At 67.2% G+C, this 41,321-nt stretch carries 38 protein-coding genes and 1 pseudogene; 15 read left to right on the top strand and 24 right to left on the bottom strand.

Annotated features, from left to right (window positions below; genetic code table 11):
* Positions 1-60: 60 nt before the first annotated feature.
* Genes ABZ803_RS34190 through ABZ803_RS34175 form a run of 4 tightly spaced genes read right to left on the bottom strand, consistent with a single transcriptional unit; the run spans position 61 to position 2,972 of the window.
* Positions 61-1,413 (bottom strand): hypothetical protein, encoded by a 1,353-nt coding sequence (locus ABZ803_RS34190; protein WP_357045830.1) that lies wholly within the window; start codon positions 1,411-1,413, stop codon positions 61-63.
* Positions 1,401-1,703 carry a WXG100 family type VII secretion target gene (locus tag ABZ803_RS34185; protein WP_357045828.1) on the bottom strand — a complete coding sequence of 101 codons (303 nt, stop codon included), beginning with the start codon at positions 1,701-1,703 and terminating at the stop codon, positions 1,401-1,403. Before ABZ803_RS34185 ends, ABZ803_RS34190 begins: the two co-directional genes overlap by 13 nt.
* Positions 1,704-1,705: 2 nt before the next feature.
* On the bottom strand, positions 1,706-2,059 hold the full coding sequence (locus ABZ803_RS34180; protein WP_357045826.1) for a WXG100 family type VII secretion target: 354 nt from the start codon (positions 2,057-2,059) through the stop codon (positions 1,706-1,708).
* A 37-nt stretch (positions 2,060-2,096) separates the two neighbouring features.
* Positions 2,097-2,972 (bottom strand): helix-turn-helix domain-containing protein, encoded by an 876-nt coding sequence (locus tag ABZ803_RS34175; RefSeq protein ID WP_357045824.1) that lies wholly within the window; start codon positions 2,970-2,972, stop codon positions 2,097-2,099.
* A 102-nt stretch (positions 2,973-3,074) separates the two neighbouring features.
* On the opposite strand from ABZ803_RS34175, the gene ABZ803_RS34170 reads away from it, so the two are divergent.
* A complete protein-coding gene (locus ABZ803_RS34170; RefSeq protein ID WP_357045822.1) occupies positions 3,075-4,007 on the top strand; it encodes an alpha/beta hydrolase in 933 nt (310 codons plus the stop codon).
* A gap of 269 nt (positions 4,008-4,276) precedes the next feature.
* On the opposite strand, the gene ABZ803_RS34165 is transcribed toward ABZ803_RS34170, so the two are convergent.
* From ABZ803_RS34165 to ABZ803_RS34155, 3 genes are all read right to left on the bottom strand, one after another.
* A complete protein-coding gene (locus tag ABZ803_RS34165) occupies positions 4,277-5,191 on the bottom strand; it encodes a serine hydrolase (RefSeq protein ID WP_357045820.1) in 915 nt (304 codons plus the stop codon).
* A 209-nt stretch (positions 5,192-5,400) separates the two neighbouring features.
* Positions 5,401-5,676 (bottom strand): hypothetical protein, encoded by a 276-nt coding sequence (locus ABZ803_RS34160; RefSeq protein WP_357045818.1) that lies wholly within the window; start codon positions 5,674-5,676, stop codon positions 5,401-5,403.
* Positions 5,657-10,459, bottom strand: a complete 4,803-nt coding sequence (locus tag ABZ803_RS34155) for an FHA domain-containing protein (protein ID WP_357045816.1) — start codon at positions 10,457-10,459, stop codon at positions 5,657-5,659. The genes ABZ803_RS34160 and ABZ803_RS34155 overlap by 20 nt, the downstream gene beginning before the upstream one ends.
* A gap of 331 nt (positions 10,460-10,790) precedes the next feature.
* On the opposite strand from ABZ803_RS34155, the gene ABZ803_RS34150 reads away from it, so the two are divergent.
* Positions 10,791-12,482: a WXG100 family type VII secretion target gene (locus tag ABZ803_RS34150; protein WP_357045814.1), complete on the top strand. Its 1,692-nt coding sequence runs from the start codon at positions 10,791-10,793 to the stop codon at positions 12,480-12,482.
* A gap of 86 nt (positions 12,483-12,568) precedes the next feature.
* Positions 12,569-13,210 carry a hypothetical protein gene (locus ABZ803_RS34145; RefSeq protein WP_357045812.1) on the top strand — a complete coding sequence of 214 codons (642 nt, stop codon included), beginning with the start codon at positions 12,569-12,571 and terminating at the stop codon, positions 13,208-13,210.
* Between the two features lie 120 nt (positions 13,211-13,330).
* Here ABZ803_RS34145 and tuf read toward each other — a convergent pair whose 3' ends face one another.
* The 7 genes from tuf to hppD all read right to left on the bottom strand — a co-directional run bounded on the left by tuf (position 13,331) and on the right by hppD (position 20,404).
* Positions 13,331-14,521, bottom strand: coding sequence for an elongation factor Tu (gene tuf / locus ABZ803_RS34140; RefSeq protein WP_040870253.1), 1,191 nt, complete (start codon positions 14,519-14,521; stop codon positions 13,331-13,333).
* 100 nt (positions 14,522-14,621) lie between these two features.
* Positions 14,622-16,724, bottom strand: a complete 2,103-nt coding sequence (fusA, locus tag ABZ803_RS34135) for an elongation factor G (RefSeq protein WP_062975514.1) — start codon at positions 16,722-16,724, stop codon at positions 14,622-14,624.
* 137 nt (positions 16,725-16,861) lie between these two features.
* Complete coding sequence (rpsG, locus tag ABZ803_RS34130; RefSeq protein ID WP_014353063.1) at positions 16,862-17,332, bottom strand: 30S ribosomal protein S7; 471 nt, start codon at positions 17,330-17,332, stop codon at positions 16,862-16,864.
* 1 nt (position 17,333) lies between these two features.
* Entirely contained in the window at positions 17,334-17,708 is a 375-nt protein-coding gene (gene rpsL, locus ABZ803_RS34125; protein WP_039801925.1) for a 30S ribosomal protein S12, read from the bottom strand.
* A 341-nt stretch (positions 17,709-18,049) separates the two neighbouring features.
* A complete protein-coding gene (locus ABZ803_RS34120; RefSeq protein WP_357045809.1) occupies positions 18,050-18,607 on the bottom strand; it encodes a DUF3558 domain-containing protein in 558 nt (185 codons plus the stop codon).
* Positions 18,608-18,617: 10 nt separating this feature from the next.
* The gene (locus ABZ803_RS34115; protein ID WP_357045807.1) at positions 18,618-19,145 is read right to left on the bottom strand and encodes a DUF3558 domain-containing protein; all 528 of its coding nucleotides are present in this window, start codon (positions 19,143-19,145) and stop codon (positions 18,618-18,620) included.
* Positions 19,146-19,201: 56 nt separating this feature from the next.
* Positions 19,202-20,404: a 4-hydroxyphenylpyruvate dioxygenase gene (gene hppD, locus ABZ803_RS34110; protein WP_357045805.1), complete on the bottom strand. Its 1,203-nt coding sequence runs from the start codon at positions 20,402-20,404 to the stop codon at positions 19,202-19,204.
* Between the two features lie 161 nt (positions 20,405-20,565).
* Between hppD and ABZ803_RS34105 the strand changes: the two genes are divergently transcribed.
* Positions 20,566-21,090, top strand: a complete 525-nt coding sequence (locus tag ABZ803_RS34105) for an Lrp/AsnC family transcriptional regulator (protein ID WP_040870262.1) — start codon at positions 20,566-20,568, stop codon at positions 21,088-21,090.
* A 10-nt stretch (positions 21,091-21,100) separates the two neighbouring features.
* Here ABZ803_RS34105 and ABZ803_RS34100 read toward each other — a convergent pair whose 3' ends face one another.
* Entirely contained in the window at positions 21,101-22,213 is a 1,113-nt protein-coding gene (locus ABZ803_RS34100) for a winged helix DNA-binding domain-containing protein (protein ID WP_357045803.1), read from the bottom strand.
* Positions 22,214-22,234: 21 nt separating this feature from the next.
* Positions 22,235-23,209 carry an NADPH:quinone oxidoreductase family protein gene (locus ABZ803_RS34095; RefSeq protein WP_357045801.1) on the bottom strand — a complete coding sequence of 325 codons (975 nt, stop codon included), beginning with the start codon at positions 23,207-23,209 and terminating at the stop codon, positions 22,235-22,237.
* Between the two features lie 145 nt (positions 23,210-23,354).
* Here ABZ803_RS34095 and ABZ803_RS34090 point away from each other — a divergent pair, with 145 nt between their 5' ends.
* The 3 genes from ABZ803_RS34090 (at position 23,355) to ABZ803_RS34080 (ending at position 25,835) form a co-directional block, all read left to right on the top strand.
* Positions 23,355-23,687 (top strand): type VII secretion target, encoded by a 333-nt coding sequence (locus ABZ803_RS34090; RefSeq protein WP_357045799.1) that lies wholly within the window; start codon positions 23,355-23,357, stop codon positions 23,685-23,687.
* Positions 23,684-24,817, top strand: a complete 1,134-nt coding sequence (locus ABZ803_RS34085) for a transglycosylase SLT domain-containing protein (RefSeq protein ID WP_357045797.1) — start codon at positions 23,684-23,686, stop codon at positions 24,815-24,817. The genes ABZ803_RS34090 and ABZ803_RS34085 overlap by 4 nt, the downstream gene beginning before the upstream one ends.
* A 223-nt stretch (positions 24,818-25,040) precedes the next feature.
* Positions 25,041-25,835 (top strand): acyl-ACP thioesterase domain-containing protein, encoded by a 795-nt coding sequence (locus ABZ803_RS34080; RefSeq protein ID WP_357045795.1) that lies wholly within the window; start codon positions 25,041-25,043, stop codon positions 25,833-25,835.
* Positions 25,836-26,091: 256 nt separating this feature from the next.
* Here ABZ803_RS34080 and ABZ803_RS34075 read toward each other — a convergent pair whose 3' ends face one another.
* The gene (locus ABZ803_RS34075) at positions 26,092-27,762 is read right to left on the bottom strand and encodes an FAD-dependent oxidoreductase (RefSeq protein WP_357045793.1); all 1,671 of its coding nucleotides are present in this window, start codon (positions 27,760-27,762) and stop codon (positions 26,092-26,094) included.
* A gap of 182 nt (positions 27,763-27,944) precedes the next feature.
* On the opposite strand from ABZ803_RS34075, the gene ABZ803_RS34070 reads away from it, so the two are divergent.
* Positions 27,945-28,436, top strand: coding sequence for a histidine phosphatase family protein (locus ABZ803_RS34070; protein ID WP_357045791.1), 492 nt, complete (start codon positions 27,945-27,947; stop codon positions 28,434-28,436).
* 21 nt (positions 28,437-28,457) lie between these two features.
* On the opposite strand, the gene ABZ803_RS34065 is transcribed toward ABZ803_RS34070, so the two are convergent.
* Complete coding sequence (locus ABZ803_RS34065; RefSeq protein WP_040870275.1) at positions 28,458-28,661, bottom strand: hypothetical protein; 204 nt, start codon at positions 28,659-28,661, stop codon at positions 28,458-28,460.
* Positions 28,662-28,719: 58 nt separating this feature from the next.
* Here ABZ803_RS34065 and ABZ803_RS34060 point away from each other — a divergent pair, with 58 nt between their 5' ends.
* From ABZ803_RS34060 to ABZ803_RS34040, 5 genes are all read left to right on the top strand, one after another.
* Positions 28,720-29,091: a glyoxalase superfamily protein gene (locus ABZ803_RS34060; protein ID WP_357045789.1), complete on the top strand. Its 372-nt coding sequence runs from the start codon at positions 28,720-28,722 to the stop codon at positions 29,089-29,091.
* A 75-nt stretch (positions 29,092-29,166) separates the two neighbouring features.
* Positions 29,167-29,625 carry a MerR family transcriptional regulator gene (locus tag ABZ803_RS34055; protein ID WP_062975495.1) on the top strand — a complete coding sequence of 153 codons (459 nt, stop codon included), beginning with the start codon at positions 29,167-29,169 and terminating at the stop codon, positions 29,623-29,625.
* Positions 29,626-29,665: 40 nt separating this feature from the next.
* A complete protein-coding gene (locus ABZ803_RS34050; RefSeq protein ID WP_357045787.1) occupies positions 29,666-29,959 on the top strand; it encodes a putative quinol monooxygenase in 294 nt (97 codons plus the stop codon).
* Between the two features lie 86 nt (positions 29,960-30,045).
* Complete coding sequence (locus tag ABZ803_RS34045) at positions 30,046-30,840, top strand: GNAT family N-acetyltransferase (RefSeq protein ID WP_357045785.1); 795 nt, start codon at positions 30,046-30,048, stop codon at positions 30,838-30,840.
* The gene (locus ABZ803_RS34040) at positions 30,837-31,826 is read left to right on the top strand and encodes a pirin family protein (RefSeq protein ID WP_357045783.1); all 990 of its coding nucleotides are present in this window, start codon (positions 30,837-30,839) and stop codon (positions 31,824-31,826) included. The genes ABZ803_RS34045 and ABZ803_RS34040 overlap by 4 nt, the downstream gene beginning before the upstream one ends.
* A 77-nt stretch (positions 31,827-31,903) precedes the next feature.
* Here the strand turns inward: ABZ803_RS34040 and ABZ803_RS34035 are convergent, their stop codons facing one another.
* Entirely contained in the window at positions 31,904-32,380 is a 477-nt protein-coding gene (locus ABZ803_RS34035; RefSeq protein ID WP_357045781.1) for an SRPBCC family protein, read from the bottom strand.
* A complete protein-coding gene (locus ABZ803_RS34030; RefSeq protein WP_062975489.1) occupies positions 32,377-32,709 on the bottom strand; it encodes a metalloregulator ArsR/SmtB family transcription factor in 333 nt (110 codons plus the stop codon). Before ABZ803_RS34030 ends, ABZ803_RS34035 begins: the two co-directional genes overlap by 4 nt.
* 290 nt (positions 32,710-32,999) lie before the next feature.
* Between ABZ803_RS34030 and ABZ803_RS34025 the strand changes: the two genes are divergently transcribed.
* On the top strand, positions 33,000-33,623 hold the full coding sequence (locus tag ABZ803_RS34025; protein ID WP_357045779.1) for a hypothetical protein: 624 nt from the start codon (positions 33,000-33,002) through the stop codon (positions 33,621-33,623).
* Here ABZ803_RS34025 and ABZ803_RS34020 read toward each other — a convergent pair.
* On the bottom strand, positions 33,620-34,474 hold the full coding sequence (locus tag ABZ803_RS34020) for a helix-turn-helix transcriptional regulator (protein ID WP_357045777.1): 855 nt from the start codon (positions 34,472-34,474) through the stop codon (positions 33,620-33,622). The genes ABZ803_RS34025 and ABZ803_RS34020 overlap by 4 nt on opposite strands.
* Before the next feature lie 100 nt (positions 34,475-34,574).
* Between ABZ803_RS34020 and ABZ803_RS34015 the strand changes: the two genes are divergently transcribed.
* The gene (locus tag ABZ803_RS34015) at positions 34,575-35,585 is read left to right on the top strand and encodes an aldo/keto reductase (protein WP_357045775.1); all 1,011 of its coding nucleotides are present in this window, start codon (positions 34,575-34,577) and stop codon (positions 35,583-35,585) included.
* A 213-nt stretch (positions 35,586-35,798) separates the two neighbouring features.
* Here the strand turns inward: ABZ803_RS34015 and ABZ803_RS34010 are convergent, their stop codons facing one another.
* From ABZ803_RS34010 to ABZ803_RS34000, 3 genes and pseudogenes are all read right to left on the bottom strand, one after another.
* Positions 35,799-36,269: a DUF4442 domain-containing protein gene (locus tag ABZ803_RS34010; protein ID WP_357045773.1), complete on the bottom strand. Its 471-nt coding sequence runs from the start codon at positions 36,267-36,269 to the stop codon at positions 35,799-35,801.
* Between the two features lie 138 nt (positions 36,270-36,407).
* Positions 36,408-40,361 carry a DNA-directed RNA polymerase subunit beta' gene (locus ABZ803_RS34005; RefSeq protein WP_063053072.1) on the bottom strand — a complete coding sequence of 1,318 codons (3,954 nt, stop codon included), beginning with the start codon at positions 40,359-40,361 and terminating at the stop codon, positions 36,408-36,410.
* A 142-nt stretch (positions 40,362-40,503) separates the two neighbouring features.
* Positions 40,504-41,321: pseudogene (locus tag ABZ803_RS34000) on the bottom strand (DNA-directed RNA polymerase subunit beta); the annotation flags it as partial.

Genomic DNA, 41,321 nt, shown 5'->3' with positions numbered 1-41,321 from the left:
GTTGAACGCCTTCGACATCACCTTCGAAGGCCGACTCAGCGCTGGACGGAAGTAACCCAATCAAACCGGGTTACACCGTTGGCTGGACAGACCCGCGATTTCGGGATCGGGATCGAACTTCCGGACCGCGACTTGGCCGGTCTCGTAGTCCAGAATCGGGTGTTCGGTGTCGAACAGATGCTTCTTGATCGCGGCGAGCTCGGCCTCGGAGAAGCCTGTTGCGCCGTTGGCGCGAGCGAGATCGTCGGTATTGCGGCTGATCGCGGAGATGTCGCGCGGGTCTTGGGTGAAGTTGTCGTAGGCATCTTGGGCCCACTTCGTTTGTGCGGGGTCATCGAGCATATTCGCCGGTCGACGCCGCCCGCCGCTGAGCCATTCATCGGCGGTTCCCCTTCCAGGGGTCGCTCCAGGGGCTTCGCGTGTCCACAGCTTCGCCTTCGCGACGTCGACCCATTTGCCGACCTTGTCCAGTAGCGGTTTCAGCGCCGCAGTGACCGGCCTGAGGGCGCGCGTCACTATCTCGGTAACCCTGGTGCCGAGCTCGCCGATGATGGTGGCGATGCGACGGGCCCGCACTGCGATACGACCAGCTAGGGCCGTATTGCCCACCCATTCCGAAACCGTAGCGGTAAACGGCGCCAACACGGCAAAGACGGCCTCAGCGGCCGCGGTTTCGATCAGGAAGTCTTTGACCTCCTCGAGAATCTTGTGGTGGGCCTCGTCGAGGTGGTGGGAGTACTCGCCACAGGAGTCGCCTAGCGTTTGGCACGCATCAGCCAATGCGTTGAGATCATTCTGACGTTCCTGACAGGTGGCGACCGCGATCCCGATCTCCGGCGATTGCTGGTTTGTCAGCAGCTCGACTGCTCGGGGTACCTGAGCAGCCACGGTGCGGTAGTCGGCCGAGGCGGTGTGCCATGCAGTTGCGGCGGCGTCGAGTTGGTCTTGGTGACCGTTGGGCCAGCCGAAACCGACAAGGTCTGCGAGGATTGTCCACCCGAATGGCTCGGGGATCCCGTCGCCAGCTGCCGACGGCGCGTCTTCGGCCAGACAAGGCGCGATCGACAGCTGCGGAGGTGCAGGCGAGGATGGGTTACGCGTATCGGAACCGGTCTCCGCGAGCTGATGATTATGTGCGCCGACAGCGATCAAATCTCTGATTTGACCACACGCGGTCGCCAGTTTCGAAGACGCTGAGATCGCCAGTTGGGCCGCCTCGTCATAGGCACTGGCCCATTGACCACCGACACTGTCGCTACCAGCCATCCCTGCATACGTGCTCAACACGGTGATCAGCGCCGCGTGGGTTGTCGCCGTGTCAGCCGACATCTGCCCGAATACATCACCCGCGGAGGAGTATTCACCAGCGCGGTGGACGATGACCGGTACGGTCGGAGCCGTCACTGCGGCCACATCCGGTAGTTGTCCTCGGCGGCTCCCAGGTAATTCGTGTGCGCCCGACGCGCCACCTCACGTAGCTCATCGAGGTTGTCCCGCATCTCGCCGACGCCGACCGCCCACCGGTCGTGTGCGACACGCTGCGCCTCAGCGGCTTGACTCGACCACGACAAATGCAGATCGGCGACGTGCTGATCCACCTCACGCAGCCAACCTTCGACCTCGGCGCCGAACTTCGCCATGGCCACGATCGCGTCATCGAGCTGCGCCAGATTCACACGGTAGCTGTGGTCGTCGTCAGCCACGGTCACACCTGATCTCCAAGCCCGGTGAGCCCCTCGGCATTGGTGCCATCGCGAAGCTCGTAGCGGTTCGCCGCGTCGGCGAGGTTCATTGCCGACATCTCCAACGCCGCGACGATCTGATCCGCCCCGCGCTTCCACTCCACCCAAGACTCGTCATATGCCGAAGCCGCGCGGCCCTGCCAACCGTCGGCCAACAACTCTCTGCCGATCGTTTCATCTAGGCGCTCGAGTCGCTCTCGAATCGTCTGCGCTTTGTCGGCGATGAACCGCGACGCCTCGCGAAGCCGGCCGACCCGAACCTGTAGTTCACCAACCACCGAGACTCCCCTCTGCCCCTGCTCGCCGATCGCATCCAACTATAAGTGAACACCCGAAAACTCCTGTCCGCGAGAGCTATCGAGGCATACGCTCTCCTCGCTCCTGGGAGTCCGGCCGGTGGCTCGAATGTCGGACCGGACTAGTCGCCATCGTCGACGGCCAGGCTCGGTCGTCGATGGTGAGCCAGGGTTCGGTGGCTGCGGAGGTGGGGACTGTGCCGGTGAACTCGCGGATGTCGCGGTGGAGGTGGGATTGGTCGGCGTAGCCCGTTTCGGCTGCTACTCGGGAGGGAGGGTGTCCTTGGACGAGGCGGTGGACGGCGTGGTCGAAGCGGACCAGTTTGGCGGCGCGCTTGGGGGTCAGGCCGATTCGGGTGCCGAAGCGGGACCACAGTCGTTGGCGGCTCCAGCCCAGTTCGGCGGCGAGGTGCTCGACGCGGAGACGGCCGCGGCTGAGCTTGATTCGTCGCCATGCCCAGGCGACCTCCGGGTCGAGGCGGTGGTCGTGCCGGAACCGCGCGGACAGCGCGGTGTCGACCAAGGCGAATCGGTCGGGCCAGTTCGGTGTCTCGTGCAGGCGCTCGCGCAGCCACCCCGCCTCGCGCCCCCAGAGGTCGTCCAGGCCGATGATGGTTCCACTCGGCTCGGTGAGAGGGAGGCCGAGGATGGCTTGGGCGACAATCGGTTCCAGGCGAATCTGGACGCATTCGACGGCATGGACGCGGACCGGAAGCGCGGTGCGGGCGAGGCCGAGGGTCAGGCTGCCCGAATGGCTGCGACCGGTCGAGTCGCGGACGTCGAAACCGCACTCGCCGAACTCGACGATCACCGTGACCGCCGGATGCGGAATGACACGCACCTGCTCCGGGCCGTCGCCGTGGACGTGGAATCCGGCCATGTCGACGCCGCGCAGCGCGGGTGGCCGCGCAGGCCGCGCGATATCCCAAGGCACACGTCGATTGTATGAGCGGCCGCGGACGCTGACATTTCTTCAATACGCGACCCGCTGTCGTGCCCGAACGTGGTGACGTCCCAATCAATCGAAGGAGGAACCGTGGACGAAACCACTACCGCCACAGAACGGAATCGATGGCAGCACATCGGGCTGCTGATAGTCACCGCCCTGATCACCGCGCTCACCGGCAATACGACCGGGACGGCGAACGCCGAGACCGACGATTCGCACGAGCACATGGTGCACCTGCCGGGCGGAGACATCCACGTCGTCGCCGACGGAACACCCGGTGCTCGCGCGTTGGTGCTGCTGCACGGTCTGGGAGCCTCGACCGCCTACTGGGATCCGGTGCTGCCCGCCCTGCGGGACCAGTACGTCGTGCGCATCGATCTACTCGGCCACGGCAAGTCCGATAAACCCGACAGCGGCTACAGCACGTCCGAACAGGCGAGCCGAGTCGGGGCCGTGCTCGACCGGCTGGGCGTACGCCAGGCGACCGTCGTCGGGCATTCCTCCGGGGGCTACGTGGCCACCTCGCTTGCCGAACAGCGCCACGATCTGGTGTCGTCGATCATGCTGATCGACTCCGGACCCCGCCTGGACGCCGTCACCGACAGCGGTCCGGTCGGCAACCTTCTGTTCGTTCCGGCGATCGGGCAGCCGCTGTGGCCGCTGCTCCCGGACGTCGTCCTCCGGCAAGCCATGAGTTCCGCGTTCACCCGGGACGTGCAGATCCCCGACCAGTTCGTCGCCGACCTGCGCGGCATGACCTACCGCAGTCTCACCGCGACCTCGACCGCGTCGGATGACTACCTGCGGGAACGCACCGAAACGGACCGGCTCATCGACCTCGGCGTGCCGGCCATGGTGCTCTACGGCTCTCAGGACAAACGTTGGCAGCCGGACTCTTTCGAGGATTACCGCCGCGTCCCCGGCATTCGGATCGAGAGCCTCGACTGTGGCCACACGCCCATGGTCGAAGAGCCCGGCAGTACCGGCGCGCTCATCCGTGACTTCGCCGGTCAACACTGAATTCCGGCAGCCGACCGGTTTCAGCGGCGGAGATTACGGGGTGCCGCTGCCGCGGATGATCGGGGCGACGAACTGGCGGTATTCGTCGATCAGGTCCTGCGCGATGGCGGCCCCGGCCAGGCCGCCGACGAACACCACGCCTGCACCTGTCCCATAGTGCCCGCATGCGCTGGCCGTAGCGAGCCCGCGACGGGCAACGGCCACAGTCGTCCTGTGGCCGGAGATCATCGGGTGCACAACGATATCCGCAGGGAACCGTGCATTCGTCGCTATCCGATCGGCAGCGCGCTCAGTATCGGGCCGTAGGCCCAGTTCAACATGCGCGCGGCGTCGTCCTTCGCGGCGACGTCGCTGTCGGGTGAGCTGTGCAGGACCACACCGATCAGCGGTATCCCTGCCCTGACCGTCTCGAACAGCAGGCAGGTTCCCGCGGCATCGGTCCATCCGGTCTTGATGCCGATAGTGCCGGGATAGTCGCGCAGCAGCCGGTTCGTGGTCTGCCACGAGTGAGCGCGGTTGCCCGGCCCGGCGGGGAGGTGATAGCTCTGCGCCCCGGCGACGTCACGGAACACCGGCAGGCTCATCGCGCGCAGACCGAGGGCCACCAGGTCTGCCGGTGTGGAGTAGGTGGAGTCGTCGGTGGGGGTAGGCAGCCCGCTGGGGTCGGTGAAATATGTTCCTGCCAGGCCCATGTGACGCGCAGTGTGGTTCATTTCGGCGATGAAGCCGTCTTGACCGGGACCGTAAGCCTCGGCAAGGGCATAGGCGGCGTCACAGCCGGAAGGCAACATCATCGCGTAGAGGAGCTGTCGCGCGGTGAGCACCTCGCCCGGGACCAAGCCCGCGTCGCTTCCGTCGTACTCGGTGCAGTAGGCGATGACTTCTCGCGGCACGGTGACGGCCCGGTCGAGGTCGCCTGCGTTGATCACGACCAGTGCCGTCATCACCTTCGTGATGCTGGCTATCGGAACCGAGATGTTCGGCTGTCGCGACCACAGCACCGTGCCGGTGATTCCGTCCGCCAGCGCTGCTCCCGACGCCCGCACCGCGTCCAGTTCGGACGTCGGCCAGGGCAACTGGATATGGGCGTCGCTCACAGCGGGGGCGGCCACGATGCCTTGGCCGACTACCACGACCAGCACCCCGGCAACGACAGCCTGCAACAATCTGGCAAATGTCCGCATCGCCATATTCTGCCGCCTGAACGCTTAAATCAGCCGGATTTCACCCACCGATTCACGCATCCCGAGCTTCAGCATCCGAATAGCTAATCTCGATCGGATCGCTCACGGCACCCAATGCGTGGCCACTCTCGCGGATCGAGAAGCGCAGACCCCTGCACATGGCGACCGGCCACTCGCCCGATGTTTTGCGTGCCCTGCCGAGGGCACAGCTACTCGCTGCCGAGGTCCATCCCGTCCAATCCTGCTTCCCGCAGGATGCGGGCCAAGGTGTCTTCGTCTACCGGACGCTCCATGGGCTCCGACTCCGAGACCGGGTTTTCTCTCGCGACCGGAAGCATCTCGTCGTAACCGGGGTCGCCGGGATGGAACTCCTCGAAGCCGCTGTAGAAGACGCCGTCCTCGGTCCGGCCGCGCAAGCGGACGAGGATCGTCTCGCCGTCCTCGGCGAGCATGGGCGGGCTGGTGTCATCCGAATACGCCGTCAAAATAATCCTTCAGCCGGTTCGCGAGTTGCTTGTCACCGAGAGCGAAATCGCGAAGCTGCCGTGGACCGTGCAGCCACGCCGAAAACGCCTCGCCGAACGCTTCGCTGGGTGAATCGTAATAACTGTTCCACTGTTTGCTCTTGCCGATGGACTGGAGCATCGCCGAGTGCAGGTCGCGCCACCCCTGCGAATCGCTGAGCCATTTCCCACCGGTGCCGTACGCCGCGTCCACGGCATGCCCGAATTCGTGCAGGACCACGTTGAGGCTACCGCCCCGCCCGCCGGAGTTGATCACGATCCGCCGTGGGCCGCCCAGGTATACGCCACGCACGGTGTTCCAACTGGTCCCAGGTTTGCGGCCGTACGGGGTGCTGCCTGCCAGACTTTCCGTACCGGGCAATTCGAGCATCGGGCGATTTCCGATGACGATCCCACCCCCGGGAACCGCGTTCATGTGCTCGCTGACGCGCGCGTAGATATGGCTGGGCACGCGAGCGATGTCCTCGACCATCCGCAACGTCTCGGGTGTCCGATCGATGATGTTCACGAATGCGCCACCCTCGGGTGGCGGATAGGCGACGACGAACTCGAACGCCTCCGCCAGCCGCACGCTGTCGCCCGGATGCAGCATGACCTTCGTCCCCGGCTGGACCTGTTTCCCATTGACGTAGGTGCCGTTCGTCGATCCTTCGTCACGGATCCAGACCCGGCCGGATGGGTGGACGCCGAGACTGGCGTGCCGACGGGATATCGCGTTGGCGCCGGACAGATTGTCGGGCAGTTCCGCGCTGTCCCGGCCGAGCGGCAGCGGCTCGCCACCACGTGTCAAGTCCAGGGACACGTCGCCGTGTACGTTGTTCAGCTTCACCGGCAATGCGCGCGGGACGCTTTCCCGGAGGCCGTCTTCGAATCGCGCCGCCCCCACCCAATCGCCGAGGCGAATCTGGTCACCTGGGCGCAGGCGCACCGGCACGTCCGGATCGACCTTGCGGTTGTCGACCCAGGTCCCTCTGGTCGAGTTCTCGTCGCGCAGATACACGTCGCCGTACTCGTCGCGGTAGATGGTGGCGTGACGGCGCGACACCGTCGTGTTCTCGGCCAGGTGATCCGCCATCGGCGAGTCCTGCCCACGGCCGATCACCAGCTCCTCGCCGCGCCGCAGGCTGAGCGGGGGCAGACTCTCGTCGTCGGACAATCTCAACTGCAGCGGCGCTTCTTCGCCCACCTGGAGTCTGCTGGACACCTCGCCGAAGGTCACCTTGTCTCCGGCGTTCAGGTACCGCTTCTCCCCCGCCGGGATGGTCTCGTCGTTGACCTTGGTTCCGATCCAGCTGTCTCCGTCCGGGTCGCGCACCCAGATACGACCGTCGAGATCGCGCCCGACGACGACTTCCCTGCCCGGCCTTCCGAGCACCATCGCATGACCGTTGAGCGCACTGGTGTCGACGGACACCTCCTGGCCCGGTGCGAGGCGTATCGGAAGCTTGCGTTTGAAGGGGTCGAAATGCAGTTCGGCAGGTGGATGCTGGGGCGGCGCCTCGCCACCGATGCGGGCGGTGCCGACGTAATCCGGGCCGATCCCCAGATTGTCGCCTTCGGCGAGGGTCACTCTTTGGTTCGGAGCGATCCGGTCCCCGTTGACCCATACCCCTTCGGAACCCGGGTGGTCCCGGATCCACAGTCGGCCGTCGTGGTCCAAGCCGAGAGTCGCGTGTCGTTCGCCGACATTGGGGACCCCGCGCAATTGCGACGCGAACGGTGAGTTCTGGTCGGTACCGATCACGACCGTTTCTCCCGGCGCGAGCCGCACCGGTGTCGCGTCCGCGCCGCTCCCGATTCGCACGCGGACCGGATCGACCTCGGTCGTCGCATCCGTCGGGACGAATTGCGCCGTACTGTCATACCAGCCGAGGCGCAGGTCGTCCCCCGGCTCCAGTATCCGGCGCTCGCCCGTGCCGAGCCGATCGCCGTTGACTCTGGTGCCGTTGCTGGAATCAGCGTCCCGGATCCATACTCGGCCGTTCTCATCCATGCCGACAATCGCGTGGCGTCGCGAGATACTGTCGCGCCCGAGCGCATCGGGGTGCACCATCGCACGACCGATCTCGACCTCCCGGCCGCGGTGGAGCTTCAGAACCGGTCCGTCGTTGCCGAACAGCCGCACCTCGGCCATCTGACGCTCGAACGTGACGCCGAGTTCCAGATCGCGACTGAACATGACGTCTTGGCCGTCGTAGATCCGCACCCAGCGACCGTCGGTCAGCTGTTTGCCGTCGACGAAGGTGCCGTTCATCGAGTTGTCGTCTCGAAGCAGGACATGGCCTTGCTCGTCCACCGTTATCGTCGCGTGGCGGCGCGAAACTCGCTCGCCTGCCATGTGTTCCAGCAGCGCGCCGTCACCACGACCGAGCACGTACTCCTGGCCTGGAATCAGGCGAAGCTGAAGGCGCGCGTTGTCGGGGCCGGTCAGCACCATGTCGACGTAGCCACCGTCGGGATGGCGGTAGAACTGGGTGAATCCGGCGGGAGGGGCATCCGCCGCGAGCCTGTATCCGTCCTGGCTCGCCGGTTGGTCGTGTAGCTCGACCCGCGGCTGCGGCCGTGTCGGCGGGCCGTCATACGTCGGTTCGTCGGTCCGCGCGCGAGGCGTCGGATCATTGGGCGTCGCCGGAGCCTCATCGGCTGCCGACTGCCGCCCGACCGGGTTCGCCTCATCGACCGGAGGACGCGGCCTCGACTCGTCCGGAACCCGCGAATCGTCCCGCACCAGCGGCCGGCCATCCGAGGCCACCTCGTCGACCGGGACCCGCGGCGTCAGCTCCTCCTGCCGCACGAGTGGGCCATCGGCATGTCGTGGCAGCGGCGGCGGCTGGTCACTGCGGCCGCGTGGCGCGACAGCCGAGCCGCCGACCTCGTTACCGCGCGCTGTGGGCGGCCTGCCGTTGCGCCCATACACGTCGGTCCCGGGCGGCCGCTCTTGTCGTGGCGTGACGGACACCGCACGCCCGTCACCAGGGACCATTCCCGGCGCAGAGCCGGGGGACTGCGGTGACACGGGCGGCAGGACCCCACGCCCGGCGTCACCACCACCACCCGCGGCATGGTCCTCCAACGCGGTCATCCGCTGGAGCATGCCGTCGTACCAGTCCCGATGGCCCGCGGCGTGGAAGACCGGGCTCAGCTCTTCGACCCGCTGCCGGATCTCGTGCAGCTCCGGTCGAGTGAGAGCGTGGTCGTTCCACAGGATTTCGGAGTTGTCTCCGTAGCGCAGGAAGTTCTCCGCGAAGGGCCCGACGACATACTGCGCGTCGGGGAAGTTCTCGAATGCGCGGCTGTGGTCAATTCCCCAGACGTTCCCGGCCGGGTCGACCATCCAGTTGTCGCTATTGCGATCGGGCATGCGTACCAGCACGTCCATGACGCCTTGGCGCATTCCGGTAGGACCGCTGATGACGTCCGGTGGGAACGCCCTTCGCGGATACGTGTCCGCCGCCACCGTGCCGGGCACGACCTCCATGTAGACGTGATCGCCGATGACATGCACCGCGGGCACCCGTGCGCCCACCGCGTCGCCAACCAGCGAGCTCAGGAATTCCGCATGCGCGTGCTGCGGGTCGGAGACCACCTTGTGGATCACCTCGGTGCCGTCGTGGAAGACGAGCCGCTCCACCACTTTCGCCGATTTGCCCTCGACGCTGAATCGCTCGATCGTCTCCACCCGCGGTGGTTCACCCGAACTCAACAGCTCATTGACGCGTGACGCGAATTCCCAGTGGCGCAGACCGAGTCGAGGTGCGTCGCTTTCGGAACGCACCGCGTTGCGGCCCGCGGTGTGGACTCGGATCGCACTACCCGCCGCGCCGACGAACCCGCTGCCGAAGCCGGTGATCGCGGATTCGCGAACCATCTTGAACAGATCACCGAGGCTGTGGATCTCGTCCAGGTGGATCAGTACCGAGGGCACCGCACCGGCCAGACCACCCGCGAGACCGCCCGCCCCGCCGAGCAACATCGTGCCGCCCAAGTGCGCGGCGAGCCGGCCGGAGGGACTGACCGCTCCGCCGCGCGTCCAGCTCAGCACACGCGGCGCGAGCCTGCGGCCGACCTCCGCACCCGCAACGCCGCCGACCACACCACCCAGGAGCATTTCCAAGAAGGCGCCCACGTCGAACTTGTCGCGCACGCCGGCCTCGAGGTCCCACAGCTGTGCGCCACCACTGATCGCGGCACTGGTCAGAAGGCCGATCTTCGCCGCGTGGACAGCGGTGTGCAGCGCGGCTCGTTGCGCCGCGCCCGCGGCCGCCCGCTCGCCCACCTCCGCGGCCAGTCGCGAAGCCGCGGCGGCCATCGCCTGCTCGGCCTCGATCCGATCGATCAGGGCCTTCGCACCACCACCTTGGAAGAACAGCAGCGCGTCATAGGCCAATTGCGCCGCCAGCGCGATCCCCATCGCGATCAACAGATGTTGCGTCTGGACAGCCGAATCGGCGACGTCGTGGCACTGCTTGCCCAGGCTCTGACACACCGCCGCCTGGTCACGCATGGATTTCACGACCACACGGTGGCGTTCGGTCAGCGCCGTCGACGTGGCGCCCTCAACGGCCTGCTCGGTGCCCGCCGCCTCGGTCTCGTATCGGTCGGCGGAGTTGTTCAATTCACCGGACGCCACCAGGTACGCGTCACCGTTACGACGCATTCCGTCGACGTCGGTCTCCGGCCAGTGACCGAGGACCAATTCCCGCACAGCCGAGGGCACCTCGGCCAGCAAACCGCTCGATTCCATCGCAGCTTGCCTCCCGGCACCCTCACAGTCGCTGCGAGACTATCTAGACATACCGGACCGCGCGAACTATCTCCAACTATGGGAATAGTCGCGACCAGTACCAATACCGCCGACAAGCACCGCGACACGGTGACGAACCGTTGAGAATGCAACTACTGCGTGAGACAGCAATTCGAACCTTTATCTCCGAACCCAGCATTTCGCCAGCCAATACTTTCGGGGGCCCGGGAGGCGGCCGCGATCCAACGCTCCGTGCGGCGGCGGTCGCACCGTAGGCGAGAAATGCGACCGCGCTGCCGCGACAATGGATCGCAGTGCGTAGGGAGAAGGTGTGGGCGAGAAGTTTTCGGTCGACCCGGATAAGTTGCGCGATCACGCACCGCGGTTCGACCAGATCGGGGCGGATGTGGCGGCTACCGTGCGGAAGCTGCGCACTGCCCTGGCGGGGGAAGGCGAACCGTGGGGCAAAGACGATGCCGGCCACGCGTTCGCCGAATCCTACGTTCCGGAATACCAACGGACGATGACCGACTTGAACAGCCTCGTCGAGGCCCTCCAACAGGCCGGCACCGATCTGCGCCACCTCGCGGAGAACTTCGAGAACCAGGACCGGGCCATCGGCCAGCGTATCCACAACGCCGCCGATGGAATCCGGAACGATCCGGCCGTGCTTCCAGTGCGTGTCGAGGCCGGCCCCACCCATCGGCTCGACCCCAGCACGGCGGACGTACCCACCTCCGCCGTGCGGCCGATCGCGGGATCTCCCGTGCCCACTACGGCCGTCACGGCGCCGGCGCCGAGACAACCGGCTTCCACCGCCGGCTCACCGGCCGATCGGGTACCGCTCTCGTCCGCGCCACCCGCTCGAACCCCGGGCACACCCGGCGACGAGCCCGCCTCGAGTCAGCGGCCGGGCCAGGCCGAGGGGAATCCGAACGGCGCCGACCATCGCGGCACCGAGCAGCCGGGCTTACCCGGCCCGAGCGTGAACCCGGCTCATCGGGCGGATGCCGCGCTCACCCGGCCCCCACAGGACAATCGGCCGTCGTCCCCGTGGACGAGGGCCAACGCCGAAACGAGGCGAACCGCTGCCTCGCAAGCCGCCGCCACGCCATCCGCCGCGAAGCAATCCGCCGCGCCGGGATCGAGCACGCCGTGGTCCAACACCGCAGGTCGACCGCCGAGAGTGTCTGCCCCGGACACACCCGGTTCTCCGCCGCGCATGCCCGGCCGACCCACCGCACGACCGGACCGGAAAGACGAGAAGGCGGACCGGAAGGTGAACGCCTCCGGCGAGTCGGTCGCGGCACGTCTGGCCAGAGAACTGGCCGAGCGCCACGGCGTGCGAGCCTTCGGCTTCGACACTCCGGGTGTAGCGGTAGAGGTACTGACCGAGATCGTCGCCGCAGTGGACGACGTGCTGCCGCGATACCCGCAAATAGCCCTGCGCGCCATCGGGATCGAGGAACTGGCTGACGGTGGAACGGCTCTGCTGGAATGGGATTCACCGGACGCGGCGCGCGACTTCGATGGCGCTCCCGATCAGCACCTTCCGGGGGCCGCCGAAACGCTGCCTACCGCACGTATCGTGCTGGCGCTGCGTGCTGCCACCGATCCACGGCAATTGCAGCAAACCGTCACCACGGCCGAAGACGCGGGCCTGCTCGCGCCGGGATGCGCACGGCGGCCGGTGTACTCGTCGATCGTGCGAGAACTCGGTAGAGCGCTCGACGGGGCAGGCCGCTTCCGTGCTCGCGACGCCGCGCGGCGTGCGCTGCTCACGGCGTATCTGCCGCAGCTGAACCCGGAGGACAAGAGCTCGCTGAATCGCACGGTGTCCGGCTTCCAGGAATGGCGGTCCCGGTTGAGCGGCCACAGCTTCGACCGCGGGCGGTTTCAGCCAGCCGCCGCGCTCGCCGAGGCATTCACCGACGTCGTCCTCAACGCCACACAGGCCGCACCGCCCGCGCAGGTGCTGCACCGCCTGCTGGTCACCACCGCGAACTCCCCCGCACCCCGGTGATCACTGCGGTTATGGAAATGCCGGGTGCGCGACGACTAGGTCCGCGAAGGCGAATTCGACTGCGGCGCAGAGATATCGTGAGCAGCATGCGATGGATGGTTGCGGTGGGATTGGTGCTGTTGCTGGGTGGCTGCGCGCACACCACGACGGGAAGGCCGCATCCGGTAGCGGGCGCCGCACAGTCGGGCGCGCCGGAGAAGGCCGGGGACCTGCGAGATCGGATCGCCTGGGTTCGGCAAGGTACACCGGTTGATCTCATCGGCTTTCACTCGGCTCGGACCGACGGCGGTCCGGTGACCGACCTGCGGGAAGATATCGCGTTCGTCAGCCCGACCCGCAAGATCAGTTGCATCACCGGGACCGCGCTGGAAATGGACGGCTTCGACTGCATGGTCAGCCTGACGGACCCGGTCCCCGCGCCGGGTGCGGGCTACGGCCAGTGGTTCGGCGGGTATGTGTCCTACTCCGGTCAGCGATTGACCGTGGGCCGGTTCCGTGGTGATCCAGGACTTTTCATCAACGGCGAGGGCGCGACGTTGCCGTACGACAGCACCGTCACCTTCGGCGAATATCTCTGCCGCCTGGCGACGACAGGCCTCAGCTGCGTGAATCCCACTACGGGCAGTGGCGTCCAGCTGAGCAGTGAAGGCGTCGTTCCGCTCGGCTGCCTGCGCGAACTACCGGATGCGGAGCGCGAATCAGTTGTCGGCCGCGCTTACGCCTGCTGAGCTGTAGCACCCGATCCCGCGTATCGGCGCTCGGCGCCTGCCTCTGCACAGCCGTTCACCCCCGAAACGCGAACGGCGCCGCCCCTTTCGGAGCGGCGCCGTTCCCAGCGATTCAGTGAATCACTTGATGATCTTCGTGACGCGACCGGCGCCGACGGTGCGGCCACCCTCGCGGATCGCGAAGCGCAGACCCTCGTCCATGGCGACCGGCTGGATCAGCTTGACGAGCATCTCGGTGTTGTCACCGGGCATGACCATCTCGGTGCCCTCGGGCAGGGTCACAACGCCCGTCACGTCAGTCGTACGGAAGTAGAACTGCGGACGGTAGTTGTTGAAGAACGGGGTGTGGCGGCCGCCCTCGTCCTTCGACAGGATGTACGCCTGGCCCTCGAACTCGGTGTGCGGGGTGGTGGTGCCCGGCTTGACGACGACCTGGCCGCGCTCCACGTCCTCACGCTTGATACCACGGACCAGCAGACCGACGTTGTCGCCCGCCTGGCCCTGGTCGAGCAGCTTGCGGAACATCTCGATACCGGTGACCGTGGTCTTGGTCTTCTCCGGGCGGATGCCGACGATCTCGACTTCCTCGTTCACGTTGATCACGCCACGCTCGACGCGACCGGTGACGACGGTGCCACGACCAGTGATCGTGAACACGTCCTCGACCGGCATCAGGAACGGCTTGTCGGTCTCACGAACCGGGTCCGGGATGGACTCGTCCACCGCGGCCATCAGCTCCAGCACCGACTCCGACCACTTCGGGTCGCCCTCGAGCGCCTTCAGACCGGAGACCCGCACGACCGGCGCGTCCTCGTCGAACTCCTGCGAGGCCAGCAGCTCGCGGACCTCCATCTCGACGAGCTCGAGGATCTCCTCGTCGTCGACCATGTCGGCCTTGTTCAGCGCGACCAGGATGTAGGGCACGCCGACCTGACGGGCGAGCAGCACGTGCTCACGGGTCTGCGGCATCGGGCCGTCGGTGGCGGCGACCACGAGGATGGCACCGTCCATCTGCGCCGCACCGGTGATCATGTTCTTGATGTAGTCGGCGTGACCCGGCGCGTCGACGTGCGCGTAGTGGCGCTTCTCCGTCTGGTACTCGACGTGCGAGATGTTGATCGTGATACCACGCGCCTTCTCTTCCGGCGCCTTGTCGATCTGATCGAACGCGAAGCTCTCGTTCAGATCCGGGTACTTGTCAGCCAGCACCTTGGTGATCGCTGCGGTCAGCGTGGTCTTGCCGTGGTCGACGTGACCGATGGTGCCGATGTTGACGTGCGGCTTCGTCCGCTCGAACTTCGCCTTCGCCACTTCTTGGTCCTCCTGGACTTGTTGGTGCGTGCAGTTGCAGCAGTGCGGGGATCATCCCCGCGGACACGGGGACAGGGTCTTGCAAACGCCCGGGAGTCGATTACTCGCCGGTCGCCTTGGCGATGATCTCCTTCGACACGTTGGCCGGAACCTCCGCGTACGAGTCGAACACCATGGAGTAGTTCGCCCGGCCCTGGGTCTTCGACCGCAGGTCACCGATGTAACCGAACATCTCCGAGAGCGGAACCAGCGCCTTGACGACACGGGCACCACTGCGTTCCTCCATGGCCTGGATCTGACCACGGCGGGAGTTCAGGTCGCCGATCACATCGCCCATGTAGTCCTCGGGCGTGGTGACCTCGACCGCCATCAGCGGCTCGAGGATCACCGGACCGGCCTTGCGAGCCGCTTCCTTGAGCGCCTGCGCACCTGCGATCTTGAACGCCATTTCCGACGAGTCGACGTCGTGGTAGGCACCGTCGAGCAGCGTGACCTTCATGTTCACCAGCGGGTAGCCGGCGAGCACACCGTACTGCATGGCGTCCTGGGCGCCGGCGTCCACCGAAGGGATGTATTCCTTCGGCACACGGCCACCGGTGACCTTGTTCTCGAATTCGTAATGCGCGCCGTCTTCGCCGACGAACGGCTCGAGCGCGATGATCACCTTCGCGAACTGGCCGGAACCACCGGTCTGCTTCTTGTGCGTGAACTCGAGCTTCTCGACCCGCTTGGTGATCGTCTCGCGGTAGGCCACCTGCGGCTTACCGACGTTCGCCTCGACCTTGAACTCGCGGCGCATGCGGTCGACCAGGATGTCGAGGTGGAGCTCGCCCATACCGCCGATGACGGTCTGGCCGGTCTCCTGGTCGAGCTTGACCGAGAAGGTCGGGTCCTCTTCGGACAGGCGCTGGATCGCGGTGCCCAGCTTCTCCTGGTCGGACTTGGTCTTCGGCTCGATGGAGACCTCGATGACCGGGTCCGGGAAGGTCATGGACTCGAGCACGATCTGGTTCTGCGGATCGCACAGGGTGTCACCGGTGGTGGTGTCCTTCAGGCCGATGACCGCGTAGATGTGGCCCGCCGAGGCGGCGCCGACCGGGTTCTCCTTGTTGGAGTGCATCTGGAACAGCTTGCCCAGACGCTCCTTCTTGCCCTTGGTCGAGTTGATGACCTGGGCGCCGGAGTCGACCTTGCCGGAGTACACCCGGACGTAGGTCAGCTTGCCGAAGAACGGGTGCACCGCGATCTTGAACGCCAGGGCCGCGAACGGCTCGTCGGCGCTCGGCTTGCGGGTGAGCAGCTCCTCTTCCTTGCCGGGCACGTGGCCGGTGGTGGCCTCCACGTCCAGCGGCGAGGGCAGGTAGTCGATGACCGCGTCCAGCATGGGCTGCACGCCCTTGTTCTTGAACGCGGAGCCGCACAGCACCGGGTAGAGCTCGGAGGTCACCGTCAGCTTGCGGATGGCGCCCTTGATCTCCTCGATGGTCAGCTCTTCGCCGCCGAAGAACTTCTCCAGCAGCGCCTCGTCCGACTCGGCGACGGTCTCGAGCAGCTCCTGGCGGTACTGCTCGGCCTTCTCCTTCAGGTCGTCCGGGATCTCGACGACCTCGTACTGCTCACCGAGCTTGGTCTCGCCGCGCCAGACCTTCGCGTTGTTCTCGACCAGGTCGATGATGCCCTCGAAGGTGTCCTCCGCGCCGATCGGCAGCTGGATGACCAGCGGCTTCGCGCCGAGGCGGTCCTTGATGGTCTGCACGGTGAAGTAGAAGTCCGCACCGAGCTTGTCCATCTTGTTGACGAAGCAGATCCGCGGCACGTCGTACTTGTCCGCCTGACGCCACACCTGCTCGGACTGCGGCTCGACGCCTTCCTTGCCGTCGAACACCGCGACGGCGCCGTCGAGCACGCGCAGCGACCGCTCCACCTCCACGGTGAAGTCGACGTGCCCGGGGGTGTCGATGATGTTGATCTGGTTGTCTTTCCAGAAGCACGTGGTAGCCGCGGAGGTGATGGTGATACCACGCTCCTGCTCCTGCTCCATCCAGTCCATCGTGGCGGCGCCGTCGTGGACCTCACCGATCTTGTAGGTGATGCCGGTGTAGAAGAGGATGCGTTCGGTTGTGGTCGTCTTGCCCGCATCGATGTGGGCCATGATGCCGATGTTGCGGACCTTGTTCAGGTCGGTGAGCACGTCCTGTGCCACGGAAATCTTCCCCGCTCGTAGCTAGTTGGGATTATCGGGGACGACCCTGTGGTCGCCTCTATGTCAACGCCGGACGCGGCCGGTGAGTGCCGCGTTCCGGCTGTGCCTCCCGACCCAGACGGCGGGCCGGGTAGACGTCACCAGCGGTAGTGCGCGAAGGCCCGGTTGGACTCGGCCATCTTGTGGGTGTCCTCGCGACGCTTGACCGAGGCGCCGAGGCCGTTGCTGGCGTCGAGCAGTTCGTTGGCCAGGCGCTCGACCATGGTCTTCTCCCGGCGCGCACGCGAGAAGTTGACCAGCCAGCGCAGGGCCAGGGTGTTGGCGCGGCCCGGACGGACCTCGACCGGAACCTGGTAGGTGGCGCCACCGACGCGGCGGGGCTTCACCTCCAGCGACGGCTTGACGTTGTCCAGCGCGCGCTTGAGGGTGACGACCGGATCGGTGCCGGTCTTCTCCCGCGCCTGCTCCAGCGCACCGTAGACGATGCGCTCGGCGGTGGACTTCTTACCGTCCAGCAGGATCTTGTTGACCAGCTGAGTAACCAGCGGCGAACCGTAGACCGGGTCGTTGATCAGCGGACGCTTGGGTGCGGGGCCCTTGCGTGGCATATCAGCTCTTCTCCTTCTTGGCGCCGTAACGGCTGCGGGCCTGCTTGCGGTTCTTCACACCCTGAGTGTCGAGCGAGCCGCGGATGATCTTGTAGCGGACACCGGGAAGGTCCTTCACACGACCGCCGCGCACGAGCACCATGGAGTGCTCCTGCAGGTTGTGCCCCTCGCCCGGGATGTAGGCCGTGACCTCGACCGAGCTGGTCAGGCGAACACGCGCGACCTTGCGCAGCGCGGAGTTCGGCTTCTTCGGGGTCGTGGTGTACACGCGGGTGCACACGCCACGACGCTGCGGGCTCCCCTTCAGGGCCGCGGTCTTCGTCTTGGCGACCTTGTCGCGGCGACCCTTGCGGACCAGCTGGTTGATGGTTGGCATAGACCGGCTTTCCTTATTAGTTAACGCGGTGTGTGGACTTCATGTCTGTTTTAAGTTCGCGGCGCTCCCGGGGCCCTTCGCAGAGGCAAGCTTCCGCTTCGGGCCCGTCGTTCACACCGCTGTCATCGAGCTTTCACTCGCACGTCCGGCCACGTTTCTCGCGTCCCGAGGTCGGGCGTGTCGCGCGCGGCGCGGAGCCCTGATTCCGGGCACGCTGGAGTCGTCGGCCGCTTTCGCTGGCCTACGGTCACGCACGAACTTGCCCGCAAGCTTCCGGGCACAGCGATCCACGATACCCGTGGCCGGGACACAGGGTCAAAGCGGGTCGGTTCGAGGATCGTCTACCTGGCCAGGTTCAGGGTCATTTCCATCAGCTTCTTCGCCGCGTCGCACGGATCGGGGTGGCCCGAGCCGGGCCGGTAGTTGATCCACCAGCCGATCACGCCGTTGTCCGGCGCACTCGCCGTCACACCGCAGGAGTCCGGGTCCTTCGGCCTGCGGATCTGCAGTGCCAGCGAACTCTGGATCGTGATGTTGGTGGTTTCGTAGCCGAGCTTGCTGTTCGTCTGCTTCTCGTTGCTCAGCGTCCCGTTCTCGTACCAGTTGAGCGTGGCCATCCCGTTACCGCCGGGCGCGCCGATCAGGTCCCACATGCAGACCGCGCCGAAGAACGAGTCGCTCACCTGGACGCTCTCACCGATCGCCTCGCCGATCTGGTCATGGGAGAGGATCTCGCATTCCCGCAGCAATTTATCCAGCCTGGTGTTGACCGGCTGGCTCGAGCCCACGGGCTGCGCGGTTCCGGAGATCACCTGGCCGCACCCGCCCACGAACAACGCGAGGGCAACCGCGGCGGCAGCGGCAGCGCCGCGCCTGCACAGGTCTCGGCCGACGTTCACTCGTCACCCCTCACTGAATCCGTTGCAGAGTCAGCTCGGCCAGAGCGCGGCTCCGGTCACACGGGTTGCCGGACACCGCGCCGAACGAGCCGATGTTGGTGGACCACTCGAAGAAATCGTCGCCGAGTTGCACCGCCAGATCGCAGATCACGCCGGTGGGATCCAAAGCGGCGAAGCCATCCCGCCCACCCACTTTTATCGGATCGGGCGCGCGGCCGTTGACCGTCACCCACGCCCGTTCCCGTTCGATGGGACTGCCCCGGTAGGAAGCGAATGTGATACTCGGCGAACCGATTCCGGCCGACTGCCAGTTGCAGCCGATGGCGTTGCGGAACACTCCGGAGATCCGGCCGAGGCCACCGAGAGTGCGCACCTCGTCGTCGGTCACGTGACCACACTCCCCGACGAACGGTCCGAGCGCCACCACTTTCGGCGCGGGACGGGACGGACCCGAGTCCTCGCTTTCCTCCCCCGAACCGCAACCCGCCAGTGCGAGCACCAAGGCTGCCGTGATGCCGACTGCCGACTTGATCCGCATGGGAAGAACTCTACCGACGCACTCGCCGAAGATGCTCGACAAGATCGCCGCCCCGATCACAGGTTGCCCCTGGCCTCCTGCTCGCGTTCGATCGCCTGGAACAGGGCTTTGAAATTGCCCTTGCCGAAGCCGAGGGAGCCGTGGCGCTCGATCAGTTCGAAGAAGACCGTGGGGCGGTCGGTGAGCGGCCTGGTGAAGATCTGCAACAGGTAACCGTCCTCGTCGCGGTCGACCAGGATGCCACGGCGCTGGAGTTCTTCGACCGGGACGCGGACCCGGCCGATGCGGGCGCGTAGTTCCGGGTCCTCGTAATACGCGGCGGGAGTCTCCAGGAATTCGACGCCCTCCCGGCGCAAAGCGTCCACGCAGGTCAGGATGTCGCCGGTGGCGAGCGCGATGTGCTGGACGCCGGGGCCGCGATAGAACTCCAGATACTCGTCGATCTGCGAGCGCTTCTTGCCGACGGCCGGCTCGTTGAGGGGGAACTTCACCCGGTGGTTTCCGTTGGCGACGACCTTGCTCATCAGCGCCGAGTACTCGGTGGCGATGTCGTCGCCGACGAATTCGGCCATGTTCGTGAACCCCATGACCCGCCGATAGAACTCGACCCACTCGTCCATCTGCCCGAGTTCCACGTTGCCCACGACGTGGTCGATCGCCTGGAACAGCCGGGCGGGCGCGCCGTCGCGCCGTTGATAGTGGGAGCGGCGGGCGACATAACCGGGCAGGTAGGGCCCGAAGTAGGCGGACCGGTCGACCAAGGTATGCCTGGTCTCGCCATAGGTGGCCAGCGCGGCCGAGCGAACCGTGCCGAAGCCGTCGGTGTCGTCGTGCGGTTCGACCAGCACTTTCGCGCCGTGCGCGCGCGCCCACGCGACACACCGGTCGACGTCGGGCACTTCGAGGGCGATGTCCACCACGCCGTCGCCGTGCCGATCGTGGTGGGCGACCAGCGGACTGTCCGCATGCACCGCTCCGGTGATCACGAAGCGCGCCGCGCCGCTGCGCAGAACGAACGCCTTGTGGTCGCGATTGCCGGTCTCCGGACCCGAATACGCCTCCAACCGCATCCCGAAGGCGGATTCCAGGAAGTGCGCGGTCTGCGTGGCGTTGCCCACCACCCAGACCAGGGCGTCCCACCCGATGACCGGAAACGGGTCACCGCTGTCGTCGTGGTCTACCAACCCCACGAGCGTGCGCAGCTCGCCGTCGCTGGGGACGGCGCCGGACCGGGCGCCCGGCAAGTGCTCGATGGTCATGGACCAAGGAAATCGCCGGGTCCGCCGGATAGGCAACAGCGTCCGATCCGGATAGGCAGGGTGGCGAATTCGTCTAGCAAATGCCGCATGGTGCTGGACAATTTGAATAGCATCGAGGGGACGGGCAGCAAGCCCGGCCCGGTGCTCGAACGGAGGCCGCCATGGCGCGCACATCGGCGAAGCTCGACGAACTCGACCTCGCCATCCTCACCGCGATGCACGAGTACCAGAAAGCGGGCATTCTCGAACTGTCCCGCCGGACCAGGGTCGCGAGGGCCACGGTGCAGTCCCGGATCGCGCGTATGGAGGAGTCGGGCGTGATCGCCTCCTACGACCCGCAGATCGACGTCACCGCGGCGGGGTTCGACGTGCAGGCGTTCGTCACGCTGGAGATCGCGCAGGGCGCGCTGGACGCGGTGGCCGCCGAACTCGACGCCATCCCCGGCGTGCTGGAGGCCTACGCCACCACCGGCACCGGCGACGTGCTGTGCCGGATCGGCGCCGACTCGCACGCCGGGTTGCAGGCCGTGCTGCTGAGCATCGACCGGACCTCCTCGGTGGTGCGCTCGCACAGCGTCATCGTGCTGTCCACCGTGGTCGAACGCCGGGCGCTGCCGCTGTTGCGCACGCTGAGCCCGACCGGGACCACCAAGGCGCCCGCCTACCGTCCGGCCCGCGAGCCGTAACCGATCCGGCTCAGGGGCGCAGGTCGGCGCGCACGTCGAGGATTTCCACGCTTCCCCGCTTGCCCTCCTCCAAGAAGGTGAGCAGAGCGTGGGCCTCGGCCTCGACCTCAGCGCGCTCCGCGTTCGTCCAACTTCGGGTCGGGCTGATGCGCAGCCGGGCGGACTTCGCATCCGCGAAGACCTTGTACAAGCCCGCGAGGAAGCCGTCGATCAGCACCGGAGAGACCTGAGCCGCGAACGCGCGCAGCGGAGGAGCGGCGCCGTCGGGCACGATCCGCGTCCGATCCTGGTGCGACAACAGAACGTTGTCGTACCAGCCGAGCAGCCGCACCGGAGCGGGGATGTCCGGATCGGCCAACGCGCCGTCGACGACGTCGTAGAGCGTGCGCCCGCGCTCGTCGGTGTAGGTGCGCACCCGATCGCCGAGTTCGGCGACGGCCTTCTTCATCCCGGGCAGCTTCGACCAGGTCTGCATGTCCATGGTGCTCGCCGGACCGAACGCGCACAGGTAGCGAAACATCAGCTCCGCCAACGGATATGTGGGGTCCAGCGGCGCGCCCAACCAGGGCTCGACCCGCGACCAGATCGGCCTGCTGCTGTTCTTCCACTTCCCGCGCGGCGGGGTCTGCAACACCGGCAGCTGATACAGCCAGGTCTGCACCACCGCGCCCGGGTCGCGGTCGGGGTAACGCTCGGCGGCGCGGGCACGCAGGTCCGCCGCCGACATCGGCTCGTCACCGAGCACCGCTTCGCCCTGCCCGCGCACCTCCTCCGGGTCGAGCCCGACCATGGCGCCGTAGTTGAAGCCCTTGCGGAAGGGCGCTTTCTCCAGTTCCGGCTGCACATGCGGCGCGATCCGCAGCGCGTCGGGCGGCGTGACCAGATGAATGGTGCCGCGCATCAAGGTGATCCGGACCAGCGAGCGGTCCTCCAGCGCGTCCGACACCGTCGACGGATCGAAAGCCGCGATGCGGCTCCACAATCCGACGAACGGCGGCGGCGAATCCTGCGCCTGCAATCCGACGAGATGATCACACATTTCGTGCGCCGTCCGCGACGAGCGCTCGAGCAGATGCTGGCGAGCCAGCAGGGTCCGGTTCAACACCCGGTTGGACAGTTTCATGACGTGGGCGGACCGGGTGAGTCAGCGCAGGGTGACCACGACCTTGCCGGTGGCCGTCCGGTTGTCCAGCGACGCCACCGCCTCCGCGGCCTTGTCCAGCGGGTACAGCACCGGTTGCGGCGGCGCGATCTTGCCGGAGGCCAGCAGCGGCTCCACCTCGGCCCACTGCTCCTGCAGGTAGCCGGGATGCGACATCACCCATTCGCCCCACGCCGCGCCGGTCACCTCGACGTTCTTCAGCAGCAGCCGGTTGACCTTCACGGTCGGGATCTCCCCCGCGGTGAAGCCGACGACCAGCAACCGGCCCGCCGAGGCGAGCGAACGGATGCTGTCGGTGAACCGGTCACCGCCCACCGGATCGAGCACGATGTCCACGCCGCGACCACCGGTCAGTTCCTTCACCGCCGCCAGCCAGCCGTCGGTAAGCACCACATCGGTCGCGCCGTTGGCGCGCGCGACCTCGGCCTTCTCCTCGGTGCTCACCACGGCGATCACCCGGCCCGCACCGAGCGCGGCCGCCAGCCGCAGCGTCGAGGTGCCGATGCCGCCCGCGGCGCCGTGCACCAGCACCGTCTCCCCTTCCGCCAGCCTGCCCCTGGTGCGCAGGCAGAAGTGCACGGTCAGGTCGTTGAACAGGATGCCTGCGCCCGCCTCCAGCGAGACGTTGTCGGGCAGCCGGAAGACCATCTGCGTTGGCGTGACGGCCGTCTCGGCCATCGCGTTGCCGAGCATGGTCAGCGCGACCACCCGGTCACCCGGCCGCACGTGCGCGTCCTCGGGAGCCTCCCGGACGATGCCCGCGACCTCGCCGCCCACGACGAACGGCAATTCCGGCTTCATCTGGTAGAGGCCGCGCGTCATCAGCACGTCCGGGAAGGCCACGCCCGCCGCGTGCACGTCGATCACGACGCCGCCCGGGAAGACCGGGGGCTCCGGGATATCGACGATCCGAACCGCTTCCGGTCCCTCCAGCTTGCTGACCTGGGCTGCGCGCATGTGCCGACCTCTCTGTCCTCGCCCCGGCCTGATCCGCGCCGGCGCCACACCGACAACATAACGGGCGCCCCCCGAGCACGCCCGTCCGGACGCCCGATTTTGCTATGCTGGCCGCGACCTCGCGGTCGGGAGGGAAGGGGGATTCATGGTCGAGCAAAACCAGCCACAACCTGCGACGACGATGCAGGTCGACCCGGCGGCGCTGCGCTCCTTCGCGCAGACGCTGCGCACGGAGGCCACGTCGGTCACCGACCTCGGCGCAGGCGGGGGTCTCGGCGTCGCGGCGGGCGCGCTGCCGGGCACCGATTTCGGTCCGGTGGCCCAGCGCGCGAACGACGCCGCGCACCGCTGCCTGGAGCGGATCGGATCGCGCCTGACCACGATCGCCGACAACCTGCACAACGCGGCGGGCAAGTACGAGCTGGCCGAGGACGACTTCGCGGCGAAGCTGCGCGCCATAGGGCTCCAGCTGCCATGACGCTCACCATTCCAGACGTCGAGAACTGGCAGCCGGAGCAGCTTTCGGCGGCGGGCGCGCTCGCCGAACGGATGTCGCAGGGGCTGGACAACGCGGTGGGCAAGGGCGCGGACGACACGAAGGCGCTCGCCGACACGAAGCAGTGGTCCGGATCCGCCGGCGACGCGGCGAACGCCCGGATGCAGGCCGAGAAGACGCGCGCCTCCGCGGTGAGCGCCGCGCTGCTCGAGTTGAAGACCGCGCTCACCACCCAGGTGCAGAACCTGACCGAGGCGAAGGCCAAGGTACTGAGCCTGCGCGACGACGCACTGAACCAGACGCCGCCCTTCGATGTCGCGCCCAACGGCACCGTCGACGCCAAGACACGAATCGACTACCTCCGGGCGCACGCGGACAAGGCCGACGTCGAGGGACTCGTCTTCCAGGAAGCGCTCCAGGCGGCCTCGCGGACGTGGGAGCTCACCAACGCCTTGAAGACCGCCGAAGACGTGGCGAACCGAGCCGAGACCCAGGTCGACGGCGCGGCAGGCAAATTGGAGGCGGCGTTCGCCGGGCTCGGTGAGCCGAGCGCGAACGTACCCGCGGCCCCCACCGTGCCCGCCGCCACCACACCGGCCGCCGCGTCGGGAGCCCCGGTCTCCGCGCCTTCGCCGGATCGGTCGAGCCAGCTGATGTCCGGGCACAACGACTCGGGAACCTCCCACGGCACGTCGTCGGGCACGCCGTATCACGGTGGGCCGAGTTCGTCCGCGCCGACCGGCCCGCTGCCCAGCGGTGACGTCGCGCGATGGATCGCCGAGGCGAAGCAGAAACTCATCGCGATGGGGTACGACCCCGCCGACATCGATGAACGAGCCATCGCGCTGATCATCGAGCACGAATCCGCGGGCAATCCTTACGCGGAGAACCGCTGGGACAGCAACTGGGTGGCCGGCCATCCGTCGAAGGGTCTCATGCAGACCATCGACAGCACGTTCAACGCCTACAAGGCGCCCGGCCACGACGACGTCTGGAACCCGGTCGACAACATCATCGCCGGGGTGCGCTACTCCATCGATCGCTACGGGTCGCTCGGCAACGTCCCCGGCGTCGCCGCCGTAAACTCGGGCGGCGCGTACCAGGGCTACTGACCCGCTCACGGCCATGGCCTGCGCCCGCAGGCTGCCGAGCGCGCGTGATCTCGTACCGGTGCCGCGCACGGAAAACCCCATTCTTGCTGGCCCACGACCCGGCTGACGGACTATTAAGGAGGTAGGGACGGCTCGACGCGAGGGTGTGGCGTACGCCCCGTAAAGTCGTCACAACAGCACCGCATGAAGAAACGCGGCACACCGTGCAGCGCGAGGAGCACAAGTGTCACTCGATCAGCCACTCGCCCCGCTTCCCCAGGAGGGCATGGGCTTTGCTTCGGCGTGGCCCATCCGGGCTGGTGATGTGGATCCCTACGACCGGTTGCGGTTCGATGCCGTCGCCCGCTACTTGCAAGATATCGCCTGGGAAAACCTGCATAAGACGTTCTTTTATCGGACCGATCCGAACTGGATCATCCGGCGCACGGTCATCGACGTCATCCGGCCGATTCTGTGGCCGGACGAGGTGCAGTTGCTGCGGTGGTGCTCGGCCATGTCCACCCGCTGGACCAACATGCGCGTGCGGATCACCAGCGGAAACGGCGGCCTGATCGAGACCGAGGGCTTCTGGATCAATATCAGCGAGTCCACCGGCATGCCCGCGCGGATCAGCGACGAGGGCCTCGCCTACCTCGCGCGCACCTCCGGTGAGCACCGGCTGCGGTGGCGGCCCTATCTGACCGACGCCACGCCGCCGGAGTCCGACACCGACCTGCCGTTCCCGGTGCGCGCCACCGACATCGACCAGTACAACCACGTCAACAACGCCTGTTACTGGCAAGCGGTGGAACAGTTCCTGGTCGAATATCCCAAGCTGCTCGCGGGTCCGCACCGCGCGGTGATCGAATACGTGGCGCCGGTGCTGGCCCGCCAGCACGTGAGCGTGCGCAGCCGGTACGAGCCTGGAGATCGCACCGGGCAGCCGGTGCTCCGGCTGTGGTTCGTGGTCGGCGGGACCACCACCACCGTGGTCCGCATCATGCCCTTACCCGGCGCTCCCGCCTCTCCAGGGTTTTAGGCTCCCCCGCCTCTCCGGGTTTTCGGGCCACACCAGTCGGGATACGGGATTCCCGTGCAGGTCCTGCGTCGGGTGCCGCTCGGGTTTCGGGCGTACCCGGCGAGTTACCCATCTTCTCGCGAAATCAGTGGCCGGTTCCGGCGAGACCCGTTCGGCGCAGTCCTGTCCTCAGGCGAGGAGATTTGCCGCACGGCTCGGTCGGAGCCGGGGGACCGGGCCGGTCGGAACGCGCTGTTCCGACCGGCCTCCTGGATCGTCAGCCGCGGGCGGCTTTGAGCAGGTCTTCGCGGGTGGTGAATTTGACGCGAGGGCGGCCCGCGGACTTGCCAGCGGTCTTCTCCGCCTGGTCGATCGCTCGCCAGCCCGCCCGGTCGACCAAGTCGGCCTGGCGCTCGGCGAGCAGGGCCCTCAGCGCGGCACGGTCGGCCTGCGGCGCGGCGAGTTTGCCCGCGGTGAAGTCGGCGAGCAGCAGCTCCACCGTCTCCTCGGAGTCGATCCGGTTCGAACCGATCACACCGCGCGGGCCACGCTTGATCCACCCGCTGACGTACACGCCGCCGAGCATGGTTCCGTCGTCGCCGATGACCCTGCCGTGCTCGTTCGGCACGACGCCGCGCCGCTCGTCGAACGGCAGCTCACCGATCCGCTCGCCGCGGTACCCGATCGACCGCAGGACCAGCGAGGTGCCGATGCTCTCGGTGCGGTCGGTCGGCCGTGCGACGAGCTGACCGTCTTCCTCGAACAGCTCGTTGTGCACGATCTCGATGGACTCGACCCGGTCGGTGCCGGTGAGCGCGGTGGGCGAGGTGAGATAGCGGAACACGATCCGCTTGTTGCCTTCGGCCCGGCGACCGCCCGCGTACTCCTGGGCGAGGGTGTACTTCAGTTTCAGCGACGGCTCGACCTGCGGGTCGTCCACGATCGCCTGGCTGGCGTGATCCAGTGCCAGGTCGGTCTCCTCGACGATGACGTCGACGCCCTTCAGATGCGCGAGGGCGAGGAACTCCGGGGATGTGTAGGCCGCTTGCAGCGGGCCCCGCCTGCCCAGCACGACCACTTCGCGAATATTGCTCTGCCGCAGGGCGTCCAGGGCATGGTCGGCGATGTCGGTCTTGGCGAGTTCGTCCGGGTCGACGGTCAGCACGCGCGCCACGTCCAGCGCGACGTTGCCGTTGCCGACGATCACCGCCCGCTCCCCGGACAGGTCGAAGGTCCGGTCGGCGTAGTCGGGGTGGCCGTTGTACCAGGCGACGAACTCGGTGGCGGAGTGGCTGCCCGGCAGGTCCTCGCCCGGGACGCCCATCTTCCGGTCGCTGGAGGCGCCGACGGCGTAGATCACCGCGTGGTGGTGGCGCAGCAGTTCCTCGTGCGAGATGTGGGTGCCCACTTCGACATTGAGGTAGTACTGCAGCGTCTCACGGCGGAAGGCGGACTCGAACATGCCCGAGACGGTCTTGGTGCCCGGATGGTCGGGCGCGACGCCTGCCCGGACCAGGCCCCACGGGGTGGGCAGCCGGTCGAACATCTCGATTTCCACGTCGGCCCTGCGCAGCAGTTCGTCGGCGGCGTAGCAGGCCGCGGGCCCGGCGCCGACGATCGCGACGCGCAGGGTGCCCAGCTCCTTCGGCGGACGCGCGGGGGTGACGATCGGGTCGAAATTCGATTCCAGCGGATGCCGTTGGAAATAGGCGGCGTTGATGTCGCGGAATCGCGCCAGCGAAGCGGTCAGGTCGTCCTCGGAGAAGATGGCCTCCACCGGGCACGCGTCGACACAGGCGCCGCAGTCGATACAGGTGTCGGGGTCGATGTAGAGCATCTCGGTCGTCGCGAACTCCGGCTGGTCCGGGGTGGGACGGATGCAGTCGACCGGGCACTCGGAGACGCAGCTGGCGTCGTTGCAACAACGCTGCGTGATTACGTAGGCCATATTGTGCTGATCCTCGAAGAAGTACGTGGGCCGTGGCCACCCATGGGGTTGTGGTGGACAGATGAGCGGCGTCCGTCACGTCCGCCGCGGGGATCGCCCGCGGGAGCGCGTGATGTGATGCCGCTTTCAGTTTGCCTCGAGTGTGGTCGAGACCTCTCGCCCGGAGGCCTTACCGTATCTCCATGGCGCGGACTCTGATCCTCATGCGGCACGGTAAGTCGGCCTATCCCGAGGGCGTCGACGATCACGAGCGGCCGTTGGCGCCGCGGGGCAGGCGCGAGGCGGGACTGGCGGGTAGGTGGCTGCGAGCTACGCAACCGCCGATCGACGCCGTGCGCTGCTCCACCGCGACACGGACCAGGGAGACGCTGTCGGCCACCGGCATCACCGCGCCGGCCGTCTTCGAACCCGGGATCTACGAGGCCGCGCCGGAGACGCTGATCGAACTGGTCCGCCTCAGCGACGACGATGTGGCGACCCTGCTGGTGGTCGGGCACGCGCCCGGCATGCCGTGGACGGCTTGGGAGTTGGCGAGCAACCGCGACAGCGCCCCGGCCGTGGAACTCAGCCGGAAGTTCCCGACCTCCGCACTCGCGGTGCTGCGCTTCGACCGCGATTGGGCGGACATCGATCCGGGGACCGGCGAACTGACGCATTTCCACATCCCGCGCTGACCGCACGCGGCTCGCGCGCGGTCAGCGCAGTAACCTGCCGCCGACCACAACGCCCGCACCGAGCACGAGCAGCAGCGCGAACGCGGCCAGACCGCCGAACAGCCACCACACCACGCCGAGCGCGATCGCGAACGGCGCGATCGCGATCGCGGTGATCACCGGGCTTTCCCTGACCGTCGCCCAGGCCGAACGAGCCCTGATCCGGTCGATGTCCTTTCCAGGCATGTTCCCAGCGTAGGCCGGAATCCGGGACTTTGTCGGCGGCTGATGGAATGCTCGCCGGATGGACTGGAAAATCGAACTCGTCGCCATTCCGGTGACCGACGTCGACCGCGCCAAGGACTTCTACACCAAGATCGGTTTCCATGCCGATCACGATCACCGGGTCGATGAGAACCTGCGCTTCGTGCAGCTGACCCCACCCGGCTCCGGCTGCTCGATCTGCCTCGGCGAAGGCATCACCGACGCGGCGCCCGGCAGCGTCCGAGGCATGCAGATGGTGGTGGCCAGCGCCGAGGACGCCTACCAGCAGTTGATCGCCGCGGGCGTGGACGCCACTCCGGTCCAGGACCTCGGCTGGGGCCTGTTCACCTTCTTCGCCGACCCGGACGGCAACAAATGGGCGGTCCAGCAACTGCCCGACTACAGCAGCTGAACATACGGCCACCCCTTGCTTGGAGTGCACTCCAGGTGACTAGCGTCGTCGATGTTCCACGGGAAGGGCGAGTGCATGAGCGAAACGGCGCCATACGCGAGCGCGCGCGAGGACAGGGAGCAGCCCCGGTACTCGATCGGCGAGGTGTCCGAGCGATCGGGACTGAGCCGGGACACGCTGCGCTGGTACGAGCGGATCGGCCTGATGGACTACATCGGGCGCGACCACACCGGCAAGCGGCGGTTCAGCGACCGGGATCTGGAATGGCTGGCGCTGATCGGGCGGCTGCGCACGACCGGCATGTCGGTGGCGGACATGCTCCGCTATGCGGAGCTGGTACGGGCCGGAGACGCGACGTTCCCGCAACGGCTGGCGATGTTCCGGGATACCCGCGCGGAGGTGCTCGCCAAGATCGATGAACTTCGTCAGACTCTGGCCGTGCTGGACCACAAGATCGCCCTGTACGAAGGCAAGGGGCGAGCGATCGAGCCGGACGTGGTCACCGCGCACGACAGCGAAGAGATCAAGGTATGACAGCGAGCCGAGAACACTTCCCCGAGAGCAGGAGACGCCCATGTCGACGTTGACGCTGAACGTTCGCTTCACCGCCAAACCTGGTCGCGAGGCGGAACTGCGGGATCTGCTGCAAGGCATGATCGAGCCGACGCTCGCGGAGAGCGGCTGCATCCGTTACGAGCTCTACCTGCATCCCACCGACCCGAGCCGGATGGTGTTGCTGGAGGAGTGGGCCGATGCGGACGCCTTGGACGCGCACTTCCGGACGCCGCACCTGAAGGCTCTCGCCACCGCGTTCCAGGAAGTGCTGGTCGAACCGTTCCAGCTGCGGCGGTTCACCGAGATCGAGTGACCGTGCGACGGTCCGGCGGACCGGAGTCCGCTTATCCGGTGGCCTGCTCCGCGCGGTTCACCGGCGGCGACTAACATCCCACGAATATGAAGCCCGAAACGCCGCGTGACCGCGTCTGGATCGATAAGCAGACGCCGGCCGCGTTCCGCGCGCTCAACGGCGTCGCTAACGAGGTCAGGGCCGCGGGCGCGGCGGTGGGGCTGGATCGCCGGATCGTCGAACTGATCAATCTGCGCGTCTCCCAACTCAACGGCTGCGCGTACTGCCTGGACGTGCACTACCGCGCCGCCCTGGCCGCCGGGGTCACCGAACAGGAGATCGCGGTGCTGCCCGGATGGCGGCGCGGCGGCACGTACACCCCGTTCGAGCAGGCGGTGCTCGCGATCGCGGAAATCACGGCGACGCTTCCGGACGAAAACGTCATCGAGCGTGAGTACGCTTCGGCTCGCCGGCATCTGACGGATGATCAGCTGTCCGTCGTCATCTGGGTCGCCACCACGATCGGCGCGTTCAACCGGGTCTCGATTCTCAGCAGGCATCCGGTACGCGCCCGGAAGGAGAAGGGAACCATGAGCGAATCGGCATCGGAGTCCGAGGTCGTCCGCAACGACGAGCGGCATCGCTACGAGGTGTTCTACGGCGGGGAGCTGGCCGGCTTCGCCGACTACGAGGAACGCGACGACGAGACGGTGTTCACGCACACCGAGGTCGACGGCGCGTTCTCCGGGAAAGGTCTCGGGTCCGTCCTGGCCGAGAAGGCCATCGAGGACGCTGTCGGGCGCGAGCGCGTGATCCGGCCGGTGTGCCCGTTCATCAAGGCGTATCTGGACAAGCACCCGCAGTACGACGCCCACGTGATCGGCAAGGGCGTCGATCGGTGAGTGATCTGGATCCGCGCCCGGCCGAGACGCTCTGCGAACCCGCGCCGGGTCCGGGGCCGGTCGCGGAGCGGTATCCGGCCCGTGAGGTGCCGCTCGGCGGGGTGCGCGGTGTCTTCGTCGAACGCGTGCTGCCGCAACGCGACCTGCCGACCGTCGGCGCGTGGTGCTTCCTCGACCACTTCGGCGCGCCGACGGTCACCAAGACCGGTGCGCCGCCGGACATCGATCCGCATCCGCACATCGGCCTGCAAACGGTGACCTGGCCGTTCGAGGGGCGGATCCGGCATCGCGACTCGGTGGGCTCGGACGTGCAGATCGAACCCGGTCAGCTGAATCTGATGACCTCCGGACGCGGCATCGCCCATTCCGAGTACGCCGTCGCGGGCGCGCCCGCCGGACACGGCTTGCAGCTGTGGATCGCGCTGCCGGGCGACCACACCGGCATCGCTCCGCATTTCGAGCAGCATCGGGAACTGCCCGTCGTCGAGGCGCCCGGCCTCCGCGCGATCGTGCTGATCGGGTCCCTGGCCGGGAAGACCTCACCCGCGATCGCCTACACACCCATCGTCGGCGCCGATGTCCGGTTGGAGCCCGGCGCCGAGGTCAGTCTCCCGCTCGACCCTCGTTTCGAGCACGCGGTGCTGGTGATCGAGGGCGAGGTGACCGTCGCGGGCGAGGAACTGACTCCCGGACCGCTGCTGTACCTGGGCACCGAGCGCGACGAACTCCGGCTCGCCACCACCGGTGGCGCGCACTTCGCCCTGATCGGCGGCGAACCGTTCGGCGAGGAACTGGTGATGTGGTGGAACTTCGTCGGCCGCAGCCACGAGGAAATCCTCGCCGCCCGGGCGGATTGGGAGAACCACGACGTCACCCGGTTCGCCGACATCGCGGGCCATACTCCGCGACAGCGCATTCCCGCGCCGCCCCTGCCCGGCCTGCACCTGAAGCCGCGCAAGCGCCGGATCGGCCCGGCCAGGGACTGATCGCGGCGCACGCCCGATTCCACCACTCGCTTCGACTCCGCCCACGCGACTCGTGAGCGGAGCCGAAGCGTCCGGGCTCAGCCGCGCGCGAGCAGTGCGTCCAGCGCGCGGTAGCTCTCGTTGAGCCCGGTCTCCATGCCCGACTGGAGCATGCCGTCGCGCTCCTGCGGCGTGTGGAATTGGCCGTCGGTGACCACCTTGGTGCGGCCGTCGCCGAGATCGACGAAGCTGACGCTCTCGATCGCCACATGGGCGGGCATGCCGTCCCACTCGAAGGAGTACACGATGCGCTCCTGCGGGGTGACCTCGCGGAAACGGCCCTCGAAGCCATGGGCTCCCTCGTCGGAGTGCTCGACGAAGCGCCAGTGCCCGCCCGGACGGAATTCCCAGCGCTCGATGTCCAGCCGATTGCCCCGCCCCCACCACTGGGCGAGCAATTCGATCCGGCTGTAGGCGTCCCACACGCGCTCGCGCGGGGCATCGAAGATCCGCTCGATGTGGATCGCGCGGTCGGTGTCGGTCGTGATGACCGCGTCGTTCGTGGTTGTGCTCATCGGTCCTGCTCCGTTCGCTCGAGGAATTCGCCGAGACGGTCCAGCCGCGCTTCCACCATCCGCCGGTAGCCCTGCATCCAGGCCACTTCTCGGTCGAAGACGTTCTCGCCGAGGCGGCAGTACCGCACCCGGCCGCGCTTCTCCGTGACCACCATGCCCGCCGCCTCCAGCAGCTGGATGTGCTTCTTGACGCCGGTGAGCGTCATCTCGAAGCGCTCCGCCAGCTCGCTGACGGTGGCGGGCCCACTGCCGAGACGTTCCAGGATCCCACGCCGGGTGGGATCCGCGAGCGCCCCGAAGGAGGCATCCAAGAAGTCATACTGAACCATCTAGTTCAGTGTTACGGAGATAAGAGCGGACGTCAAGAGGGAAATCACACCGCTCCGAAACCTGGCCGGACCAGCGACGCGACCGCCGATCCAGGACGTGCCGTCGGCGGACCCAGCCGCGGTGGAAGCAACCCAACCGGCCTCGTCCCCACCGTGCCTCGATGTGCGACAGAGGCTTTCGCGACCGGACTCGGCGAAGAACTGTCGCTCAGCCCCTTCTGATCCGTGCCGCCGAGCGGTATCTTTTCCCGACGAACCGGACACGGGGGCGGCACACGGAAAAGAGCACGATGAGGACCTCTCGATTCACCGCGACGACGCTGGTCGCGCTGGCGGCCACCGCACTCACCACGAGCGCCGCGCACGCACAGCCCGCGACCACCGACGCCCCGCTCGACCTGCGCGGAACGTTCCACCAGGTCGCCTACGAGGTCGCCGCCACCAGCGATCGGCGCGCCGCCGTGGCCACCATCCAGGACGGGACGTTCGAAGCGACCCACGACGGCCGGGTCGTGACGGTCTCCGATCGCGACGGCAATGTGGTGGCCGCGCTGCCGATGACGCTGCGCATCGGTGATCAGCGCGTGGTGCTGGACCCTGTGCTCGAGGACGCGGGCCACCGGCTCACCGTCGCACCTGTCGCGATGACCGACGCCCCACTGCGCGACATCGGCGCCCAGGAGCGGTTCTACGCCGAGGCGGAGAAGGCCATGCCGACCATCCTCGCGGGCGCGGGCATCGGCGCCGCCATCGGCTTCATCGTCGGATTCCCGCTCGGCCTGTTCGTGATCGACTTCATCACGGTGCCCGCCGCCGCGGTGGCGGGCGCCGCGATCGGCGCGATGGCCGGATTCGTCATCGGCGGTGGGCAACCCGCCGTCGACGCGGCGCTCGAGTACGTCACCGCGCCCTAGTCGAGCCCGGCGACGGGTGTCAGCCGCTGCGTGCCGATCACGCGCAGCAGGTCCAGCTTCTCGGCCGCGTCCGTGCCCGGACGCGGTAGGTAGACCAGCAGACGCTGGGCGGCATTGGGCGTGAGCAACGTTTCGCAGACGACGTCGATCAGGCCGACCTGCGGATGCCGAATCCGCTTGATATCCGAAAGCCGCACGGCCACTTGATGTTCGTCCCACAGCCGGTCGAACTCGGCGCTCGCGGAACGCAGCTCGGCCACCAGCTCGAGCACGTCAGCGTCGCCCGCGCGGCGCGCGGCCGTGGCACGCAGATCGGCGACGTGGTTGCGGCCGAGCCGATCCCAGTCCTCCTCGGGGAAGAGCGCGCGCGACGAAGGGTCGGTGAACCAGCGGTGGGCGTAATACCGCTCCCACCCACGACGGTCACCGTGATCGCCGACGAGCAAGGTATGCATCCGGTTCTGCACCAGCACCTCGCCGAGATCGGTGACGACGGTGGCCGCGGTGTCGTCCAGCTTCGCGAGCAGGTGCATCAGCCCGGGGCCCACATGCTTGTCGGTCGCATCGCGTCCCGGCGGCGCGTGGTCGCACAGATGGTAGAGATGGTCGCGTTCGTCGTTGTCGAGACGCAGGGCGCGCGCGAGCGAGGCGAGGACCTGGGTGGACGGACGCGGACCGCGCGCCTGCTCCAGCCTGGTGTAGTAGTCCGTCGACATGCCCGCCAGCAGCGCGACCTCGTCGCGGCGCAGTCCCGGCGTGCGCCGCCGGACACCCGGCGGCAACCCGACGTCGGCGGGGGTGAGCTGCTCTCGGCGGCGGCGCAGGAAATCGGCGAGTTCGGCGCGGTCCATGCCCTTACTGTCCTCGGAAACGGCGCCCGCAGCCAGGGATCGCCACTCCTCTGATAAACGGTCTCTCCCGCGGCGGCGGCGCACGGTTCAGGCTGGTCCCATGACGACAACGAAAATCCACGAAGTGCGGCTCGGGACCACCGGGCCGACGGTCGGCCGGATCGGCCTCGGGGCGATGGGCATGTCCGGCGCGTACGGCGCGACCGACGATGCCGAATCGACCGCGACCATCCACGCGGCGCTGGATTCCGGCGTCAACCTGATCGACACCGGCGATTTCTACGGCGCAGGACACAACGAGACGCTGATCGGCAAGGCCATCGCCGAACGTCCACGCGAGGACGTGGTGCTGAGCGTGAAATTCGGCGCGCTGCGCGGTCCCGACGGCGGCTTCGCCGGAGTGGACAACCGGCCTGCCGCGCTGCGCAATTTCCTGACCTACAGCCTCCAGCGGCTCGGCGTCGACTACATCGACATCTATCGCCCAGCACGGCTCGATCCGGCCGTGCCGATCGAGGACACCGTCGGCGCCATCGGCGAGCTGATCGAAGCAGGGTACGTGCGCCATGCCGGCCTGTCCGAGGTCGGCGCGGACACCATTCGGCGCGCGGCGGCCGTACACCCCATCGCGGACCTGCAGATCGAGTACTCGCTGCTCTCCCGTGGCATCGAGGAGCAGATCCTGCCCGTCTGCCGCGAACTCGGCATCGGCGTCACGGCCTACGGCGTGCTCTCCCGGGGCCTGCTGAGCGACGCGATCACGCCCGGAGCCACCTTCGCTCCGAACGATTTCCGCGCCCACAGCCCGCGCTTCCAAGGCGAGAACCTGGACCGGAATCTCGAACTGGTGCACGCGCTGAACGAGATCGCGGCGCGCAAGGACGCCTCGGTGGCGCAACTGGCCATCGCCTGGGCGCTGACCCGCGGCGAGGACATCGTGCCGCTCATCGGCACTCGTCGCCGCGAACGGTGGGCGGAGGCGGTGAGCGCGCTGGACCTCTCGCTCACCGACCAGGAGTTGTCCACTATCGAAGCGGCCGTGCCCGCCGACCGGGTCGCGGGCGAACGCTACGCCACGCCGCTGATGGCGACGCTCGACAGCGAGCGCTGAGCACGAAGCCCGGCGGATCGCACAGCCGATCCGGACCGGCCACTCGCCGAGGCACACGGTTCGGCGAGCGGCCGAACCGTGTCGGAATGACCCAAAGCAGCATCACCGTCGAAGCGTGCCCACGTCGTGTGCCGGCAGCGTCATCCCGGCGGTTTCCGCATGACGCGCGGTGCCGTAGACGCGAATCATGCCCGGCTGAGCGTCTCGATGCGATCAGACCCGGCGTGGACGCAGCACAGCCGTGAACATCGCTGCGGCCACGGTCTTTCCGGCGCTGTCGGTGATGTCCACCGGCACGTCGAGTTCGAGCGGCACTTTTGCCTCGATGTCCGCCCGCATCTTCGCCAGCTTCTGCGCGGAGAACGCGGAAGTGGCGCGGAACGGCCCCGCGTCCCCCTTCGCGCGGGCTTTGTATTCGATGCGTCCGTCCTTGGCGACGATGAACGTCTCCCCCATCAGGTCGACGATCCCCGACACCGACGCACCCATGGCGGCGGTCTCGGCCATCCCGAACAACACGGCGGCGTGCAGATCTCCGTTGTGGTTCAAATGCTGCGCCCGCGGCACGATCGACACCACGTTCCGCCCCGCCGCGAACTCCTCCCACTCGACCTCCGCGTACTGGATGAACCCGAGCTTCCGGAATCCGGCCACCACCAGATCACCCAACACCGCGCCGTCCACCAGCCACCTCCGAACAGAACTGAAACCTGTTCTACTTTCCTACCGCCTGCCACCCCGGTTGTCCACCACGGACCCGGCACCGAACGAATTCGGCCCCCGCTCCACAAGGAAGCGGGGGCCGAATCTCGTTGCGACGGATTACCGGTAGTCGCTGAAGCCGTAGTCGTCGAGCGGGACTGCGGCGCCGGTGGTCTGACCGAAGCTGTCCGGGCTGTAGTAGGTGTCGTCGTAGGACGGCACCGCGTACGCGGCGGCACGGGCTTCCTCGGTCGGCTGCACCTGGATATTGCGGTACCGGTTGATACCGGTACCGGCCGGGATCAGCTTACCGATGATCACGTTCTCCTTGAGGCCGATGAGCTTGTCGGAGCGGCAGTTGATCGCCGCGTCCGTCAGGACTCGGGTGGTCTCCTGGAAGGACGCCGCCGACAGCCACGAGTCGGTGGCCAGCGACGCCTTGGTGATACCCATCAGCACCGGACGACCCGCCGCGGGCTCGTTGCCCTCGGCGACGACGCGACGGTTGGCGGCCTCGAACTCGGCGCGCTCGGTGAGCGAGCCGGGCAGGAACTCCGTGGCGCCCGAGTCGATGATCGTCACGCGACGCAGCATCTGGCGCACGATCACCTCGATGTGCTTGTCGTGGATCGACACACCCTGCGAGCGGTAGACCTCCTGGACCTCGTGGACCAGGTGAACCTGAACCTGACGGGGGCCCATGATGCGCAGCACCTCGTGCGGATCCGCCGCGCCTTCCAGCAGCTGCTGGCCGACCTCGACGTGGTCACCGTCCGAGAGCAGACGCTCGGTGCCGTCGTCGTGCTTGAACACCCGCAGACGCTGCCGCTTCGAGAGCTTGTCGTAGACAACCTCTTCGCCACCGTCATCCGGGATGATGGTGATCTTGTAGAAGCGATCGTCGTCCTCCAGCCGCACGCGACCGGAGACCTCGGCGATGGGCGCCTTGCCCTTCGGCACGCGCGCCTCGAACAGCTCCTGCACACGCGGCAGACCGCCGGTGATGTCGTCACCCGCGACACCACCCTGGTGGAAGGTACGCATGGTCAGCTGGGTACCGGGCTCACCGATGGACTGCGCGGCGACGATACCGACGGCCTCACCGATGTCGACCAGCTTGCCGGTCGCCATCGAGCGGCCGTAGCAGGTCGCGCACACACCGGTACCGGTGGTGCAGGTCAGCACGGAGCGGACCTTCACCTCGGTGATACCGGCCTCCAGCAGCGCCTCCAGCGCCGGATCGCCGAGATCGGCGCCCTTCGCCACGATGACGTTGCCCTGCGCGTCGACCGCGTCGGCCGCGAGCGTGCGCGCGTAGGTGGAGGTCTCCACGTGCGCGTCGCGGATGATCGAGCCGTCGAGCTGCTTCTCCGCGATCGGCACCACGATGCCGCGCTCGGTGCCACAGTCGTGCTCGCGCACGATGACGTCCTGCGAGACGTCCACCAGACGACGGGTCAGGTAACCCGAGTCGGCGGTGCGCAGCGCGGTGTCGGCCAGACCCTTACGAGCGCCGTGGGTGTTGATGAAGTACTCCAGAACCGTCAGGCCCTCACGGAAGGAGGACTTGATCGGCCGCGGGATGAACTCACCCTTCGGGTTCGTCACCAGGCCCTTCATACCGGCGAGGGTACGGGTCTGGGTGAAGTTACCCGTGGCGCCCGAGTCGACGATCGTGATGATCGGGTTGTCGGCCGGGTAGTGCGCGCGCAGCGCCTTACCGACCTCCTCGGTCGCCTCCTGCCAGATCTTGACCAGGGCGTTGTTGCGCTCCTGGTGATCGAGCGCACCGCGCTGGTACTTCTTCTCGATCTGATCCGACTGCGCCTCGTAGCGCTCCATGATCTCGGCCTTCTCCGGCGGCACGAGCACGTCGGACATGGAGACCGTCACGCCGGAACGCGTGGCCCAGTAGAAGCCGGCGTCCTTGAGCTTGTCGACGGTCTGCGCGACCACGATCATCGGGTAGCGCTCGGCGAGATCGTTGATGATCGTCGCCTGACGCTTCTTCGGCATCTGCTCGTTGATGAACGCGTAGTCCACCGGCAGCAGCTCGTTGAACAGCACCCGGCCCAGCGTGGTCTCGGTGGTCCACGCGTCGCCACGACGCCAGCCCTCCGGGAACAGCTCCGCCTCGACGTCCTTCGGCGGACGCTGGTCGGTCAGCCGGACCTTGATCAGCGAACGCACGGTGAGTTCACCGCGGTCCACCGCCATCTGCGCCTCGGCGGGCGAGGAGTACACGCCCCGCTCCGGACCGTCGGCGGTGGCCGGCTCGTAGGAACCCTTCGCGCCCTCTTCCAGACGGGTCAGGTAGTACAGGCCGGTCACCATGTCCAGACGCGGCATGGCCAGCGGCCGACCGGAGGCGGGCGACAGGATGTTGTTCGACGACAGCATCAGCACGCGTGCCTCGGCCTGCGCCTCCGCCGACAGCGGCAGGTGCACGGCCATCTGGTCACCGTCGAAGTCGGCGTTGAACGCCTCACAGACCAGCGGGTGCAGCTGGATGGCCTTGCCTTCCACCAGCTGCGGCTCGAAGGCCTGGATACCGAGGCGGTGCAGCGTGGGCGCGCGGTTGAGCAGCACCGGGTGTTCGGCGATGACCTCTTCGAGGACATCCCACACCTGCGGCCGCTGCCGCTCCACCATCCGCTTGGCCGACTTGATGTTCTGCGCGTGGTTCAGGTCGACCAGCCGCTTCATCACGAACGGCTTGAACAGCTCCAGCGCCATCAGCTTGGGCAGACCGCACTGGTGCAGCTTCAGCTGCGGGCCGACGACGATGACCGAACGGCCCGAGTAGTCGACGCGCTTACCGAGCAGGTTCTGCCTGAACCGGCCCTGCTTGCCCTTGAGCAGGTCGGACAGCGACTTGAGCGGACGGTTGCCCGGTCCGGTGACCGGACGGCCGCGGCGGCCGTTGTCGAACAGGGCGTCCACGGACTCCTGCAGCATCCGCTTCTCGTTGTTGACGATGATCTCGGGCGCGCCGAGGTCGATCAGTCGCTTGAGGCGGTTGTTGCGGTTGATCACGCGACGGTACAGGTCGTTCAGGTCGGAGGTGGCGAAGCGGCCACCGTCGAGCTGAACCATCGGGCGCAGCTCCGGCGGGATCACCGGAACGGCGTCGAGCACCATGCCCATGGGCGAGTTGCCGTTGGCCTGGAAGGCCGCGACGACCTTGAGCCGCTTGAGCGCGCGCAGCTTCTTCTGGCCCTTGCCGGAGCGGATGGTCTCGCGCAGCGACTCGGCCTCGGCCTCGATGTCGAAGCTCTCCATCAGCTTCTGGATCGACTCCGCGCCCATGGCGCCGGTGAAGTACTCGCCGTAGCGGTCGACCAGCTCGCGGTAGAGCACCTCGTCGACGATGAGCTGCTTGGGCGCCAGCTTGGTGAAGGTGTTCCAGATCTCCTCCAGCCGGTCCAGCTCACGCTGGGCGCGGTCGCGGAGCTGGCGCATCTCCCGCTCGCCGCCGTCCTTCACCTTGCGGCGGACGTCGGACTTGGCACCTTCGGCCTCGAGCTCGGCCAGGTCGGCCTCGAGCTTCTGGGCACGGGCCTCGAGGTCGGCGTCGCGCTGATCGGCGACCGCCTTCTTCTCGACCTCCATCTCGGCCTCGAGCGTGGACAGCTCGTTGTGCCGCAGTTCCTCGTCGACCGCCACGATGACGTAGGCGGCGAAGTAGATGATCTTTTCCAGATCCTTCGGCGCCAGGTCGAGCAGGTAGCCCAGGCGCGAGGGCACGCCCTTGAAGTACCAGATGTGGGTGACCGGAGCGGCCAGTTCGATGTGGCCCATGCGCTCGCGGCGCACCTTGGCGCGAGTCACCTCGACGCCACAGCGCTCACAGATGATGCCCTTGAAGCGGACGCGCTTGTACTTGCCGCAGTAGCACTCCCAGTCCCGGGTGGGACCGAAGATCTTCTCGCAGAACAGGCCGTCCTTCTCCGGCTTGAGCGTGCGGTAGTTGATGGTCTCCGGCTTCTTCACCTCGCCGTAGGACCACTGACGGATGTCCTCGGCGGTGGCCAGGCCGATCCGGAGTTCATCGAAGAAGTTGACGTCTAGCACGTAACTTCCTTTCCCCTGTGCGGGTCGAATTCGAGCAAAAGTTCACTAGTGAGTGTCTGCCGAGACTTCGCTCGGCCGAGCACGTCCGGTAATCCGCGCGGTGCGGGCCGGATGCCGCCGGTGACGGCATCCGGCCGACCGCCTAGTTCGCCAGATCGTCGACGGTGGCCGCTTCGTTCCTCGACAGGTTGATGCCGAGATTGGCCGCCGCACGCTCCAAGTCCTCGTCGTCGCCGTCACGCATCTCGATCGCGGCGCCGTCGGACGACAGCACCTCGACGTTGAGGCACAGCGACTGGAGTTCCTTGAGCAAGACCTTGAACGATTCCGGAATGCCCGGCTCCGGGATGTTCTCGCCCTTGACGATCGCCTCGTAGACCTTCACGCGACCGACGACGTCGTCGGACTTGATGGTCAACAACTCCTGCAGCGTGTACGCCGCACCGTAGGCCTGCATGGCCCAGCACTCCATCTCACCGAAACGCTGACCACCGAACTGTGCCTTACCACCCAGCGGCTGCTGGGTGATCATCGAGTACGGACCGGTCGAACGCGCGTGGATCTTGTCGTCGACCAAGTGGTGCAGCTTCAAGATGTACATGTAACCGACCGCGACCGGGTACGGGAACGGCTCACCGGAACGGCCGTCGAACAGCGTGGCCTTGCCGTCGTCGTCGACCATGCGCTCGCCGTCGCGGTTGGGCAGCGTCGAGGCCAGCAGGCCGGTCAGCTCCTCCTCCCGTGCGCCGTCGAACACCGGCGTGGCGATGTTGGAGTTGGCCGGAGCGCCGAGCATCTCCTCCGGCAGCGCCTGCGCCCAATCGGGGCGGGAGCCGTCGGTGGCGACGTCGACCTGCCAGCCCGCCTTGCCGATCCAGCCCAGATGGGTTTCCAGGATCTGACCGATGTTCATACGACGCGGCACACCATGGGTGTTCAAGATGATGTCCACCGGAGTGC

The organism is Nocardia sp. NPDC047648, from assembly GCF_040642815.1.
Lineage (GTDB): Bacteria > Actinomycetota > Actinomycetes > Mycobacteriales > Mycobacteriaceae > Nocardia > Nocardia gamkensis.
The sequence above is the reverse complement of the archived record's forward strand: the minus strand, read 5'-3'. Positions and strand labels throughout refer to the sequence as shown.

What these genes read in the sequence shown, in the direction of transcription:
- ABZ803_RS34165 (WP_357045820.1), bottom strand. Translation starts at nt 5,191, where the DNA reads ATGCGGACATTTGCCAGATTGTTGCAGGCTGTCGTTGCCGGGGTGCTG.
- ABZ803_RS34155 (WP_357045816.1), bottom strand. Translation starts at nt 10,459, where the DNA reads ATGGAATCGAGCGGTTTGCTGGCCGAGGTGCCCTCGGCTGTGCGGGAA.
- ABZ803_RS34145 (WP_357045812.1), top strand. Translation starts at nt 12,569, where the DNA reads ATGCGATGGATGGTTGCGGTGGGATTGGTGCTGTTGCTGGGTGGCTGC.
- rpsG (WP_014353063.1), bottom strand. Translation starts at nt 17,332, where the DNA reads ATGCCACGCAAGGGCCCCGCACCCAAGCGTCCGCTGATCAACGACCCG.
- rpsL (WP_039801925.1), bottom strand. Translation starts at nt 17,708, where the DNA reads ATGCCAACCATCAACCAGCTGGTCCGCAAGGGTCGCCGCGACAAGGTC.
- ABZ803_RS34115 (WP_357045807.1), bottom strand. Translation starts at nt 19,145, where the DNA reads ATGCGGATCAAGTCGGCAGTCGGCATCACGGCAGCCTTGGTGCTCGCA.
- hppD (WP_357045805.1), bottom strand. Translation starts at nt 20,404, where the DNA reads ATGACCATCGAGCACTTGCCGGGCGCCCGGTCCGGCGCCGTCCCCAGC.
- ABZ803_RS34105 (WP_040870262.1), top strand. Translation starts at nt 20,566, where the DNA reads ATGGCGCGCACATCGGCGAAGCTCGACGAACTCGACCTCGCCATCCTC.
- ABZ803_RS34100 (WP_357045803.1), bottom strand. Translation starts at nt 22,213, where the DNA reads ATGAAACTGTCCAACCGGGTGTTGAACCGGACCCTGCTGGCTCGCCAG.
- ABZ803_RS34095 (WP_357045801.1), bottom strand. Translation starts at nt 23,209, where the DNA reads ATGCGCGCAGCCCAGGTCAGCAAGCTGGAGGGACCGGAAGCGGTTCGG.
- ABZ803_RS34090 (WP_357045799.1), top strand. Translation starts at nt 23,355, where the DNA reads ATGGTCGAGCAAAACCAGCCACAACCTGCGACGACGATGCAGGTCGAC.
- ABZ803_RS34085 (WP_357045797.1), top strand. Translation starts at nt 23,684, where the DNA reads ATGACGCTCACCATTCCAGACGTCGAGAACTGGCAGCCGGAGCAGCTT.
- ABZ803_RS34075 (WP_357045793.1), bottom strand. Translation starts at nt 27,762, where the DNA reads ATGGCCTACGTAATCACGCAGCGTTGTTGCAACGACGCCAGCTGCGTC.
- ABZ803_RS34070 (WP_357045791.1), top strand. Translation starts at nt 27,945, where the DNA reads ATGGCGCGGACTCTGATCCTCATGCGGCACGGTAAGTCGGCCTATCCC.
- ABZ803_RS34065 (WP_040870275.1), bottom strand. Translation starts at nt 28,661, where the DNA reads ATGCCTGGAAAGGACATCGACCGGATCAGGGCTCGTTCGGCCTGGGCG.
- ABZ803_RS34060 (WP_357045789.1), top strand. Translation starts at nt 28,720, where the DNA reads ATGGACTGGAAAATCGAACTCGTCGCCATTCCGGTGACCGACGTCGAC.
- ABZ803_RS34055 (WP_062975495.1), top strand. Translation starts at nt 29,167, where the DNA reads ATGAGCGAAACGGCGCCATACGCGAGCGCGCGCGAGGACAGGGAGCAG.
- ABZ803_RS34050 (WP_357045787.1), top strand. Translation starts at nt 29,666, where the DNA reads ATGTCGACGTTGACGCTGAACGTTCGCTTCACCGCCAAACCTGGTCGC.
- ABZ803_RS34045 (WP_357045785.1), top strand. Translation starts at nt 30,046, where the DNA reads ATGAAGCCCGAAACGCCGCGTGACCGCGTCTGGATCGATAAGCAGACG.
- ABZ803_RS34035 (WP_357045781.1), bottom strand. Translation starts at nt 32,380, where the DNA reads ATGAGCACAACCACGAACGACGCGGTCATCACGACCGACACCGACCGC.
- ABZ803_RS34030 (WP_062975489.1), bottom strand. Translation starts at nt 32,709, where the DNA reads ATGGTTCAGTATGACTTCTTGGATGCCTCCTTCGGGGCGCTCGCGGAT.
- ABZ803_RS34025 (WP_357045779.1), top strand. Translation starts at nt 33,000, where the DNA reads ATGAGGACCTCTCGATTCACCGCGACGACGCTGGTCGCGCTGGCGGCC.
- ABZ803_RS34020 (WP_357045777.1), bottom strand. Translation starts at nt 34,474, where the DNA reads ATGGACCGCGCCGAACTCGCCGATTTCCTGCGCCGCCGCCGAGAGCAG.
- ABZ803_RS34015 (WP_357045775.1), top strand. Translation starts at nt 34,575, where the DNA reads ATGACGACAACGAAAATCCACGAAGTGCGGCTCGGGACCACCGGGCCG.